A 57,671-nucleotide genomic window follows, 5' to 3' on the forward strand; every position below is an offset into this window, starting at 1 on the left:
CGAGCGGTTTGGGTTAGAAGGTGATCAATTTAATGTGTAACCCGAGCAGTTTGGGTTGGAAGGCGATCAATTTAATGGGTAACCCGAGCGGTTTGGGTTGGAAGCCGATCAATTTAATGTGTAACCCGAGCAGTTTGGATTGGAAGGCGATCAATTTAATGTGTAACCCGAGCGGTTTGGGTTGGAAGGCGATCAATTAATGAGTCGACCTGAGCAGTTTGTTCTATAAGGTGATCAATTAATGGGCTGACCAGAGCAGTTTGTGATGCAAGCTGATCAATTTATTGTCTGACCTGAGCAATTTGTGTGCAAGGTGATCAAAAAAGAGACAGACCTGATCAATTAAAGCTACAAGTGGATCAAAAAAGTAGCAAACTTGATCACTTTAGGGTGAAATCCAATCAATTCGCCCCTGAGCCAATCATTTTATTTGCAGGCTCAAATCATTTCTAAATCGAAGTCGTTTTGAACAACTCTATCCCAATAAAAAAACGATGCACAGCGTTACTAGCTATGTGCATCGTTTGATAATTAGCCTTTTAAGAAATCAGGTTTTGCGAAGCTTGGGTTTGGATAGTTATAGAAGCCTTCGCCTGTTGCGCGGCCGAGTTTGCCTTTGTCGATATACTCTGTTTTTAACAGGTTCGCGAGTTTTTTCATATTTTCATCGCCTGACGCTGCTGCTTTCGCTTCCACAATGTTATAAGCAGTGTTAATACCAACAATGTCTAGGATAGCAAATGGACCGAGTGGAGCACCTGTACCAATCATCCACGTTTTATCGATTGTTTCTGGGTCTGCTACCTCTTTGACTAACAGCGATTCAGCTGCATCTAAAAATGGTACGAGTAATGAATTTAAAATATAGCCTGGCTGCTCTTTATATAATGGTAGTGGCACCATACCGATTGCACGCGCAAACTCTACTACTTCATCGAATATCTTCATATCTGTACCTGGGTGTTTCATAACTTCAGCCGTGTTATTTTTCCAGATTGTGTTTGCGAAATGAAGTGCTAAAAACTTTTCTGGGCGGCCAGTTGCTTCAGCAAATTGGCTTGGCAATAATGTAGAAGAGTTTGTAGCGAAAATAGTTTTCGCAGGGGCTACTTTGCCAAGAGTAGTGTAAAAATCAATTTTAATTTTGACCACTTCAGGGATTGCTTCGATGACAAGATCAGCATTTGCAACAGCTTCCGCAAGATCACTTTTAAATGTTAGGCGAGCGTATGCCGCATCTACTTCTTCCTGGGAGGCTCCTAAATCTTGCTGATAAAATGGTTTTAATTTTGTGATACGATCTTGTGCATTTTTCAAAGCTTCATCATTAATATCGTAAACCGTTACATTAAACCCTTTGAAAGCTGTTTGATAGGCAATCTGACTACCTAAAACTCCGCTACCTGCAACTGTAATATTTTGATAATTCATCATGAATTCCTCCTCTGATATTATTACATTAATATAATAGTTTGGATATGTACTGCCTCTCTTGTTACAACTCCATACTACTTCTTCCGATATGAAAAAATCAAATGAAAGACTCAGTTATTATAATGATATAAAGAATTTGCCTTTTAACTTGAAAATCTCTTTTTCAAGTATGTGTTTTCAACATAAAAAAATGTCACAAAAAAAGTGACATTTTATGGGCTTTCAATGGCTGCTAGTGCTTTATCCATTTGGCGTTCATTATATTTAATTGTATTGCTATTGTTTGATTCGATTCCACTCAAAACATTATTAGAATTTTGATAAAATCCATAGACAAAATCATTAATAGGTGTTTCTTCATCCCCATAGTGTCTATTAATAACATATGCCTTAAAAATATTGCTTAATAAATAGGTCTCATCTTTAATATCCGCTAAATATTTTTTGTTTTTATACTCAGCTATAATGTCATTCTCAAATTCTTTAATTTCAGCCTTTGTCGAAGGATATTTTTTAGCATAGGCTACAATAGTATCGAATTTTTCGGTAGGTGTATTGTTAAGTGCAGCAATCTCTTTCACTTTATCTTGCCAAGTTACATCTCCTAACGTTTCAATCTTTGCTACAGGTTTTTCATCTTGCTTCTCTTTTCTAGTAGTTCCAAGTTCTCCTACTGCAATAAAAGACAAAATAAAAATGACAATTGAGATGCCTGTAAATTTCAACATTTTTACAGCTTTGATTTTATCTAGCTTTATGAAATTGAAAATGGCAAGAAGCAGAAAAATCGCAGCTATTAAACCACTTAGTAGAAATATTCCTGTTAATATATTGATCAAGTAATAAACTTCCTTTCATTTAATAGATGTAGTCATTCCAATATGCAGTTAATGATACAATTATAATAGCAAAATAATCCTATATTTGAAATTATAATCTAGATACATTACATATATAGACAAGCCAAAAATTACTATAATAAACTATCTTTTTACATTCACGCCATTCTAAAATATAGGACTATTTTAGAATTTTGAATTATTTACATTATTTTATAGATTTACTAACTACTGTTTTAGTACACTGACTCTATGAATGGAGAGGAGAAAGTGGAATGAAAAAAACAATATTAGCTGGGGCTCTTAGTATTGCATGCTTTACAGGAGGTTTTGGCTTACAGGTACATGCGCAAGATAATAGTGATGTTAGTAGCATTATTCATCCTAAACAAGTAGTAGCCGCAACTAACCAACTGCAATCCATGTCCTATCAAGATGTTTACAAGCTGTTTTTGCTTTCGAAGGTGGGTTTAGGCGATGAGCTAACTTTAGTATCAACACCAAATAGTATTACGGTGAAGATTTCGTTAGCAGCTATCATGCAATCCTATACAGATGGAACAAACTTATATCCAGAAGGAGAACAGGCATTTAAGACAGAGATCGAAGGATTTAAAAAATTATTTGGTGACACTATACAAATGCGAATTACTCAATCTGGTAATAGCTTCAAAGCGGAAGTGTTTGCAGCTGGGAAATGGGAAGCATTGGACACACAAGGCTTAAATAATATGATGATGGTATTTAGTCGTGCAGATGTTGAATTAAAACCAGGTGGCTATTTCACAGATACAATCGGACATTGGGCTGAGAGTTATATCCAATTACTTTATCAAGCAGATATTATTAAAGGGACTTCTGCTACAACCTTTAATCCAAATGGACAGGTAACACGTGGACAATTAGCATCAATGATTTTCAATGCCGCAGGATTTGATGTTAATGAGGATTATGAGAGTCCAGCTACATATAGTGATTTGAATGGCTTCTGGGGTGCAAAGGAAGTTGCGATTTTAGAGGAGTATGGCTTAATTGATATTTTTGATGGAACTAAATTTGAGCCAAATAAACCTGTTACACGTGAGGAAATGGCCTATGTAACAGCTAGCTACCTAGAAGCAATAGAATTTGATTTAACCAAAGTGAGCAAGAATAACACCTTCACAGATAAGAATCAAATGCGTAAGGAAGCTGTGGAAGCAATCGGTATTTTACAGCAATTACACATAATCGATGGGTCAAATGGTAAATTTAATCCAAAGGGCAATCTTACACGTGCACAGTTCTCAAAAATTTTATCGCTGACATTATTGCTAGCAGGTGAAGAAGAATAGTTTTGAATAAAAAGAAGCAATCCACATTTTATCAGTGGATTGCTTTTTATTCAACTAAAGTATGAAATACATAGCTTAATAAATAACCTAGACCAACATAGATGATCAAGGACTTTAGTGTGACAGAACGAATATGATGCAAAATAAATTCAGATATACTAGTAGTGGCAATTAAGCCAATGGAAATCCCCATTAATACCCCCTGTGCCTTTTCAGATAAATCCCAGTATTGACCAATCCATATGGAAATACTAAAGAAAATAGAGAATACGATGAAATAAAGAAAAAGTCTCCATAGTCGCTCTCCCTGGGATAAAAGAGCTGTTGAAAGTGCAAAGCCTTCTGGTAGGTGATGAAGAATAATAGATGCTGTAATTGAAATACTTAATGCCGCATTTCCTAGTAAATTTCCCAGAGTAAGACTAATGGGAATGGTGTGAATAATCATAGCAATTGCTAGCAGGGTGACTGAAGGGTTTTGAGAGTGGGAAGTATGAAAGATAGTATCTAATATTTGGAAAATAAAATAACCAATAAAAATGCCCAGGATTAAACCAAATGTTTGATATAGGTGAAATGAAGAAGGAACGATATCAAGTGCTAGTAAGCCAACTAGAAATCCACCACATAATAATGATAAGCCTTGGGATGTATGCTGAAAAAGCTTCGAGAACACCCAAGCAATCGCTCCTCCTATGCTAATACTGAAAAAAAGAAAACCACCAAGCACCATTGCACTCAACTGCAAAATTCTCCACCTCATCCCAAACTTTAAGCGTATTACAAAATATATGCTAAGTAGAAATGAATATGATAATCATAGGTTTAAAAGGAAAAGATACCAATTTACAATAATTGAATACTACAACTTGTTCTTAGATGAAAATGTATTGAGTACATACCATGAGGGCAGGAATCCTATCGAGGTGTAAAAGATTTACAAGTGAAAAATGTAAAAGGTCTCGAATTAAAAAAGAAAGATGAGATTTTAGTAAGCATTACATCTATGGCTTTATTTGGCTTAAATTTGCATTTCTATAAAGGGGCAGGATTCGAGGGAGAGTATTACACTTTAGCTACTGCTGAAGAAGCAAGTAAGGCTTATCAATTTTTCAATGATTGTGAGGATGAATGCATAAAGGTGATTCTTAAACCATAAAAATGTTGGAAAGGTAATTGAGCTTTCTATTGTATAAAAAGTATATCCTCAGTGAAATAGCACTGAGGATATTTGCATTAAAAGTGAATACCTGGTTTATCTATTAATTTACAGCCTGTGCCATATTTTGCTTTTAAGGCACCCTTAAACGCAGTTTGTTCAAGCTCAGGAAATGCTTGCTGCCATAGTTCAAAGACATTATGACTAGCTGCAGTCCCTTCCTTAGTTAGGCGAACAATATGGAAGCCATACTCATCATTGCATCGAGTTAATGGGCGATTTTCACGTACAGAAATAATTCGACCACTCTGTGTTATTTCATATAGGCCATCATATCCAGAAATCGTACGACTGACTTCATCGCAATCAGCTTTATTTTCATCAATTGTTTCTTCCTTTTCTTCTTGTTGTGCTGGGAGCTGCTCCACAATAATAAAATCCTTTTGGGAAGCTTTGTCACTCATTGTCGCCATCACGTTCATAATAGAGCCTACATAGTGCATAGGTTTTTCTTTCTCTTCCTCAAAAACGAATATATTGTAATCGGTTTTATTAATTTTTTTTATAATAATATTTCCTGTTGTAATAGTAAAACCGATAAATTTGTTTTTATTTAGTGCTTGTAGTGCTTGCTGCTTCGTTAATATCATCATTATATCTCCTAAAAAATCATTTTTTCTATTCTACCATAAATTTAATGTCAATGTTTTCATAATTCGACAGTGAGACGATAGAGCTTCTATGAAAAAAACTGCATCAGAACAGAAATGTTAGCTACCCTCTTAATTTTAATAATGGTAATATTAAGTAATGTTTGATTATATAGGTTCATCAGCTACATATGATGAACAAAAAATATTTATTATATTTTGTAGGGAGTGTTAGAAGTTTGATAAATGTATTAGGAGGCATTGGTTTATTTTTACTTGGGATGACCATGCTTACTAACGGTTTAAAGGAGCTTGCTGGGGATGCTCTAAAAAAATGGTTGAATCGATTTACAGGTGGAACAATTAGTTCAGTTCTTTCAGGTACATTGATGACAATGATTGTGCAATCCTCTACTGCAACAACTCTGATTACAATTGGTTTTGTAAGTGCTGGGCTGCTCACCTTTATACAGTCAATTGGTGTTATTATTGGAGCAAATATAGGTAGCACAAGCACAGGATGGATTATTTCACTTATTGGCTTCAAAATTAATATGCAGACAATGTCCTTACCTTTTATTGCACTTGGTGTCTTTGTGCAATTATTAGCTCCACGTGATTTTAAAGCGATAGGCGGACTTTTGACAGGCTTTGGCTTACTATTTTTAGGCATTGATGTATTACAGGGAGGAATGGCATCCGTTCAGGATAAAATTCCATTTGATTCATTTCAGGCGGATTCTATAGGTGGTCAGCTTATTTTAATTGTACTTGGTCTAGTCATGACAGTGATTATGCAGGCATCAAGTGCAGCAATTGCAGCCACTTTAACCGCTTTATATGCAGGAGCTATTGATTTTGAACAGGCAGCCTATTTAGTAATTGGTCAAAATATAGGAACTACTGCAACAGCCCTTTTTGCTGCGATTGGGGCGTCGACTGCTGCAAAACGTACAGCGATGACGCATGTTCTGTTTAACGTTGCCACAGCCATTATTGTTACGATTGGTGCAACATTGATGTTTGCGTTAACGAAAAATGTGACGACATTCATTAATGGCAGCTTTGATGAAACATTAGGTATTGCTGTTTTCCACACTTTATTTAGTGTCATTGGTGCCATTATTTTCGTGCCGTTTGTCCGACCGTTTGCGAGGGCTATTGAAAAAATGATACCAGAGAAGGGGAATCATTTAACACGAAATCTCGATGATAGTGTGGCAAAAATTCCTGGGGTAGCTGTGGAGGTTTCCTTTAATACTCTACAGGACATCACGAAGGAATTAACAACAGTAATCGTATCTCTTATTCGAAGTAAAAAGATGACAACAGAAGCTGAAAGTAAATTAAATCTGATTGATGATGCTATTGAAAAAACACGCTTATTTATGGATGCTATCCAATCAACGGCCACGAAGGATCGTCATAAACATATTTCCTTGTTACATGCACTTGATCACTTGCTTCGTTTGACAAAGGCATTACGAGAGCAAAATCCAAGCGCCTTTCAGCTGCAATCCACATTAACGCAAAAATGGTTAGAGGTACTTGAGGAAGTTTTATTGATAATCGATGAAGATGAACGCTTGCCTGAGATTTCCGTTCTATTAATGGAAACGTCATCAGAAATGGCTGCTGTGCGACGCGATAAACGAAATGCCTATTTCGAGCATTCTGTTGAAAATGTCGTAGAGTTAGAGACAGCTGTAACAAAAGTGGAAGCGCTTCTATGGATTGATCGTTTAGTTTATCACTATTGGCGCACAACTGCTCGTTTAGCAGAATACCAAACAGCAACGAAAAAAAACCGCCATGCTGATACAGAAAAGAACGTTGCTGCCACAGAATAAAAAAATGCTCGACTCTTGCTTATGCAAAGAGTGCGGGCATTTTTTTATTGCAATTAAGTCAGATAGAAAAGGCGCCGAGTAGCAATTGCTTTGGGAGGGGGAGTTGCTCAGATAGCCATTAAAACTGCTCGGCTAAGTGGAAAAAGCGCTCGGATGGCTGTGAAAACTGCTCAGCTGAGTGGAAAAAGCGCTCGGGTATCTGAGAAAATAGCTCAGCTGAGTGGAAAAAACGCTCAGGGAGCCAAGAAAACTGCTCCGATAAAAGGATAATCACGCAGGTAACTCATTATAATTGCGTTAAAGTAGGTGACCACATTGATATGAAAATCTGCTAAGCTAAACTGCAAAGAAGTTATTTGAACAGGCATCATTAAAAGGAGGTTTTTAGGATTCAACATGTATTTCATATGCAGTTAAAATGGTCAGAGGGTAGAAATGGACAAGGGGAAATTGCTGCAGCTAATTTGCACACGAACATTTCTATTCCTCGGGAAATGAATGGACCAGGAATTGGTACAAATCCTGATGAAATGCTACTAGGTGCAGCAGCTACGTGTTATTTAATTACACTGGCTACTTTACTAGAAAATTCAACGATAGAGGTGTTAAATCTATCTATGCAGGCTGAGGGCTTTGTTGATGTTACCAATGGTATTTTTACCTATGAAAAAATTGTCCATAAGCCAAGTATTAAAGTAAAAAATCTCTCTGAACGTGAACTAAAAAGAATTTACCGCTTAGCCGAAAAAGCAGAACAGACGTGTATGATTAGCAAGGCATTAAAGGGGAATGTTCAAATTGAATGCCATGTACAGATTTTACAGGCTTAGAAATTCGAGACGAAAATGTTGATATTTCGATTCGAACATCAAATAATAGCAGTTTGAATATTTACGATAAAAGGGTGGGGCTATCGAGAGGTTTAACTTTCTCAACAGCCTCTCCTTTTTTATATTACCTGACCAAAAAAGTTCTAGAAATCATCTCTATGAATATATAGAGTTAAGTGCTAAAAATGCAATTGATTTTTCTAATGAATAGGCTGTTTCTAAGTTTGTTAAGAAAGGTGATTGATGTGCAATTAATTCGCATTAGAACTGATGATGAGCTTATGTGGTACAAAAATATGTGGGATGACATTTTAGCTAGGGAAGGTAATGATAATCCATTTATTGAGTTTTCCTGGTTTTATAATTGGTGGCAAACTATGGGACGAAGTGAACGTGTGGAGCTTTATGCAGTTGAAAATAATGGTCAAATTATTGCCTTTTTTCCATTTACGATTCGTCTTCGTTGGGGAATACGAATCTATGCTTTTGCAGGGGAAGAAAGCTCAAATTACTCTGGGCTTGTAGCACTAAAGAAGTCCATGCTATCTGCAACGACCTTTGTCTTTGATCAGCTTATAAAAAAGCATAAGCATCTATTATTTTCATTTCATGGGTTACTAGAAAGCAAGGCGTCTACAAAGATATTAGAGGAATATTTTGTAGAAAGGCAACTACCTCCAAATATTTTTCGAGTAGTAACTCCTTATATAGACTTTCACGATATAGACTTCCATACCCATTTTCATCAGTGTAGTAAAAAGCACGATATGAATCATCGTGAAAGAATGCTACGAAATGTAGGCTCTTTAATAAGGAAGACCCCCTCTCAGGACGAGCTTTGGGAAATGTTTAAATTATTGGAAGAACGGTGGACTAAAAGGCTAAATACGAGTGCTTATAGAAAAGGAAAGAAGCGAGATTTTCTTGAACGTCTAACACTTCTTAAAGGGGAAGCACTGCAAGTGAAGGTAGATGCACTAGTTTTTGAAAATCAATGGATTGCCTTTACCTATGGATTTTGCTGTCGAGGGCGATATGTCACGTATGCCCTTGCCTATGAGCCTATTTTTCAAATATTTGGAGCCGATCGAATAGCAAATCAGGAGAATATTAAATTTGCCTTTTCGGAAAACTACCACCTGTTTGACATGGGGATAGGCTATGAACCTTATAAATTTGACTGGCGCTCAAACATTGATTTTACAAGACAAATGCTTGTCAGCAGCGGGACGAGGCGAGCAAAGATTTTGGCAAATATGTATATATTGAAAGCACGACTAAAGGAATATGTAACACAGAATCAGCGCTTTGTTAAATGGAGGCGCAATACAGGGGAGCAATTACGTTACTTAGTAAAGTATGGAAAAGTCAAAGATTGGCTAGAATATGGGCAACTATTCGTAGAAAAGTTTATACGTTTTAGGCAAGTGAATGTATATGAATTATCCCCATCAGAGAGCGTCCCGCCACAACGGCCTGTAGGAGATTTGTTTGAGAAAATGTCCATACAAGAGGCGATGCAGCTTAATCAGGAAGAAATCATTACTCTATTTTATAAGGGATATACTGTATATAAAGATTCCTTTGCAAAAACGACTCAGCCTGCGTTTGCCTTACATACGTCCAATTTGTATGTAGACACAATGCAAATTATTGAGACCTTGCCAAAGCAGACATATTTTTTAAGCTATGATGTTTATAAAAATATCGATATAATTACAGCTTTTTTTCAAAAAATCCAACCTTCACAAACACTCTGGATAACAGCAAACTTTTGGCAATGGCGTAAGCGGAAGCGCTTGATAAAGCTGGGCTATAAACCTATTTCTCGAATGAAACATTTCAAATGTGCTCGTTTTCAGCGAACTCATGTAGAAAAAAACACAGAGAGTGGGGGCGATGTTCATTCTGTCCATTAAAAGTAAGCGATGGAATATCGCAATGCAGCATTTTTATTTTGTAGAAAAGCCAGCAAATGTTCGAAAATCAATGAAGGTAATTGGCTATACACATTCACTTGTACCGAGCCGAAAGCTTGTTAAAAGTGAGACAGTTCATATTTATCTTACAGAAAGTGCACTGTCATTGTATCTCGCACTATCAGAAAACAACCGAAAAATACTTCGTCGTGCTCAAAAAGAAGCCTATCAAGTTTTTATTTATAAGGAGCCATCTGAAGAAAATTTACGTACCTTCCAGCAGTTTTATAATAATTTTGCCAAAAGAAAAAAACTTGAATCCATTAATAAGTCTCAAATGGAAGCCATTATGCTGTTAAATAATCAGGGGGCTTTATGGTTGTCTGAGATTCGAAGCATTTGTGGACAAACTTTATGCTATAGACTTGATATTGTACATGCTAAAAAAGCAATGTCCTATTATGTTGCCACTTGTCATTCTCAAACAATACTCGATCATTTAAAACGTCCTATCCGTTATGCCAATCGCTTCTTACTTTGGCACAATTTATTACATCTAAAGGAGCAAGGATTTGTTTTATACGATATGGGCAAGCTGACGGATGACCAAAATGTTAGTGAATTTAAATTGAGCTTTGGTGGTCAGGTAGTCAATGTATATTCTGGCTACATTGCTCATTCCAAAATTAGTGCACTGTTACTGGGCGTGCAAAAATGGAGGAAGTAACAATCGAACTAAATCATGGAGGTCTCGTGATATCATTGGATTTTGAGTTGAATTGGGGTGTCCATGATACATTTAGATATGGGCGATACAATAAAAATATTAATGGTGTACGTTTGGCATTACCTAAAATTTTAGCGTTATTTGAGCAATATGGCATTCATGCGACTTGGGCTACGGTTGGATTATTATTTGCAGAGTCAAAAGCGGAAATGGCTCATTATTTACGGGGAATCCCAGTGAAATATGACAATATGCGCTATGCAGCTCATATGCAGCTTGCCAAGGTTGGAGAAAATGAAGAACAAGATCTTTTACATTTTGGTAAATCCTTAATTGAGAGAATTAAAAGTACACCTCATCAGGAGATTGGAAGCCTTACATTTTCTCATTTTTATTGTTTAGAAAAAGGTCAAACTGAAGCCGATTTTCGTTCAGATTTACATGCTACTGCAATGATTTGTGAGGAGTCTACTGGACCAATGAAATCGATTGTCTTTCCACGTAATCAGGTAAATAAAGCGTATTTTGCAGCATGTCGAGAAGTGGGCTTGATATGCTATCGTGGGAATGAAAATCATACATTATATAGCCCTCAGAATGTAGGTCAATCAATAAGGATCAAAAAATGGCTAGATAGTTATATGAATATAACAGGAAATCATTTGGTCACATTAGAGGAAATGCAAAAGGATACATTGATTAATATTCACTCAAGTGCATTTTTAAGACCATATTGCAGCCCTTTACGTTTTTTAGAGGGCTTAAAAATGAAACGTATTAAAGAGGCAATGCATGAGGCTGCGACAACAAAGACATTTTATCACTTATGGTGGCACCCGCATAATTTTGGTAAGAAATTAGGTAAAAACTTAGCCATGCTTGAAGAAATCTTACAGTATTATCAAGAGCTATCTCAAAAATATAACTTTCAAAGTTATGCCATGTATGAGGTGGCAGAGCTTTGTCATCATTTATCTAAACAGAAAAAATAGCAAACTAGAAAATGCTCTAGTTTGCGTTTTTTTTTTTTCTAATGGGAGTTTCAGCTAACAAGGATGACAATTTTAAAAAAATAAAAGGGAAAATACAGGAGTATGCCGAAAATGTAATTACTTATGATACTAAAAAATATTGAAAAGCTCGAAGTATTAGTAGGGGGATAATAGAATGACAGAAAGACAGCAAAGGCCGATTTGGATTCAAAATATTTCGCAATTAGTGACACTTGCTAGTGAAAAAAAAGGTCCACGTATACGTGAGGAGATGAAAGAGTTAGGAATTATTGAAGGAGGCAGTGTATGGATTGAAGATGGCGTTATTCATGATGTGGGAACAACACGTGAATTGATTCTGAAGTATTTACCGCGAGCAGAGGAAGCGGACATTGTAGATGCTACAGGGAAAATTGTGACGCCTGGTTTGATTGATCCACATACACATGTTGTTTTTGGCGGCAGTCGAGAGCATGAATTTGAAATGCGTTTAGAAGGTGCGAGTTATATGGATATTATGAACGCTGGCGGCGGAATACATGCTACAACTAGAAAAATACGTGCATTGTCCGAAGAGCATATTTTCAATCAAACAACGAGGCGATTGGATTTATTTTTACAGCATGGTGTAACAACACTCGAAAGTAAAAGTGGCTATGGACTTGATTTGGATAATGAGCTAAAGCAATTGCGCGTGATGCGAAAATTGCATGAAAAACATCCTATAGATATTGTGCCAACCTTTATGGGTGCTCATGCTGTGCCAGAGGAGTATCGGGATAATCCAGAGCACTATATCAAACTTGTTATCGAGGAAATGATTCCTGCTGTTGTTGAGGAAGGTTTAGCTAAATTTATCGATGTTTTTTGTGAGGTCGATGTGTTTACCCCTGATCAATCAGAGCGTATTTTATTGGCTGGTAAGGACAAGGGGCTTATTCCTAAAATCCATGCTGATGAAATTGCAGAAAACCAGGGGGCATTTGTAGCAGCAAAGGTAGGAGCAATCTCGGCTGAGCATTTATTGAAAGTATCGGATGAGGGGATTCAAGCGCTTGCAAATTCAGGTGTCATAGCATGTTTATTACCAACAACAGCCTTGTATCTTGGCGAAAAGCCAGCTCGTGCAAGAGATTTAATTGACGCAGGTGTGCCTGTAGCAATTTCTACGGATTGCAATCCCGGATCTTCTCCAACCATTTCAATGCCACTTGTAATGAATCTAGCATGCATTATGATGAAAATGACACCTGCGGAAAGCCTGTGTGCTGCGACATATAATGCTGCTTGTGCACTTCAAATTGAAGATCATGCAGGTTCCATTGAGATAGGAAAACAAGCAGATTTAGTGCTATGGGATGTACATAATCACCAAAAGTTACATTATATTTTTGGTGTCAATCACGTGAAAAAAGTTTGGAAAAATGGCGTAAAGGTGGTCGGTTAATATGTTTATTCAACCAGAATGTCAATGGAAGCAGGAAAAAGGTTCAGCTATGCATCAATGGATTAAGCAAAAGGACAATCCGCATCCAAATGACGTAGATATTATCTTATATGGAGCCTTATTATCGTATGCAAGTGAACCCTCGAAAAAAGCCCAATATCCAACGGCATTTCGAAAGGTATGGCCAAGCTTTCAATCCTATAATTTAGATGAGCAAGTCGATTTACGTTCTTTGGCAGTCGTAGATGTTGGGGATGTAGCCATTTATGCGACAGATAAGATGCTTTCTGAATCGGCTATCGAGGCAGCAGCAGAAAATTTAAGTACTGCTTATCCAAAAGGCTTTACCTGTCTTCTAGGTGGAGATCATACTATTACCGGTTGCTCGCTCAAAGGAATTAAGAATGCATTCCCACAGGAACGAATTGGCATTATTCAAATTGATACACATTTGGATGCTCGGAATCAAGAGGAAATTGGCTTAGCGATGGATTCTCCAATTCAGAAGCTGATAGCTGAAGGTATTGTAGAGGGGAGACATATCTACAATGTAGGATTACATGGCTTTTTTAATTCGCCTGAAATGATTCACTATGCAAAAGAGCAAGGAATTCATATGATTACGTTAAAGCAAATGCGTCGTGATGGCATCCAGCTAACAATCCGTGAAATGCTACGTCAGCTAATGTATCAGGTAGATCGCATTTATGTATCTGTAGATTTAGATGCGTTAGATATTACGTTCGCACCAGATGTCCCGGCAGCAACACCGGGGGGATTAACAGCGTATGAATTATTTGATATTTTAAAGCTCATTGGTGAAAATGAAGGCGTTCGCCATATTGACTTTGTTTACGCAGATCCAAAAGAAGGGGACCTACGTCCAGAAACAGTAAAGATGGGTGTAACTGCATTTTTACAATGGCTAACAGGTATTAAATTGGATCACCGTAATCGTCTAACAACAAAAACGAAAGCCTTGATTAGGTAGTGATATAATGAACTGTTTGTTGGTAATATTTACACAATGAGGTCTTAACATTTCTATAGTAGATTTTTTGCTATCTAGCTGAGGTGCAAACGCCAACATAAAGCTCCAAGAGGATGTCTCAGTTTTGATTGAGCTTGAAAAATCCAAACACAATTATACTAGGACGTAACTGATAATAGTTTGCTATAATAGAACAATGTTAATAATTAAGTGATGGATAAATACAATCATTGTATTGTTATAGAGAGGACTATTTATGATGACAACGAAACCAAAATTACTGATTGTTGATGGCATGGCGCTTTTATTCCGCTCATTCTTTGCCTCAGCTGCAATGGGGCATTATATTCGTCTTGCTGATGGTACGCCGACTAATGGTGCCCAAGGATTTGTGCGTCATGTATTAACCGCACAATCTATCATGAGACCGACCCATCTTGCTGTTTGTTGGGATATGGGTGCACATACATTTCGCAATGAATTATTTGATGGCTATAAGGCAAATCGACCTTCACCACCAGATGAAATGCTACCGCAATTCGATATGGCGAAAAATTTATCCCAGCAAATAGGCTGGCAAAATTTCGGTGTTAAGGGGATGGAGGCTGACGATTTAATTGGCTCAATGATTACGAAATGGCAGGATGAGGCTGATATTACCGTAATTAGTGGAGATAAGGATTTACTGCAGCTTTTAAGACCATCAACAGAAATTGCTTTTACGAAAAAAGGCTATACAGAGTATGATGTATATACAGATACGCGCTTTAAAGAGGAGTATGGCATTGAGCCAATTCAATTTGCACAGGTTAAGGCCTTTATGGGGGATACGAGTGATGGCTACCCAGGAGTTAAAGGCATTGGACCAAAGCAGGCACTTACACTTATTCAAACATATGGATCCATTGCAAATGTACTGACATCATTAGATGAATTAAAGCCAGGTCAACGGACGAAAATCCAAGAAAATGTAGACATGCTAAAGCTATCACACGAGCTTGCAACTATTCAAACGAATATTCCAATTGATGCAGAACTCTCTCATCTCATGGTACCGAACTATGAGCCGCAATTGTTTAAAGAAATTGAGGAACGTGGTTTTACATTAATAGCCAAGCAGGCACGTTCATTGTATACACTAATTTAATAATGGTTATGAAGCGCAGAGTATAGAATTATGCTCTGCTTTTTTAATGAAAATTTTTGTAACCTTTTACGAATCTCAAACGAATTATAAATGAATAAGTAAAGGAGGGGAAAGGTTGATTGATTCGAATAACTTGGAATCAAGAATCGTTGAAATTTACAATTTGTATTATTTAGACGTGTACAGATTTCTTGTTTGTTTTTCGGGAAATCAAAATGATGCGGAGGATTTAACGCAAGAAGTATTTATTCGGGTGTTAAAAAGCTTAACAAATTTTAATGGTAAGTATAATTTAAAGACATGGATTTTTTCAATCGCAAAACATGTTGCAGTTGATCATTATAGGAAAAAACGGTTTGTCTCTTTATTTAAAGATGGTTTTTTTAATCAATTGTCCTCAAATGAAAAGAAGCCAGATGAGGTATTTGAAGTAACGGAATTAAAACAATGTATACATGAGGCCATTGCAAAATTAAAACCTAATTACAGAGCGGTAATGATTCTTCGAGGAATTTCTGAATGCTCTATTAAAGAAACCTCCGAGATTCTACAATGTAGTGAAGCTAAAGTGAAAGTTGATTATCACAGAGCTTCAAAAGAGTTGAAAAGAAAACTGAATATTGACATAGAGGGAGGTTTGACAAATGCAAAATGATAAAGAGATATTTGATATGTTAAAAGATATGTACCCTCAGCATCCAAGCCAAAAATTTGTTACTTCGACTGAAAACACACTTAGACAACAAGCACGAAGTATGAGTAAAAAAAGAATAATAACAAGGTTCTCTGTTATGACAAGTGGTTTTTTAGTTTGTGCATTTATTTTTTCGTGGTTAATTTTATATAGCGAAAATAGCGAGGTTTCAGTAGAAATCAATGATTATGGAGCAACATCGTCTAATGCAATAGACGAAAAAGAGCCTGTAGTATATATTTATCATTCACATAATACAGAATCATTTATTCCAGAACTTCAAACAAAAAAATCTAATCAGATGTTTAGTCATACTAAAAATGTAACATTGGTTGGAAAAGAGTTAAGTAAAGCATTAAAAAAATTGCAGATAAAAGCAATTCATGACGAAACAGATATAGCTAAAATCTTAAAACGAAAAGACCTACCATTTTCAGATTCTTATAAAGTATCAAGGGAAAATTTACAGCAAGCATTAGCTGAACATAATAGTATACAGATGATTTTTGATATACATCGAGATTCTCTGAAAAGACAGGATTCAACGATTGAAATTAAAGGGGAAAATTATGCAAGAATTCAATTTATCGTATCAAAAACAAGCGAAAACTATGACGTGAACAAAAAATTTGCAACACAGCTTCATAAGCAACTGGAGGAACTATATCCAGGACTATCGATGGGTGTAGCAGAAAAAGGAGTAACTCCTCAAAATACTTATAATCAAGAGCTTCATGATAATTCTATTTTATTAAATATAGGAAGTGTAGAAAATACGCTGGAAGAGACGTATAGAACAACTGATATTTTTGCACAAGTTGTAAAAAATATTTTTGAGGAGAGGAATTAAGAGCGTGTCTAAACATAGCAGGCACGCTAGCTCAAAAAATTGGTGTGATTTTTATAAAACTCAATACTTTTTCATTATCCTTAAATGAGACTGTCCGAATTTTACTTTCACGATTAGGACCACCATTATCGTGGAAAATTAACAACAGCTCATCATTTCGTATTTCATAGCCAATAAGAGGTACCCAGTGATAAGCAAAAGCAGATTTTCTATCTCGCCAATTCAGGCTGAAATAGCGGTCAAAGCGTATGGCAACGGGACGACCTGCATCAATTTCCTGTAGTGCCTCCTTTAATGAACAATTACGGATATCCCATGCAGGACGGAGACGACGAAGATTACGAATGAGGCGCCATTTAAATAATCCAATTTTTGTACCACCAAGGAGTTTATAAAGGTCATTTATTGAAGGAGCTGACGCATCTATATAATTTAAAATTACATGGACAGTCGTAGGTCCACAGGCAGAATTTCGATAGTTTGGCGAAATGGATGCATCGTATTGTGATTTTCCATGTAAGGATAGTTGTTGGCGCATCATATTCTCCTTTGTAAACAAGAGCCACATTTCAAAAGAAATGCAGCTCTTGTAATATTTTGTGTCTGTTACTTGCGGCTTTTACTTTCCAGACAATTATCCAATTTTTAGTCCAGCTAATTATTGCTGTGAAGATAAGAAATCTGTTACTTGTGGCTGACGCTTCGCTTTCGCCACAGATCAGTAGCTCTTCTATGTCAATTATACAATGTTTTAGCCAGCTAATTATTGCTGTGTAGATAAGAAATCTGTTACTTGCTGAGGTGTTTTTGCATTAGCACTATGTAAGTGTGCTAATTTTTCACCGTTTTGGAAAATTAGTAAGCTTGGAATACCCATAACATCATATTTGTCTGCAATTTCTGGAAGCTCATCACGGTTCAGCTCGTACCAGTCATATTGGCTGTATTCTTCAATAATTGGATCGATGAACATATTCATACGTGTGCAATCGGGGCACCAGCCAGCGTAAAATTTCACTAGTATCTTTTGGTCGCCTGAGATTAGTTCATTAAATTGTTCAGCAGTTGTAATTGTTTTCATTAGTATTTCACTCTCCTTGCTTTCCATTCTACACATTTTTTACGTATCCTGAAAGTTTTCTGTTTGGGATAATTGGTAGCTACTTGTTGTCCTATTTTTGCTCGTAAAAAACAAAAAAAGTTGTATATTGCAAAAATAAATGAAGAAAAAAGATTGCTAAATTAGACAAAATAATCTACACTAAAAACAGAAAAAGTAGTTTTATCTTTATTCAGTATCGATAGTCGCTGAACGAAGATAGACCTTTGTTGTAGGTCACAGATGTTATGCTGGATTAAGCTAGGGTATGTAATATCTGGACAAAAATACACAAAGGTAAACTTGATATTTTTTTGGCCAAAAAATGAATGGCTATTCATTCAATGGGAGAATAAGGGGGAATTGCTTGTGACTTACAATATTAAAAAAGCGGCTGTTCTAGGTTCAGGTGTTATGGGCTCTGGTATTGCTGCACATTTAGCAAACATCGGTATTCCAACACTATTATTAGACATTGCACCGAAGGAACTAACAGCAGAGGAAGAAACGAAGGGACTTTCTCTAGAGCATCCTGCTGTAAGAAATCGTATTGTGAATGGAGCCCTTCAAAAGTTAGTAAAGCAAAAGCCAGCACCACTTACTTCTAAGAAAAATTTATCACTACTAACGGTCGGCAACTTTGAGGATGATTTAGGAAAGTTAAAAGATGTAGATTGGATTATTGAAGTTGTTGTTGAAAATTTAGCGATTAAGCAAAGCCTTTATGAAAAAATTGATGCTGTCCGTACACCGGGAACAATTGTTAGTTCAAATACTTCTGGTATCAGCATTAATGCAATGGCTGAAGGGCGCTCAGAGGATTTTCAAAAGCATTTCTTGGGCACTCACTTCTTCAATCCGCCACGCTATTTAAAATTACTTGAGGTCATTCCAGCCAATACAACAGCACCTGAGGTTGTAAGCTTTATGAAAACATTTGGTGAGGATGCACTTGGAAAAGGCGTGGTGCTTGCTAAGGATACACCAAACTTTATTGCCAACCGTATTGGTACATACGGTTTACTAATCACTTTACAAGAAATGGTGAATGGGAATTATTCAGTGGGTGAGGTTGATTCTGTAACAGGTCCATTAATTGGACGTCCAAAATCTGCAACCTTTCGTACTTTAGATGTTGTTGGTTTAGATACATTTATCCACGTAGCAAAAAATGTTTATGATCAAACTACTGGTGAAGAGCAGCAAGTATTTGCAGTACCAGAATTCCTGCAGAAAATGGTGGAGAACGGCTGGCTGGGCGCAAAATCTGGTCAAGGTTTCTTCTTAAAGCAAGGGAAAGAAATACTTGAAATTGATCCAGACACATTAGCGTATAGCCCAGTGAAAAAATTAAAAACTCCTTCTATTGAAATGGCAAAACAAACTCGTGGTCTAGCTAATAAGGTAAAAGCTTTAACATATGCCAAGGATCGTACTGGAGAATTATTATGGGGTATCTTCGCTCCAACACTTATTTACTCTGCACAGCTATATGGCGGAATCGCTGATGATATCGTAGCAATTGATAATGCGATGAAATGGGGCTTCGGCTGGCAGCAAGGTCCATTTGAAATATGGGATGCGCTGGGCGTGAAAGATTCCGTAGCAAAAATGGAGGCTGAGGGTCGTGAAGTACCTGCATTTGTGAAAGAAATGTTAGCAAACGGCTTTGACACTTTCTATACAGAAATTGATGGTGACTTAGCATACTACAATGGTTCCGAGTATGTAAAAGTACCAGTAAATGAAAAGGAAATTAACTTAAAACGCTATAAGAAAAAGCATGGTGTTATTAAATCAAATACAGGTGCTAGCCTAATAGATTTAGGGGATGGTATTGCATTACTAGAATTCCATTCTCAGTCGAATGCTATTGGCTTAGATATTATCCAAATGATTAATTTTGCTGTGGATGAAGTAGAGGCAAAATATAAGGGCTTAGTCATCGGTAATCAAGGGAAAAACTTCTGTGTTGGCGCAAATCTAGGCATGATTTTAGTAGAAGCACAGGATGATAATATTTTTGAGTTAGATTTTGTGATTAAAGCGTTCCAAGATGCGATGCAGAAAATTAAATATTCTCGTAAGCCTGTTGTCGCAGCACCGTTTGCCATGACACTTGGCGGTGGAGCAGAGGTATGCTTACCAGCTGCACATATTCAGGCAACGATGGAAACCTATATGGGGTTAGTGGAAGTGGGCGTTGGCTTAATTCCAGGTGGAGGTGGCAATAAAGCACTCTATCAAAAATTCCTAAAAGGTTTACCGAATGGCGTCGAGGTAGACTATCAACATATTGCTAATAAAGTGTTTGAAACGATTGCGATGGCAAAAGTTTCAACATCTGGTGAGGAAGCACGAGAAAACAACTTCTTAAACTTTGCAGATGGTATTTCTGTTAACCCGGACCATCAATTATATGACGCAAAGCAGGCAGCATTAGCGCTTTACGAATCAGGTTATCAACCACCTGTGCTAACAAAAGTGCCTGTGGTTGGTGCATCAGGTTACGGTACATTACTCATGGGAGCACAAGGAATGTATGAGTCAGGCTTTATTAGTGAACACGATTTAAAAATTGCTAAAAAGTTAGCTTATGTTATTGCGGGCGGTAAGGTTCCATACGGCACATTAGTCGATGAGCAGTATCTCTTAAACTTAGAGCGTGAGGCATTCCTTAGCCTTGTTGCTGATCCACTTTCACAGCAAAGAATGCAGCACATGCTGTTAAAAGGGAAACCACTTCGTAACTAATGGACGAAATAGACAAATCTTGCACATGAAACAAAGGGGGATTAATACGATGCGTGAAGCCGTTATTGTAGCAGGAGCACGAACTCCAATTGGAAAAGCAAAAAAAGGTTCTTTAGCAACAGTGAGACCAGATGATTTTGGTGCTGTAGTTGTCAAAGAAACATTAAAAAGAGCTGGCTATGAAGGACCGATTGATGATTTGATTTTAGGCTGTGCAATGCCAGAAGCTGAGCAGGGGATGAATGTTGCGCGCAGTATTGGCGCACTTGCAGGATTACCAGATACAACACCAGCACTTACAATAAATAGATTCTGTTCATCAGGTTTACAAGCAATTGCTTATGCAGCAGAACGAATTATGCTGGGTCATTCTAAGGCGATACTTGCTGGTGGCGTCGAGTCTATGAGTATGGTGCCAATGGTGGGGAATACGCCACGCTTAAATCCGACTTTAGCTGAAACGGCTCCTCGATATTATATGGGAATGGGGCATACAGCAGAAGAAGTAGCACGTCAATACAATGTTAGTCGAGAAGATCAAGATGCCTTTGCTGTTCGTTCACATGCGCTTGCTGAGAAGGCGATTAAAGAAGGTAAATTCAATGATGAGATTGTTCCAATAGAGGTGGAGCAACATTTCGTGGATGCTAACAATAAACCACAAGTGAAGAAATTCACATTTAGTATGGATGAAGGTGTACGTTCAGGTACATCTTCAGAAGGTTTAGCAAAGCTACGTCCAGCTTTCCATGTAAAAGGTAGTGTGACAGCTGGTAATGCCTCTCAAACATCTGATGGAGCAGCAGCTGTACTGGTGATGGATCGGGAGGAGGCTGACAAGCAAGGACTAACGCCAATGGCAAAATTCCTAGGCTTTGCTGTTGGGGGCGTACCTCCTGAAGTAATGGGTATTGGGCCGATCGTGGCAGTGCCCAAAGCGTTAGAAATTGCAGGATTATCAATAGATGATATTGATCTATGGGAAATCAATGAAGCTTTTGCGTCACAATCATTACAGGTTGTACGTCATTTAGGCATTGATCAAGATAAAGTAAATGTGAATGGCGGAGCAATCGCATTAGGTCATCCACTAGGCGCAACAGGGGCTATTTTAACATTAAAGCTTATTCATGAATTGAAGCGTCAAGGTAAGAAATATGGAGTTGTCACAATGTGTATTGGTGGCGGCATGGGTGCTGCGGGCGTATTTGAAATTCTGTAGTAATTGCTAGATAAGCTTGAGGTGTACTGTTTACGGTTGCCTCCGAACATGTATATTTCAAGCTTTTCTATATAGGAACATTAGGGGATTAAACAATCGAAAATGGATATATTGGGAGGAATTAATCATGACAGAAAAAACAACGGATTTCATTAAAGGCGGCGGGTTTCTTGTTGAGGATGTGGAATTAGATCGTGTGTTTACACCTGAAGATTTCACAGATGAGCATAAAATGATTGCAAAAACGACAGAAGAATATGTAACAAATGAAGTACTACCAGTCGTTGAAAACTTAGAGCATCATGAATTTGAGCATTCAGTTCGCCTTCTGAAAAGTGCTGGGGAGCTAGGTTTACTAGGTGCAGATGTACCTGAAGAATATGAGGGCTTAGGATTAGACAAAGTATCTTCTGCCTTAATCGCAGAAAAAATGTCAGTTGCGGGTGGTTTCTCAATTACGCATGGTGCACATGTGGGTATTGGTTCATTACCAATTGTATTGTTTGGTAATGAAGAGCAAAAGCAAAAATACTTACCAAAGCTAGCTTCAGGTGAATTAATTGCTGCCTACGCATTAACAGAGCCAGGTTCTGGTTCTGACGCATTAGGGGCAAAAACGACTGCAAAACTAAATGATGCAGGCACTCATTATATTCTAAATGGTGAAAAGCAATGGATTACAAATGCAGGCTTTGCAGACGTATTTGTTGTGTACGCTAAAATCGATGGCGATAAATTCTCTGCATTTATCGTAGAACGTGCATTTAACGGCGTTTCAGTGGGGCCTGAAGAGAAGAAAATGGGGATTAAATCTTCATCCACTCGTACGTTAGTGTTAGAAGATGCAGAAGTACCAGCAGAAAATCTATTAGGTGAAGTCGGCCGCGGACACGTGATTGCCTTTAATATTTTAAATATTGGTCGTTATAAACTAGGTGTTGGTACAATTGGCGGATCTAAACGCGCATTAGAGCTGGCAATTCAATATACAAACCAACGTCAGCAATTTAAAACAAAGCTATCTGATTTCAATCTTACAAAAGAGAAATTATCAACAATGGCTTCTCAATTGTATGCTTCTGAATCATTAAATTATCGGACTGTTGGTCTATTTGAGGATCGTTTAAGTCAATTAAGCCCTGAAGAGCAAAAGCAAGGAAAAGTAATTGCAGGTGCTATCGCTGAATATGCAATTGAATGCTCCATTGCGAAAGTATTTGGATCAGAAACATTAGACTATATTGCTGATGAAGCAGTACAACTTCATGGCGGTTATGGCTTTATGGCTGAATATGAAGTAGAACGAATTTACCGTGATTCTCGTATTAATCGAATTTTTGAAGGTACAAACGAAATTAACCGCATGATCGTACCAGGTACATTTATGAAGAAGGCATTAAAGGGTGAGCTTCCACTATTACAAGTGGCTCAAAACCTACAGCAGGAGCTGCTTATGCTAATGCCTGAAGATATTGGTACAGAGCCACTAGCACAAGAAAAATATCTAGTGAAAAATGCAAAGAAAATCGCAGTATTAGCTGCAGGCTTAGCAGCACAACGCTTTGGTCCAAAGCTTGATCAAGAGCAAGAGGTTTTGGTGAATATTGCGAATATCGCTAACCAATTATTTGCGATGGAGTCAGCTGTCTTACGTACTGAGAAAGCAATTGCGCGTGATGGTGCTGAAAAAGCACAGCAAAAATTACTGTATACACAAATCTTCTGTCAGGAAGCATTTGCAGAAATTGAAAAAGAGGCAAAAGATACAATTCTTGCTTCAGCGGACGGAGATGCAGCGCGCATGACATTATCTGCACTACGTAAGCTAACACGCAACAATCCTTACAACTTAATCGCGAAGAAACGTGAAGCATCAGTTAAGTTGATTGACGCAGAGAAATATGTAGTGTAATCAATAAAACAGCCTAGCTATCTGTAATCGGATAGCTGGGCTGTTTGTGGTTGAGACGGATAGAATTCAGAGAGTAACGGATAGCAAAAGTGACGGATAGAATTAAGAAAGAGATGGATAGACTGTAGTGGAGGCTGGATTTTAGGGAGAGAACAGCTAAAACTGTTTCATTTTGGTTTGTAAGGTTATGATGGTATACTACAGAAAATGAGGAAGACGCAGAAAATTCAGTGTCCTAAAAAGAAAGTAGAGGAGCCTTTCAATGACGATTCAATTTATCCAATATCCAAAATGTACAACTTGTAAGAAAGCGCAAAAATGGCTTAACGACAATGATATAGCGTATGAAGAGGTACACATTGTAGAACAACCACCTACGAAGGACGAATTAACAAAATTATGGCAAGAAAGCGGAATACCACTGAAAAAGTTCTTTAATACGTCTGGCATGAAGTATCGAGAGCTTGGTTTGAAGGACAAACTTGTTGATATGACTGAGGAGGAACAGCTCGAGCTACTTGCTTCTGATGGTATGTTAATCAAACGTCCAATCGTTACTGATGGAAAAAAAGTAACTTTAGGGTTTAAAGAATCTGATTTTGAGCAAGCTTGGAAATAGCCGTAATTATCCTTGTTTTTATAGGGGAAGTATGGCAAACTGAAAGTGAATATATTACATATTTATGGAGGGGTTTTTTGCATGAGCACACCTAAAGACTTACGATACTCTGAAGAACATGAATGGGTAAAAGTAGAAGATGGAAAAGTACGTATCGGTATTACACACTTCGCACAATCTGAATTAGGAGATATCGTTTTCGTTGAGCTTCCACAAGTTGGCGATGAAATCAAAACAGACGATCCATTTGGTAGCGTAGAATCAGTGAAAACTGTTTCTGAATTATATGCACCAATCTCAGGTAAAGTAGTTGAAGTAAATGCAGATTTAGAAGATAGCCCAGAATTCGTTAATGAATCACCATATGAAAAAGCTTGGATGATCGTTGTTGAGCCTGCTGATGCAGCAGAAGTTGAAAAGCTTATGACAGCAGAGCAATACGAAGAAATGATCGCTGAATAAGACAAGCCATAATAGAAAAACGTCGGGCATTCACCGACGTTTTTTATTATCTTCAAGGCTGGTAAGATAGTCGCTTTTTAATGGGTGTCTAACATTACCATCATTAGTACTTAATTGATATAATGATTATAAGGAAAAGGGATATGTCTAATGGGGGTGGCGTGATGTTCGAGGGAAAATGCTTAATTGTTGAAGGCCGTTCGGATAAGCTTCAAATTGAACCTATTTTAAGTGAAGATGTCACAATACTTTGTACGAATGGTACAATTGGTGTGCATCAATTAGAAGTTCTGCTTGATCCATATGAAGGCTGTGAGCTTTATACATTTTTTGATGCAGATCCATCAGGTGATAAGCTGCGGGCATTAATGGACAGACATTATCCAGAGGCAGAGCATTTACGTACAATGCCAACGTATAAAGAAGTCGAGACAACTCCGAGAAAGGTATTAGCAATGATATTGCTACGAGCACATTTCTCAATCCATAATCAATTTATTTTGTAAGGTTGCGTGAAAAAATGGAAGAATGGTCAAAAGAGCAGTGGGTCGCGGCTGTCCAGTCGGGTGAAAGAGCTGCCTTTTATTTATATACACCTATGTGTGGTACATGTGCAGTTGCATCGAAAATGATGATGATTATTGAGCAATTACTGCCAAGGCTTCAAATCGGCAAAGCGAATTTAAATTTTGTCGAGGAGATTGCTTTAGATTACGAAATCGAGAGTGTACCATGTCTACTCGTCTGTGATGGCGGAAAAGTGACAGAAAAAATCTATGCATTTCAATCCGTACCATTTTTATACGAATTGTTAAAAAAATCAATTGACTGAAGTTTGCTAGCATGGTAAAGTAACAAATATATTACTAAAACATTAAATATATCGAGCTCTTATGAAGAGTGGCGGAGGGAAGTGCCCTATGAAGCCCGGCAACCATCACAAAGTGAAAAGGTGCCAAATCACCCAAAGATTTATCTTTGAAAGATGAGAGAACGGTTGAGCGTATAAATACGTGACCCCTTCTACTTGTCTGTGAGTGAAGGGGTTTTCTATATGAGAAAAGGAGTATTCGCTATGATCCAGCTTCAAAATATTACGAAGAAATACAAAACCGCAAATGGCGAATTAACAGCAGTCAAAGACGTAAACCTTGCCATTAATAAAGGTGAAATATTTGGCATTATCGGCTATAGTGGCGCTGGTAAAAGTACAATGATTCGTTTATTGAACGGTTTAGAAAAGCCTACATCTGGTAGGGTGACGGTTAACAATCAAGAGTTTTCATCTATAAAGGGGCAAAAGCTAAGAGATGCTAGACAAAAGGTAAGTATGATTTTCCAGCATTTTAATCTACTATGGTCTAGAACGGTCGCTGAAAATATCGCTTTTCCACTAGAAATCGCAGGTGTTTCAAAGGCACAGCGTGATGCACGTGTGAAAGAATTGATTACCCTTGTTGGTTTAGATGGTCGTGATCAGGCGTATCCATCACAGCTATCAGGCGGCCAAAAGCAACGTGTCGGCATTGCTCGAGCACTTGCCAATAATCCAGAGGTTTTATTATGTGATGAGGCAACCTCAGCACTCGATCCAGAGACTACGGATGCAATTTTGGATTTACTTGTTGATATTAACGAGCGTATAGGATTAACAATTGTATTAATCACACATGAAATGCACGTTATTCGTAAAATCTGTCATCGTGTAGCAGTAATGGAGGCTGGCGAAATAGTAGAACGTGGTGAGGTATTACAAGTATTCCAAGCACCACAAGCTGCTATTACGAAAAAATTTGTGTCTCAAATTACAGATACAAAGGAAACACAGGAGACGGTTGCTCAAATAAAAGCAAATTATCCAACTGGACAACTTGTTAAGCTAATTTTTGTCGGCGAAAAAACAGAACAGCCCGTTATTTCACACCTCGTCAAGCACTTTGATGTAGAGGTCAGTATTGTACATGGTAATATCTCTCAAACGAAAAACGGTGCTTACGGTACACTTATTGTGCAAATTGATGGTACTGAGGCAAATGTTGCCGATGCACTAGGTTACTTAAATACAGTCGAAGTACAAACGGAGGTGATTGAAAATGCTAACTAATCTCTTTCCGAATGTCGACTGGGAGCGAATGTGGGCTGCTACCTATGAAACGCTATATATGACAGCTATTTCAACCGTAGTTACATTCATTCTTGGATTAGTAATTGGAATCGTATTATTTTTAACAAGTCCACATCAACTTTGGGCTAATAAGATTGTTAATTTCTTAACAGGATCACTCGTAAATATTTTCCGTTCGATTCCATTTATCGTGTTAATTATTTTATTAATTCCTTTTACGAAATTCATGCTCGGCACAATCCGTGGAGCCAATGCTGCGTTACCAGCATTAATTATTGGTGCTGCACCATTCTATGCACGTATGGTATTAATTGCATTACGTGAAATTGATAAAGGGGTAATCGAGGCGGCTCGTTCCATGGGTGCCAAAACATCTACTATTATATGGAAAGTGTTAATTCCAGAATCATTACCTGCGCTTATTTCAGGTATTACTGTAACGGCTGTAGCGCTTGTTGGGTATACAGCAATGGCTGGAATTATTGGTGCAGGCGGGTTAGGAAACTTAGCCTTCTTGGACGGCTTCCAGCGTAATCGCTCAGATGTGACATTAATGGCAACTATTCTAATCTTAGTAGTTGTATTTATTATTCAATGGATCGGCGATATGATTACAGCTAAAACAGATAAACGTTAAAGGTTATTTCGGTTTCCTACCGTTAACATATTTTTGAACAACATAAAAGGGAGTGTAATAAAATGAAAAAGTTATTAGCAGGATTATTCTTATCAGTATTAGTACTAGCTTTAGCTGCTTGCGGTGCTGGTAAAAAAGATGATGCGAGCTCAGGTGCATCAACAGAAGATAAAACAGATAGTAAAGAAAATGTGACATTAACTGTAGGTGCTTCTAATACACCACACGCAGTAATTTTAGAAAAAGCAAAACCGATTTTAGCTAAAGAAGGTATTGATCTTAAAATTGAAACGTATACAGATTATGTATTACCAAACCAAGATTTAGACTCTAAAACACTTGATGCTAACTATTTCCAACATATTCCTTATTTAGAGCTTCAAATTAAAGATAATGGTTATGATTTCGTCAATGCAGGCGGTGTTCACATCGAACCAATCGGCATCTACTCTAAAAAATATAAATCACTTGATGAGCTACCAGAGGGCGCAACAATTTTACTTTCTAGCTCAGTTGCAGACCACGGTCGTATGCTTTCATTATTAGAAGCAAAAGGCTTAATTAAACTAAAAGATGGTATTGATAAAACAGCAGCAGAAATTAAAGATATCGCTGAAAACCCTAAAAACTTTAAATTCGATGCTAATACAGCACCTGAAATGCTTGTGCAAATGTACGAAAATAATGAAGGTGACGCAGTACTAATTAATTCTAACTTTGCTATCGATAATGGCTTAAATCCAGTGAATGATTCAATTGCTCTTGAAGATAAAGAGTCTCCATATGTGAATATTATTGCTGTTCGTGCGGGCGATGAAACAAAGAAAGAGATTAAAAAATTATTAGAAGTGCTAACATCAAAAGAAATCCAAGACTTCATCCTTGAAGAATGGAAAGGTTCAGTTGTACCAGTTCAATAATCATTATTTTATAAAAGGGTATGTGAGTGTTTAAGCTTACATACCTTTTTTGTTGTTGGGATTTTAGTAGTATAAAAGTCAATTTTTTGTAAAGTAAATCAAAAAAATATTATATTTTGACAGAAGAGAAATGATATTTCCAATATTTTTGTATAGAAATTGAGTAGTATAATTTATTACTATAGTTCTGTTGTTTATATATGAAATAAGTGATAGAAAATAGTAAAGAGATTGAAATACCTCTTACATCAATATTGGAGTGAAACCAATGAGTAAAATAATGAGTACAGAAGATGTCATGCAGGAGCATGAAGTTAAACGATATTTTGAAATTTGGCGTGAAAGTGTTATACGATCACGACTTACATTTACGGCAGTTTTTTTAAAATTAGCGCATCCCTTACAGCTGCCTACCACTCATAATAAAATAACTACCTTTTTACAATTAAAAATCCGCAAAACAGATTTACTTTTTCAATTAGCTGATGGAGAGCATTGGGGGATATTCTTTTTACAGAGTAGTGATGTAGAGGCAAAAGCCTTTCTGAATCGGATTTTTGCTATTTTAAAAGAAGAGAAGGAATTTAATCATATAACATTAAAAGCATCTATAACGGAAATTAGAAATAATAATGTAGACTTTGAAACCTTGATAGCTAAAAATAAGCAAAAATTAGCAGATAATGAACAATCAACATGGTCCATAGTACAAGTCGAGGATTATCGTGAGCAACCAAATGAGCAGGTGAAGGTTAGTATCCTTGAACAAAATCCTATTTTTAGAAAAGTACTTGAGTCCACTCTTAACCAATTAGATATACCTCATTTTACATTAGCAGTAACTGCCTATGAAGATGGCTATAGCTTTTTACAGTCTGATACCTATAAAACTGGACATATGCATTTAATTGTAATGAATGATATTTTACCTCGTAAAAATGGTTTAGAAATTCTTCACATTTTACGAAATATGCCTAATGAAAAAAAATTTATAATATATATGATGTCAGAGCGAAATTCCGAGATAGCCGCACTAAATGCCTATGAGGGTGGCGTCGATGAATACATTGTCAAACCATTTAATTTGCGTTTACTAGAGGCTAAAATTAAACGAACTTTTGCGAGGTTTTGGCTATGATAGTGCTGTCTATTTCTTTTCTTCTAACGATAATAGCCATATTATTACTTGTACTTTTATTCTTTATGATGTATTTAATTTTCCAGCGTCAACGAGAGAGTCTGTTTAAAAAAAGACGGGACAACTATTTACAAAACTATTCACAGTTATGGTATAACTATTTGTTTAATGATGAGCCCTTCTCAATGGTGCTTGTCCCTCGTGGAAAGGCCCAGGTCGAAGCAATTGAAAAGATTTTTTCCTCATATTTAAAAAATTTAATGAATGAAAACGTGGAGAAGGTTATTAAAGAATTTTCTAATCTTTATTTAAAAAAGTTTTATGAGCAGGATTTGTCAAGTAAGCACTGGAGTATTAGAATGAATGCTTTATATCGAATTGCTGATTTACAGATCAATGAATTGCTAGATACATGTCAGCAATTTGAGAAATCCAAAATTTCAGAGGAGGAATATTTTCAGCTGTTAAAAATATATTCACTCTTTCAACCAGATTTGTTTATGGAAAAAATTAAAGGTCAAAATGCCATGTATTCTGAAAGTGAATATAGAAGATTGTTTGTATTGCTAGAGGATGATGTATTTATTCGTTTTTTTGATGAGTTTGATAACTTGCCTCTCAGTATTCGATTTGCAGTCATTGATACAGCAGCGGTAAAAAGAAACATGCAGTATATTGATAAACTAAAGCATTTATTAACCTCTGATATCGCTGAAATAAAAATACGTGCACTAAAAGGTCTATTTGAAATAGGGATAATTGATGAAATTGACTCCTATATCCCTTTTGTGACATCCGATATGTGGGAAGCTAGATTAATGGTTGCGAAAATTTTTAAACATGCGCCTCTTACTTATACTTATGCTTATTTAGAGCAGCTTCTTCAGGATGAAAATTGGTGGGTTCGCTCACAGGCAGCGAAGACAATTGCAGAGGATCGACAAGGAATCGAAAAATTACAAGAATTCATTGAATCCTCAAACGACCCATATGCAATCGAAAGAGCGCAAGAAATAGCTGCAAGAAAGCAGGGAGACAAATGAAGTTTTTAGATTTTTGTATGTGGTTCTTTGGCGGTGTTATTTTGTTTTACATGCTGTTTGTTATTACTTCTTACTGTACAATGTTCGTTATTGCAATGCTGGATTTACGGAAGCGCTATAGGTTAGATCCCTCTGAATATGATGATGCACATATTGATGCCTTTTATTCTAAACCGGTATCATTACTTGTCCCTGCTTATAATGAGGAGGTAGGGGTAGTAGATACTGTCTATTCATTGCTAAATTTACGATATCCGCAAACTGAAATTATTATAATCAATGATGGATCTACTGATACGACGCTGCAAACCGTGATTGAGCATTTTCAGATGAAGCCTGTTAATAAAATTGTGCAAACTAATATTCCAACAAAGCAGGTTAGGCAAATTTATGAATCTCAAATATATAAGAATTGTATTTTAGTGGATAAGGAAAATGGAGGTAAGGCTGATGCATTAAATGTAGGTATTAATGTATCTCAATATCCATATTTTTGTTCCATTGATGGCGATTCCATTTTAGATGAAAAATCTCTGCTCCGTGTGATGAAGCCTATTATATTATCTGACGGTGAAGTGATTGCGGCAGGAGGGAATATTCGTATTGCCAATGGAGCAAAGATGCAGTTTGGTTCTATTTATGAAACACAATTACCGAGTAATTACTTAGTCATTATGCAAGTAATCGAATATTTACGAGCATTTTTAATGGGACGCATCGCTTTAAGTAAATTTAATCTTGTGCTTATTATTTCAGGAGCCTTCAGTGTTTTTTCTAAAAAATGGGCTGTTGAAGCAGGAGGCTATTCAACGAATATTATTGGAGAAGATATGGAGCTGGTTGTAAACATCCATCGCCTGATTAAGGAGAAAAAAGAAAATAAACGCATTGAATTTGTACCAGATCCTGTGTGTTGGACAGAGGCACCACAAACATTAGCAGTGCTGCGAAATCAACGAAGACGCTGGCATCAAGGATTGTTTGAAAGTCTGTGGAAGCATAAGAAAATGACGTTAAATCCAAGATACGGATTGATAGGTTTTATTTCATTTCCGTATTTTTGGCTAATAGAATGTTTAGGGCCAATAGTGGAGTTAGGCGGATATATATATATTGTTATCGCATTTTTCTTAGGGAAAATTTATTATGAGATGGCGGTAATGCTCTTATTACTTTTTGTTATATACGGTGTAATTTTTTCAGTAGCTTCCATCTTATTCGAGGCCTGGAGCATGAATACTTATCCGAAAAAAAGAGAGCTTTTACGCATGATACTTTTAGCGTTTACAGAAATCTTTTGGTATCGACCACTTACACTTTTGTGGCGCTGTGAGGGGTTACTTCGATTTATTCGAGGAAAAAGTGATTGGGGTAATATGAAGCGTGTTGGCATTGCTGAAAAGGAGAAAAGTGTATGAAGCGAATTTATGTAGGGGTTATCATTCTTCTATTTCTTATTATTACGCCTATAGTATTGTGGTATTTGGAGGATGATAAACCACTAAACGTCGCCATTTTAGACAAAACAGTTCCAAATGAAACCTATCGAGAACATTTAGGGGTGAATTGGTTTTTAAACCATTATAAATATACATTGGATGGTCAACCATATGATGTAGAAAATGATTACTATGGTACACTTCCAAAGGAAAAAACAAAACAGGTTACAGAAAAAAATTTTCCAACAGACTATAGTAATTACGATGTCATTTATTTGGCTGATACGTATGGTGTTTATAAAGATGATTTATACGAAGAGAAGCGCCTTGGTCAACGTTCTGAAAAAATTGTTGGCGGATTAGAAATGGAAGAATGGCAATCCATTGTTGCTCGATTAGCAAATAAAAAGAAAAGTATGCTAATTGCAGAATATAATACATTTGCTTCACCAACATCGGAGGCTGTTCGAAAAGAGCTGCAGGATTATTTAGGTATCTCATGGTCTGGATGGATTGGACGTTATTTTGATGAACTAGATTATCATAAGAATTTAGAAATTCCACAATGGGTCATTGATGAGCATGGTGATAATTGGCCCTATAAAGGTGGAGGTTTTTTACTATTTAATGAAAAAACAGAGAAGCTGCTTGTATTAGAATTGGACAAACATGTAAAAACGGAAGGCATTCAAGTCCAGTTTACCAAAAAGGGAGAAAAATTCTTTAATTCCTCAGCAAGTGCTGACTATGGCTATTGGTTTGATATTATTACCCCTAAATATAAAGAGGATGCACTAGCAAATTATGAATGGGACTTAACTCAAGAAGGAAATAAACTCTTAACGGAAAACAATATTCCAGAGCAATTTGCAGCAATCGTATCTCAAAATAAGCAGTATACGACAAGTTATTATTTTGCAGGAGATTTTAATGATGTATCTCGTGCTCCTAGTCTTTATAAAATAAAAGGACTTCCGACTATTTATAAATATGCAGAGAAGTTTGCAGATAGCTCCTTCTACTGGTCTATCTATATTCCTGTCATGCATAAAATATTTGATGAATTTGAACACAAAGAGATTCAAAAAACTGTTAATACTGAAACGTTTAATTACAATGCTCGAATTCAAGGACAATCCTTTGAAGTTTTAAAGGATGGAAAATGGAGGCCAATTGTCTTTAAGGGCGTGAATATTGGTATGGGGAAACCAGGAGCATTTCCGGGCGAAGCAGCTATTACCGAAGAGGAGTATTATCAATGGTTCCAGCAGATTGCTGAAATGAATGCAAATACGATTCGTGTCTATACATTACATCCACCAGGTTTTTATCGGGCACTTGCGAAATATAATGAGAAAAATCTAGATAAACCATTGTATATCCTACATGGTGTGTGGATTAATGAGGAAGGCTTAGCAGAATCTCTGGATGCTTACAATGAAGAAACGCTAAAGGATTTCCAATTGGAAATGAAGCGCATGGTAGATGTTATCCACGGTAATAAATATGTTGAACCAAAAGTGGGACATGCCTCCGGGCTATATGATGTAGATGTATCAAAATATGTTATTGGGTGGGTATTGGGAATTGAATGGTACCCTCAAATGGTTGTTGGTACAAATGAAAAGCATGCTACCATTGGCCAATATAATGGGACATATTTTGAAACGAAAAATGCAACACCTTTTGAGCATTGGCTAGCGGAACAAATGGATTTAATTACTGTATATGAAAAGGACAAATACAATTGGTTACGCCCAATGAGCTTTACAAACTGGGTAACAACTGATTTACTCAAGCATCCATCTGAGCCATCTGAGGATGAAGATTTGGTAGGCGTTAATCCAAATGTCATTTTTACAAAAGGTGAGATGCAGTCACCTGGACAATTTGCTTCATATCATGTTTATCCATACTATCCAGATTTCTTCAACTTCGATAAAGACTATTTAAATTATGTAGATTTTCGAGGAAATAAAAATAGTTATGCAGGCTATTTAAAAGAGTTGCATGAGGCTCATCGTATGCCAGTGCTAATTGCGGAATTTGGCATTCCTGCCTCTCGTGGAAAGACACATGAAAATGTATATGGGTGGAACCAGGGACAGATGTCTGAGCAAGCACAAGGTGAAACGCTTCAACATTTATTTGAAGATATTATGCATGAGAACCTGCTAGGAGGGCTTGTCTTTACATGGCAAGACGAGTGGTTTAAGCGAACATGGAATACGATGGATTATGATGATCCAAATCGTCGCCCATTTTGGTCTAATGCACAAACGAATGAACAGCAATTTGGTTTATTAAGCTTTGATAGATTTAAAGTGAAGGTAGATGGCAATACAGAAGAGTGGAAAGGTACACAATTATATGATACTACACCATCTGATTCTACCGATTTTGCTGTTGATTATGATGAGAAATATTTGTATTTCAAAATGAAAAGTGATGTTTTACAAAAAGCCTCGCCTCGTATTTTACTTGATGTAGTACCAGAGCAAGGAAATACATCAGCAACATCAATAAAAGATATGAAATTTTCAAATGGTGTAGATTTTATAGTGGAATTAAATAAAGATGGAAATTCTCATATGATCATTGATGAATATTACGATTTTTATGATTATTTCTATGGATATCGCTTAAAAATGATTCCTCCTCGAATGGCAGCTGTTACAAAAAATAGTGGGAAATTTGCACCGATTTACTACGTTTTAAATAAACAGCTGTATTTACCAGAGCAAAACATTACAACTGACTTTAGTTCTTATGAAACAGGAAAATTACTTCAAGGAAATGCCAATCCAGAAGCGAATGATTATAATTCATTGGTAGATTACACTTGGACAGAGAATAATGTGATTGAGCTACGTATCCCTTGGCTACTCATTCAGTCAAAAGATCCAAGTCAGCGCGAGTTTATGGGAGATTTATATAAAAATGGTGAAAAGGCTTCTGTGAAAGTTGACAATATTTTTATTGGTGCCTTATTTGTAGATAAAGAGGGCAAGGTTATTCAATCCTTGCCAGAAGCAAAAAATCATGTTTTACCCCCACTTACAGCTTATTCATGGGAAACATGGGATGCTCCAAAATATCAAGAGCGGTTAAAGCAATCCTATTTCATATTGCAAAAATTATTTAAAGAATACTAGAGAACTTAGGGTAGTAGTTTCTACCCTAAGTTTTTTTGTCCCATTTAAAAAAACTTTATTAATATCTATTTTGAGGATTATCTTCATGCGTTTCGAAATTAAACTACTTCCATGTATTCAACGATTGCTTCTTTAACAGTCCTACTAGAACAACTACTACGAATGGTTATTTTAATTATACTTCATTCTACCTTCCTTTTTGTCCAAACAATTGTATTCAATATGAATAACTTATTTATAGGAGAGGAGGTGAATATAAAATGGCATCATTTGAAATTGGCTCGAGAAGTCTTTTCAATTTCCGAAACGAGCGCTTTTTCCTATTAGTTGAAGATGAAATTACAGTTCCAGATAAAGGTGTGGAGATTGATCCAGTTAATATCTATGAGATTGACCAACAAACTTTCAATTTTATTAGAGATGAAGGAGATACACCTGTGGTTAGACCAGTTATTAATCTTCCACCTGTACCACCTGGATTTGAATTAGAACGAAAATGTATTTTTACAGTTGATAATGCATACTACGTAATTTATGATTTAGAAAATGGAACAGATACCAATGTTTTATTAAGGATCGGTGCAGCTTTATTTAACTCCATGAGAAATTCTGGTGTTCGTGAATGTATTCCTCAAGATTTCATTAACTAAATGTTATTGCCCTTTTAAATGTAAGGGTACAAAAAACAAGCGACTAATTTTATTGGCTGCTTGTTTTTTTATTTTGAAGGTATTTATGCATGTTTAACACTTCGAATTTAAACAACTTTATTATTTTTTGACAATTATAAACAAAAAAGTGCTTGAAGTATTCATGGAGATTAATAAAAATATATATTTATGTAGTAAAATGTAGAAATAATATAGTTCTAAAGGATTGTGTTTATTATTTGTTTTCAGAAATATATTATTTAGTAGTTATTTTTTCGTTCCACAAGTGGAATGTTTAGAAATTGTTTAGTTATATTTAGTACTATGTATATATTGTAAAAGTCGTTTTCGCATATATTGGGATCACAATCTATTTTTATTTAAATGAAATTATATTGAAATACAAAACCATACAGGTAAATCGAAAAGAATTTGAAAATGTGAGTATCCCAACAATTCAAGATAAAGGAGTAATTTTTTATGGGGATAAGGATTGATTCACCAATAGTAGCTTTAACAAAGAAAATTTATACAAAAAAAGCGGTAATTGGAGTAATCGGACTTGGCTATGTAGGGCTGCCACTAGCGCTAGAAATCACTAGTAAGGATTTTCAAGTAATTGGCTTGGATAAGGATCATGGAAAAATAGATAAATTAAAGGCAGGTCATAGCTATATAGCTGATATATCTAATGCAATTATTCACAAGGCTGTTACTGAAGAGAAGTTTGAGCTTGCAAATGATTTTTCTAAACTAGCACACGCTGATGTCATTATTATTTGTGTACCAACGCCAACAACAGCAGATGGAGCACCAAATATTTCATATATTGAAAAAGCCGCTATAGCCATTCAACAAAATATTTCTACAAATACACTGATTATTCTGGAAAGCACAACTTATCCAGGTACTACAGAACAAATTGTCCAACCAATTCTGGAAAAAAGCAATTTTGTAATTGGGCAGGATATATTTTTAGCTTATTCACCTGAACGTGTCGATCCTGGAAATGTGAATTTTTCAGTTTCAAATACACCGAAAGTAGTAGGCGGTATAACTGAAGCATGCTTGGAGGTTTCAAAGCTCTTTTATGAAACAGCGCTTAATACAAATGTATTTACTGTCACAAGTCCGAAGATAGCAGAAATGGAGAAGTTATTAGAAAACACATTTCGTCAAATAAATATTGCACTTGTCAATGAATTAAGTCGTATTTGCCATAAGATGGATATTGATGTTTGGGAGGTCATTGAAGCTGCTTCGACAAAGCCTTATGGTTTTATGCCCTTTACTCCAGGTCCTGGTGTTGGTGGTCATTGTATACCTGTGGACCCAAAATATTTATCGTGGGCCAGCCAACAGCATGGTATTCCGGCAACTTTAATAGAGGCTGCCGATAAAATTAATGATTCAATGCCTAGTTTTGTAGTTGATAGATTAAATAGATATTTAGTAGCACAGAACAAAAAACTAGATGAAGCAGAGATTGTGGTAATTGGTGTCGCATATAAGCCAAATATTAATGATTTCCGGGAATCACCCGCATTACAAGTAATTGACGAGTTAAAGAGAGCTCAGTGTGAGTTAAAGATTGTTGATCCGTTTATTGAGTCATTTACGATAAAAGAGGAAGTTTTTAATACGTTGTTGTTAACAGAGACCTTAGTTCAAAAAGCAGATGCAGTATTAATTTTAACAAATCATAAAAATATTGATTATGCCTTAATTGATCAACAGGCTGCATTAATTTTTGATACAAGAAATACCCATTTTTTATTTAAAAACGAAAAATATTACAAACTATAAGGGGAATTTTGTAGACATGAGACAATTAAAACTATGTAGTCTACTGTTCATTTTATTGTTAGCTGGATGTCAAACTTCTAATGAAGATCATCAAGTCAAACCTGTAGACTCGACGATTGAGATTAAAGAGCATGAGGGGACGATGAGTGCTGTTTATAGTCATGCCAGTATACTTGACCAAAAGGTTGCAATTACCTTTAACGGGCTTGCAGATAATGACACTATGCAAAAGCTTTTAAAGGCATTAGATCAGTCCAATATGAAGGCAACTTTTTTTGTGGAAGGTATGCGAATAGCACAGGATCCTGATTTAGTAAAGGATATCTTAGCAAGAGGACATGAAGTAGAAAATGGAACATTAACGTTTCCCGAAATGGCAGATTTAAGCTATGAGGAAACCTATAAGGAAATTTTCTTAGCAAATGAAGTATTTGAGGAACAATTAGGGTATACGCCAAAATATATTCGCAGCCGCTCTGGTGACTCGACAGATAATATGCGTTTAGCATCAAAAACATTAAACATGAAGGGTGTCGTTGAATCATCTATTAATCCGAAAGATCGCGATATGCAAAGTGCAGAGGAGATAATGGATTATATTCATCGTTTTATTAATAGTGGATCGATTATTCATTTAAATACGTACATTAATCCAGCGGTCATTGATGTGATTCCACTATTGTCCCAATATGGAAAGGATAAGGGATATGTCTTTACGACATTAACGGATGTGTTAGATGAACAATATATTGCCAAACCTTTGGAGGAAATTGATGGCTATGATGCTATTAAAATAAATCCAGATTATCAAAATGTTAAACCTAATATATTCTATCGCAAAAATACTACTAAAAAAGAAATTGCTTTATCCTTTGATGATTGGGCTAGTGAGGAAAGAATTAAAGAGATTTTAGATATTCTTGATAAATACAATGTAAAATCAACCTTCTTTTTAATTGGGAAGGGTGTGGAAAAGGATCCTCAATTAGCAAGATTAATTGTAAATAGAGGTCATGAGGTTGCGAGTCATTCTTACAACCATCTTGATGTTACGACCATGACCCCTGAAGAGCTACAGGAGGATGTGGTAATGGCACACAAGGCATTAACATATGCCATCCAGGAAAAACCTTTACTATATTTTAGACCAAATAAAGGTGTAATTAATGAAGAATCTGCAAAAATTATTACTGCAACAGGTGTTACTTCGATTGCCATGTATGATATCGCATCCTTTGACTGGAATTTAGAGTTATCAGCTCAGGATATTTATAATCGTGTAATAAGCAGAGCTGCTCCAGGAAAGGTAATTGTTATGCATATTTTAGATGGAACGAAAACAGTGGAAGTATTACCATCAATTATTGAAAAGCTTCAAAAAGATGGGTATAGCTTTTCAAAGATGTCTACTTGGATTGAAGAAGATTCGAATAAGAAAGTGAATTGATAATCATGAATAAGAAAAAAGAGGTCTTAACGATACCACGCTCTGATCGGCGAATACTATCAAATATTCCTGATCCGGAAAATATACGAAGCCTAGTTAATCGACGAGGTGCTTCCTATCAAACAGAGGAAATCGACCCTACAGATGTCAATGAAATATATCGTTTACAGCTTCTAAGTCTACGTTATGTAACCAATTTTGAAGTACAAATTAAAAGGGCTAGGAAAAAAGTAAATAATGAAAAGCATTATGCAGAGGATATTTCTGTTACTGGTATTCTCATCTATTCAGTAAATCCAAATAACTTATTAATGGATGAAATTATTACAATGAATTTCACTATTCCTGGTGGAGCGATGCCAGAGGGCTATGAGTCTAAAGTAAATTTAAAGGCAAAAGTCGTTCGTTCTTTTATGAAAGAGGTAGATGGTGAAATAAGGTACTATCATGCTTGTGAATTTTTGGAGCCGCTAAACGAATATATGACAAAAAAGCGCTGGGGACTTTCAATTTTTGTAGCAAGTCTATTTCTATTGATTGTTTCAGTTATAGTCATGCTGATGCGGGCTGAAAGTGTTATCTACTTTAAATTTAATAAGTTTCTATATTTATATAGTATTATTGCAGCGACATTTCTTTTAAGCAGATATTTATTTGGGATTTTCTATAGAAATGTTCCGATAAATCCTAATTTTGAACCGGGTGTTTCGATTATAATTCCTGTTTTTAATGAAGAAGAATGGATTCATCGCACCATTTTAAGCTGCATAAATCAGTATTATCCTGTAGATAAATTAGAAGTTATTGTTGTGGATGATTACTCAACGGATAGGACTGAGGAAAAGGCCAAGGAAATGATTGAGCTGATTCATGGTGAGGGTGGACGCTTTAAAACAGAGGATCGCTTAAGCTTCCATAAACTACCCCAAAATGGTGGGAAACGTGAGGCATTAGTGGCAGGTGTACATCTTGCAAAGCATGATTTAGTCGTTTTCGTAGACTCAGATAGTTTTTTAGAACCTCATGCTATCAGAAATTTAGTGCAACCCTTCCAGGATCCCCAAATGGGTGGTGTAGCTGGACGAACAGAGGTTGAAAATAAATTCACCAATGCATTAACGAAATTACAAACAGTTCGCTATTATATAGCCTTCCGTATAATGAAGGCAGCTGAATCTTGGTTTGATACGGTAACATGCTTATCTGGACCGTTAGCATGTTACCGAAAAGATTTGATTTTGAAAAACGAGACAGCATGGCTAAATCAAAAATTTCTTGGGCAGCCTGCAACCTTTGGTGATGACCGAAGTATGACGAACTATATATTAAAAACACATCGCACAGGCTATCAGGATAATGCTGTATGCTCTACGATTGTTCCATCAGAGTCAAAGGTTTTTTTATCGCAGCAAATGAGATGGAAGCGGTCATGGCTGCGTGAATCATTAAGGGCATTTTTATTTATGTGGAAGAAGGAACCCTTTATGTTTCTGTTTTTCATTATCGGCTTAATTGTGCCGATAGCAGCTCCTATTGTGGTTGTCTACAATTTAATTTATGTACCAATCATGCATGGTATTTTCCCAACTACGTTTTTAATGGGTCTGCTATTAATGGCTATGCTGATGAGTTTGGCCCATCTTTTTTTTAGAAGGAGTAAATTGTGGGCATTTGGCTTTATCTTTGTCCTTTTCTATGAATTTATTTTACTGTGGCAAATGCCAGTTGCATGGGTTACTTTTTGGAAATCTACGTGGGGCACAAGAGAAACACCTCAGGATGTCATAGCGAAGGAAAAGAAATTGGAGAAGCAAAAATTACGAAAATCCCGATTTTCGATTCTAAAAAATAGAAAAATGGGTGAGAAGGAATGAGTGAAAAGAATGTTGTATTAAATCCAGCTAAAAAGAATCGAAGAAAAATAATACGCTCCATAGTTCAATTAATCATCGTTATATTTTTAGCAGTCGTTTTAATACGTGTCGTATTTTTGACAGAAAAAAGGGTAGATGAAAAGATTCCATTGGAAAATAAAGATGGGTTTATCGCCTTATCGTATTTTGGTGTGAGTAGAGGCGACTCCCCTAAATATGTTTCCAAGAAGAATTTAAAAGAACAATTAGCATTGCTTGAAAGACAGGGCTATAAAACAATTACACAGCAGGATATTCTAGATTTTTATGAAAAAAACAAGCCGCTTCCAGAAAAATCCTTGTATTTATCATTTGAAGACGGTCGTACGGACTCTAGTATCTTTGCCCAAAATATCATGGAGAATCTAAATTATAAAGCGACGATGTTTACGTATGCGAATAAAATGGATACGCGTGATAACAAATTTTTAAAGCCGAAAGACTTGTTATTGATGGAAAAAAGCGGGTATTGGGAATTGGGATCTAATGGCTACCGGTTGACCTATATTAATATTTATAATGATAAAGGACAGTCATTAGGAATGATTGACGAAAATGATGTGCCAAATAAAACGACAATTGAATATTATAATCACTATTTAATGGATTTTCTTCGTAATCAATATATGATCCCGAGTGAAACACGTCAGGAAATGGAAGCACGAATTAAAAAAGATTATACATCGATGCATGATATTTATAAAGAGGAATTAGGAGAGGTCCCAAGAGCTTATGCTATTATGCACGCTAATTCCCTCTATAATAATATGGAGCCGCTAGTACAAAGCGTAAATGATAAGCAAATTAAGAAAACCTTTAGTATGCATTTCAATCGCGAGCAGGGAGCCTATAATAAGGCTGATGCTGGACTTTACAATCTAAGTCGTTTGCAGGTATCTCCATATTGGTCTACCAACCATGTGATGATGAAAATTCGTCAGGCAAGTAAGCAAAATGTGGCATTTGAAGTAGGTGATCATGAATTAGCTAAGAAATGGTCAATTGTTAATGGTGCTGTACAATTTAAAAACAATGAGATGACAATTACATCCTCCCCATCTAGTGAAGGGCGAGTGCTATTAAAGAAAACACTGCCAGAACAATATACTGCTAACTTTGCTTTTAAAGGAAATGTGGTTGGACAGCAATCTATTTATTTAAATTATGACGAAAAAAATAATAGTTATATTCGTGTGGCTCTAGTAGATAATGACATTGTTGTTTCTGAAAAATCACCTGGAGCTGGTGTTGTTGAGAAGGAACGTTTCGCATTAAATGAAATAAAGTGGAATGAAGAGGAGTATGCATTTAATAAAGCGACTGTCTACACATATCAGGATACGCAAAAGGGCTCTAGAATAGATGAAGAAGAATACCCAAGAAATCTTACAAAAAAAAGAGTATTTAATATTGCAGTAAATAAAGATAAAATAACAATAGATGTAGATAAGGAATTGTCCAAAACAATTGAAATAAACCCTGCAATCCAAGGCTCTCAGATTGGATTTGGTGCGTTGTTCAGCAAGAAGGATACCTCCCATGAACAATATGCAGACGATATTTATGATACATTGGTCGAAGATGTTTTAATTTCAGATAAGAATGATCAAACAATTTTTACTAACCAATATACGAATTTCGATAAAGTAAAGTATAAAACAGTGACAATATTCAATCGAGTAGTCGACTTCTTTATTGAAACCTTCTAAAACGGGGGGAAATTAGATTCAAGTGAAAAACTTTTTGTTGTTTATCTGTATAGTCCTATTAATTATCACGGCTTGTAATAATAGCAAAGAAGCACCTGCTGAGGCAAAAGAGGAGCTGAAGGATAAGAGCAAGCTTCAATTATCCATTTGGTTGCCTGAATGGCAAAAAAAATCAGCTTTTGAAGATGTGAAAAAATCGCAGCAGGGCTTACAGGATATTCGCGTTTTTGGTGCCTATTTTAATAGTAAAGATCAATTATTATTTACTGAAAGCGCAATAGAAATGTTGAAACAAACACAGCAACAATTTAATGAAACACATCATGTGATGCTTACGTTAATTAATGATTATGTTACAGATAATGCCCCATCTGTTCAGAAGGATAGTACGTTATTACATCGCCTGCTACAAGATGCGTCAACTAGACAGCAACATATTGATAATATTATGCAAATTGTAGAGCAATACAATTTGAAGGGTATTGAAATTGATTATGAGAAGATTTCAAAAGAGGATCTTCCAAAGTATGTACTTTTCCTAGAGGAACTCTATCAGCAGCTATTGAAAAAGGATGTTACTTTACATGTTGTCTTAGAGCCACGATTCCCATTCGATGTAAAGCTACCAGATGGACCGAAATATACTGTAATGGCCTATAATGTATATGGCTATCATAGTGGTCCAGGTGCGAAGGCTACTTTTTCATTTTTAGATGATTTAATGAAAAAAATTGAAAAATCCAACCAGGATCTAGCGATTGCCTTTGCTACTGGTGGCTTTAAATGGGTTAACCAAGGCAAAACGGTTGCCATAACGGAGATTGAGGCAGAGGAATTACTGACTAAAACGAAAGCGGTAAAGCAACGAGATAAAGCAAGTGGTGCAGCCTATTTTAGTTATTTAGATGATCAAAATGTTAAGCATGAAGTTTGGTATGCTGACCAGGAAACACTTGAAAAATGGGTCTCCTATGTTCATAAGAAAAACTACAATAATGTTGTTTTATGGCGTGCCGGAGGTTTAGGGTCAAAGACGATACAATGGATTGGTGAACAAGCAGCAGAGGGACGCATAGCAAATACGAAGCAATAAAAAAATCGCCAGCAATGGCGATTTTTTATTGGAATTGGGATAGGCGTGAAAAAAAGTTTGTGACGAAGTTTAAAAATATTTTTTCTGAAGGTGCTATTTCACGGTTTATAGGTGATATAATGCCGACTGTTCTGGGAATCGTAGGTGATTGAATAGGCACCTTTACGGTGAAGCGAGCAGCTGAGTCGTATAGTGAGCTTTCAGGTAGCAGGCTAACCCCAATACCTGCAGCAACTAGCCCCTTTAGTGCATCTAAATCCTCACCCTCTGAGATAACGTTCGGCAGAAAACCAGCAGCACGACAGGCATCCATCGCTACCTTATGTAATATATAACCATCTGGGAACAGCACAAATAAATCATTTCGCAATTCAGCCAATTGGATGCTTTCCTTCTTCGCTAAGGGATGGTTGGCTGGAAGTAATGCAGCGATATTCTCCGTAAATAAAATTGTTGACTGTATGGATTCATCCTTCGGGGGAAGAGGGCCTAAAAAGGCTAAGTTTAACTCCCGATTTTTGACAGCATCAATTAAAAAGCGGTAGGAGCCCTGACGAAGTTGAAATTGTAGATCAGGGTATTCTCGTTTGAAGGCTGAAATAACCGTTGGCAGGACATAGCTAGCCAAGCTTGTGGGAAAGCCAATTTTTATCGTACCTTTCGCAGGATCTAAGTATTCTTCAACCTGTTTGGCTGCAAAATCAATAGCTTTTAAAGCAGTAATCGTATGCTCAAGAAATATCTTTCCAATTGGTGTTAATTTGACATTTCGCCCCACACGTTCAAATAGGGGTGTCCCTAATTCATCTTCTAAATTAGCAATTTGGCGGCTTATTGCAGATTGAGCAACATGAAGATACTCTGCCGCTTCTGAGATATGCTCACGCTCAGCAACTTCAACAAAATAACGTAATTGACGTAACTCCAATAAATTTCACCTCTATTAATCGAAAAATAAGATTGATTATACACCAATTATATAATATTTAAGATAAAAAAGACTCAGATGTTTAAAAAATATAATGACTGCATAAAAAATTGCCCCTTTAATTAAGTATGTAACTAGCATCAAAATCTGTTAGTAATTTGAGAGTTGGTTCTTGTAAGATAAGAATGAGGTGGGTTCATGATAAAGAAGGGCATAAGCTGGCTGCTAATACTAGCAGCTATCATTATAATAGCTTTATTTATATTTAATGATCAGGATACAAGTAAAACAAAAATACAAGCAACAGATGGCATTTTGAATCTATCGAGGATTACTACTGAAGAGAAAATGATTGCCCTTTCTGGTGAGTGGAAGTTTAAAGGTGGGCAGTTTGTGGAACCAACAAATTTTCCAGACAACGCTGAAACAGAAATAGTTCCTGGCCCTTGGCGTGAAAATGTGAAAGTTGGAACATATCAGCTAACTGTAGACTTACCCTCTCATTTTGAAAAAGTGGGCCTTCGTGTAAGAAATATTTGGTCCGCCCATCGATTGTACATTAACGATAAAGAATATGCATCTTATGGAACACTTGGCCTAACAAAAAAAGATTCTGAGCCAAGTAATCCAGTGTATGAGGTTTATTTTACACCGATTTCTAAAACAATCACGATTACTTTGCAGGTAGCCGATTTTTATAATGCAAGGCATGGCATTATTTTTCCTATCGATATTGGTGACGCAGATACTATGGCTAATGATGTTATAAAGGATGTTTTTTTAGAAAAAACGACTATAATAGTGCTATTTATTTTCTCAATCTTTCATTTTTGTTTGTATTTATTAAGAACAAGAGATAAAGCTTTTTTTTACAGTGCGATGTATTTTTTTACACTAGCCATTTTAGTATGTACTCGTGGCGAACGCACCTTATATAGAGAATTTCCTCATCTTACATTTGAATGGTATTTTCGCTTACAAGATTTTACCACTTATATAAATGCGGTTATGCTATTCTTTTTCTTTGTCTATATTGTCGAAGGCATGATGAAGCGAAGAATGGCGATAGTATTAACATTGCCTCTAATTATTTATGGAGTTGGAGCACTCCTTCTTCCAGCGAGATCATTATCAAATCTACAATATGTGTTTTTTGGGTATATTAATATGCTAGCGCTGCTGATTGTTGGGAGATCTATTTATTTATTTTTCATAAAAAGCACTCGAATTCCCAAAAATGAATTAATTACCTTGAGTGCAACGATGCTAGCTCTCTTTATTTTTAGTTTAAGTGGCACTTTTGATCAGCTGTTTTTTTCTGGGAGAAATGTTTTTAATCGGATTGGCTTATTATTTTTCGTATTGGGGATGAATGTTTTTTTAGCAATGCGGCTTATTAATCGAACGACAGAGGCTGAAATTTATAGTGAGCGTCTAGAGAAAGCAACGATTGGTAAGGATTCCTTTTTAGAGGTTACGACAAAGGAACTGGAGCAACCTATTTATCATGCTTTGAATGTAACCAAGACATTATCAACTCAACAAACATCTACAGCACATCGACTGCTGGAACAACAGCTTGAACGATTGCTATATCTAGTAAGTGATTTAAAAGATTTCACAAGAATTCGTTTTCAAGATTTTCACATTGATGTACATCCCATCAATATTCAAATGGTTGTTCAGCATGTATTGACAATGCACGAACGCACTATGGAAAAGGCCAATATTCGTTTATATACGCATACAAATGCCAAATTATTAGTTCAAGCGGATGAGCAAAGGGTAGGTCAAATTTTTTACAGGATTATAGAGACCGCTATTGCTCATGCAGGTAATGGAGAAGTTGTCCTTACGATTTTACATTTAGATACAGATGTAAGAATAACAGTAGAGGGAACAGGTCCCGAAATGATTCAACAAATTGCAGCGGATGAAACCGGTCAATCGATTGGTAAGGCCATTATAGAACAAATGGGTGGAAGCTACTCAGTAGATCTATTACATAATGGTATACGGTTTCTTTTAACATTACCATTTGGTGGGTATGAACAAAAATTGGAAAATAAAAGGGCCATTCCTGCTCTTGTTTCGTTAATTGAGATGAATGGATCTCTGCCTAAATTGCTCATCGTTGAGGATGATGTTATCCATGCAGAGGTGTTACAAAGCCTTCTCCAAAGTCATTATTCTATTCACCTAGCTTATAGCGCTGATGAGGCACTTAGGGCCATTGAGCAACAAGCACCAGATTTTTTATTTATCGATGAGATTATGCCTGGAATGAATGGTATTGCTCTTACTAAAAGAATCCGCCATCAGTTTAGCTTTATTGAGCTTCCAATTATTATGATGATGACGAATGAATATCCTACGAATATATCGCTTGTATTGGAATCAGGTGCAAATGATTATATTCGTAAGCCAGCAACAAAAGAAACGCTGTTAGCTCGTTTATCGGCTATTGCGTTAACAAAAGAATCAATAGAAAAAGCGATAGAGCACGAAATGGCCTTTCTCCAAGCACAAATTAAACCTCATTTCTTATATAATGCACTTAGTAGTATTATTTCTTTTTGTTATACAGATGGAGAGCGAGCGGGACATTTATTAACAATGCTTTCAACTTATTTGCGCTATATTTTTGAATCAGGTAAGGAAGGGCACAGTGCAATCCTGGAGCAAGAATTGGAAATTATTCGAGCTTATGTAGAAATTGAGCAGGCCCGCTTTGGTAGTAGACTAAGTGTTTCGTTTCATATCGATGAGACAATAGATACAACGAAAGTAGAGATCCCAAGTTTACTTATTCAACCGCTTGTAGAAAATGCAATTCGCCATGGTATTTTTGAAAAAGAGGGAAATGGGTCAGTCACAATCCAGATTCAGCAAGAAGAGGCTATTCTTCAAATTCAAGTAATTGATGATGGGGTTGGTATGACTGAGGAACAAGTGGCAGCCTTGAGTAAGGGTGAAAATTTGAACTCCAGTGGCATTGGATTTACGAATGTATTACGTCGTGTAAAGGAAATACCAAAAGCTACTCTTACCATTGCATCTTCTCTAAATGCTGGCACGACAATGACATTAAGACAACCGTTAAAGGAGCATGAAAATGTGGAGAATTATTATGGTAGAGGATGAGCAGCCTATTTTAGAATTGCATAAACGTTTACTAGAGAAAGATAGTTTATTTGAAGTCATTGCTTCCTTTACCTCTTCAATTGAAGCGGCAAAAGAAATTGCAGCAATCACCTGCGATGCCATTCTTTTAGACATCGAAATGCCTAAAATGAATGGTCTTGAACTTGCGTCTAATTTGGTAGAAGAAGGCATTGATGTTCCGATAATATTTTCGACTGCGTACACAAAATATGCAGTAGATGCTTTTCGAGTTCAAGCGTTAGATTATATTTTAAAACCAATAACGCCAAATACAGTATTACGGCTAGATGAAAGACTTGCCAAATACTATGGTAGGCAGCATCAGCAAGTTTTGACAAAGCTAGAAGTAAGACTAAGTGGAGATGTTGGAACACGCATGAACGGAAAGGCTATAAAATGGCGAACAAGGGTGACAGAGGAGCTCTTTTATTACTTGCTGATAAATGAAGGCAAAGTAGTTTCTAAATACCGAATTTTAGATGATATTTGGCCAAATCTTGATGAAAAAAAGGCAATAGCAAATCTTTATAATACAATTTATCGACTTCGTCAGCTTTTTAACGAATTGAGTGTCCCGATTCAAATAGAGCGGGTAAATGATGGGTATGAGTTAAGAACAAATGAGTCTGTTGAAATTCAATATGAATCTGATCAAGATGCATTTTTGCTTGAATCAAAGGGATATTTATGGGCCTATAATTATAAAATATCATAAAGGTATAGAACACATTGTTTTTGAAGAGATATTCGACATTTATTATGTTGGATATCTCTTCTTTATAATTTGTAAAATTACTGATACTAGTTTCTAGTAATTTGTTTCCTTTAATTGATTCCATTCTAAAGAAAAAGGTTATAGTATAGATATTGTTGTTTATGCAAATTTGTCACAAAACCGCTACAATTAACGCTTTCTGCGAGGTTTTCACTATGTTGCTAGATGAAATTAATTCTCAATTAGAGTTAATTCATTGAAAATGAAGAAAGTTGATTCTCATTGTCAATAACGGTTAGCAATAATCTGAAAATGCTTACAAAGTCCTTGTTTTTAAGGATTTTAACAGAGAAAAGTGAAAGAAATTGAAATGGTTTGCATAGAGAACGATTTTCAGTTAAGATTAGAATGATGATAATTAAGGAATGGTTCCCCATTCACTGAACACACTATGGAGGTATTTTCATGTCAACTTTAGTTATTAAAGATCTTCACGTTGAAATCGACGGGAAAGAGATTTTAAAAGGTGTAAACCTTACAATCAATACAAATGAAATTCACGCAATCATGGGACCTAACGGAACTGGTAAATCGACACTAGCTTCTGCTATCATGGGGCATCCTAAATATGAAGTAACTTCAGGTACTGTTGAACTTGATGGAGAAGATGTGCTTGAAATGGAAGTAGACGAGCGTGCTAAAGCTGGTTTATTCCTAGCTATGCAATATCCATCTGAAATTGCGGGTGTAACAAATGCTGATTTCTTACGTTCAGCTATTAATGCACGTCGTGAAGAAGGCGATGAAATTTCATTAATGAAATTTATTCGTGAATTAGATAAAAACATGGAATTCCTTGAAATGAATGAAGATATGGCTCAACGTTATTTAAATGAAGGTTTCTCTGGCGGTGAGAAAAAACGTAATGAGATTCTTCAATTGATGATGATTAAACCAACAATTGCAATTTTAGACGAAATTGATTCTGGTCTTGATATCGATGCGCTGAAAGTAGTATCAAAAGGCATCAACGCAATGCGCGGAGAAGGCTTTGGCTGCTTAATGATTACACACTACCAACGTCTACTTAACTACATTACACCAGACCATGTACACGTAATGATGCAAGGACGTGTTGTCAAATCAGGTGGTGCTGAGCTTGCACAACGCTTAGAGGCAGAAGGTTATGACTGGATTAAAAAAGAATTAGGTATCGAAGAAGAAACAGAAGAACAAGAAGCATAAGAGGGAGGACGAACTAGCATGACAGTGGAACTTAACTTGCCTGTAACAGTACAGGACGTGCGCTCGTTCTCAGAAGCAAATGGTGAGCCAACTTGGTTTACAGAGCTTCGTACGGCAGCACTAGACAAAGTAACTGGTTTAGATTTGCCAAAACCAGATAGAACGAATATTACAAAATGGGATTTTGTGAATTTCCCATCTCACTCAGTTGTCAGTGAAGAATTTACTTCACTTGATGCACTACCAGAAGAAGCAAGAGGCTTAATTGATCTGGAAGCTCAAGAAAATCTTTATATTCAACGTAATAACACGCCAGCATATATTAAAACATCACAAGAATTAGCTGATAAGGGTGTTATTTTTACAGATATGTTAACAGCTGTTCGTGAGCATGGAGAACTTGTTCAAAAATATTTCATGACAGAAGCAGTAAAAGTAGATGAGCATAAATTAACAGCGCTTCATGCGGCACTTGTCAATGGTGGTGTGTTTGTCTATGTACCAAAAAATGTGATAATCGAACAACCACTTCAAGTTGTATTTTTAAATGATAATGCGGAAGCTTCACTATACAACCACGTTTTAGTAGTAGCGGAAGCAAATGCTGCTGTAACATATGTTGAAACGTATATCTCGACTGTTGATGAAGCAAAAGGTCAAGCGAATATTATTGCAGAAGTGGTAGTCCAAGATAATGCACAGGTTACATATGGTGCAGTAGATGTACTTGCAAAAGGCTATACTACGTATGTAAATCGCCGTGCACGTTTAGCACGCGATGCAAAAGTGGATTGGGCTCTTGGTTTGATGAATGACTCAGATACAATCTCTGAAAACATTACACATTTAATTGGTGACGGTTCACATGCTGATACAAAAACAGTAGTTGTAGGTCGTGGAGAACAAAAACTTAACTTCACTACTGAGGTTCGTCACTGGGGTAAAAACTCTAATGGGCATATCTTAAAGCATGGTGTTATGAAAGATGCAGCTCAATCAATCTTTAACGGTATTGGTTATATCGAGCATGGTGCAACAAAAGCAGATGCACAACAAGAATCACGTGTATTAATGCTGTCAGAAAAGGCTCGTGGGGATGCAAACCCTATTTTATTAATTGATGAAGATGATGTAACAGCAGGACACGCAGCATCTGTTGGTCGAGTAGATCCATTACAACTTTATTATTTAATGAGTCGTGGTATCTCGAAAGCAGAAGCAGAGCGCCTTGTTATCCATGGATTCCTTGCGCCAGTTGTTACGCAATTACCAATCGAGGGCGTTCAAAAGCAACTGACGGAGGTTATTGAAAGGAAAGTTCGCTAATGATGAAAAAAGACATTAAAAGCTATTTCCCAATTTTAGATCAAGAAGTAAATGGTCATAAACTAGTTTATCTTGATAGTGCAGCAACTTCTCAAAAACCTGTTCAAGTGATTGAAGCGATGAAGCATTATTATGAATTCGATAATTCCAATGTTCACCGTGGTGTCCATACATTAGGAAATCGTGCTACTGATAAATATGAGGGCGCACGTGAAAAGGTTGGTAAGTTTATCAATGCTCAATCCACACAAGAAATTATTTTCATGCGTGGCACAACAACGGCTTTAAATACTGTAGCCGCAAGCTATGGTCGTGCCAATGTTGCAGAGGGTGATGAAATTGTTATTACCCATATGGAACATCACTCAAATATTATTCCTTGGCAGCAACTAGCTAAAGAGAAAAAAGCAACTTTGAAATACATTGAGCTTGAAGCGGATGGCACACTTAGCTTAGACAAAGTACGTGCGACGATTACACCTAAAACGAAAATTGTTTCAGTTTCAATGGCATCAAACGTACTTGGTACGATTAATCCAATCAAAGAAATTGCTCAAATTGCACATGCTAATGGTGCTGTTATGGTAGCCGATGGTGCACAAGCTGCCCCACATATGAAGCTTGATGTGCAAAATTTGGATGTAGATTTCTTAGGTTTCTCCGGGCATAAAATGTGCGGACCAACTGGAATAGGTGTACTATATGGTAAAAAGGAACACCTTGAAAAGATGGAGCCAATTGAATTTGGTGGCGAAATGATCGACTTTGTTGGACTTTATGAGTCAACGTGGAAAGAATTACCGTGGAAATTTGAGGGTGGAACGCCTATTATTGCAGGAGCAATAGGGCTAGGTGCTGCTATAGATTTCTTAACTGAGATTGGGCTTGATACAATTGCTGAGCATGAGCATAAGCTTGTAGGCTACGCAATGGATCAGCTTGAAACAATTGACGGACTTAAAATTTTCGGTCCACGTGACCCAATGAAGCGATGTGGACTTGTGACATTTAACTTAGACGATGTACATCCACATGATGTGGCAACGGTGCTTGATATGAACGGTATTGCTGTTCGTGCAGGACATCATTGTGCACAGCCACTAATGAAATGTCTTCAGCAAGTAGCGACAGCGCGAGCAAGCTTCTATCTGTACAACACAGAGGAGGATATTGACCGCTTAGTTGCAGGGTTACGTTCTGCGAAGGAGTATTTTGGCGATGTCTTTTAATAATTTAGATCAATTATATCGTTCAGTCATAATGGATCATTATAAAAATCCTCGTAATAAAGGATCGATAGAAAATGATGCCGTAACAATTGATATGAACAATCCGACTTGTGGTGACCGTATTCACTTAACATTGAAGGTGACTGATGGTATTGTAGAGGATGCGAAATTTGATGGTGAGGGCTGTTCCATTTCGATGTCTTCTGCATCTATGATGACACAGCTAGTTAAAGGGAAAAAGGTAGTGGAAGCATTAGAGCTTGCTGAAATTTTCTCGAAGATGATGATGGGCGAAGAATATAGTGATAAATATGACCTTGAGGATGTTGAGGCACTACAAGGTGTAGCACAATTCCCTGCACGTATCAAATGTGCGACATTGGCTTGGAAAGCAATGGAAAAAGGCGTAAAGCAATAAATAATTTCTTTTAGTTGGGCGAAGACAATTATGCGTGTCTTCACCCAGCTTGAAAGATTTAACGACTAAATATAATATCATGAACGGAGGAGAAACGATGGCTAAAAAAATGCCTGATATCGGCGATTACAAATACGGTTTCCATGACAAGGACGTATCAATTTTCCGTTCAAAACGTGGTTTAACTGAAGAAATCGTCCGTGAAATTTCAAATATGAAACAAGAGCCAGAGTGGATGCTTGAATACCGCTTAAAAGCACTTGAAACTTTCTATACAAAACCAATGCCGCAATGGGGTGGCGACCTAGGAGATTTAGATTTTGATGAAATTACGTATTATGTAAAACCATCAGAAGCTACACAAAAGTCATGGGATGAAGTACCTGATGAAATCAAAGCTACTTTTGATAAATTAGGCATTCCAGAGGCAGAACAAAAATATCTTGCGGGTGTATCTGCACAGTATGAGTCTGAAGTTGTGTACCACAACATGAAAAAAGACCTTGAAGATCTTGGTATTGTGTTTAAAGATACAGATTCTGCTTTACGTGAAAACGAAGATATTTTCAAACAATACTGGGGCAAAGTAATTCCTTACACGGACAATAAATTCGCTGCACTAAACTCAGCTGTTTGGTCAGGTGGATCATTTATCTATGTACCGCCAGGTGTGAAGGTGGAAACGCCGTTACAAGCTTATTTCCGTATTAACTCTGAAAATATGGGTCAATTCGAACGTACTCTAATTATTGTGGATGAAGGCGCGCACGTACACTATGTTGAAGGTTGTACAGCTCCTGTTTACACAACAAACTCTTTACACTCAGCAGTTGTAGAAATTATTGTACGTAAAGATGCTTATTGCCGTTATACAACGATTCAAAACTGGGCAAACAACGTATACAATCTTGTAACGAAACGCACAGTTGTTGAAGAAAATGGTACAATGGAATGGATTGATGGTAACATTGGTTCAAAATTAACGATGAAATACCCAGCATGTATCCTAAAAGGTGAAGGTGCTCGTGGTATGACATTATCCATCGCATTAGCAGGTAAAGGACAACACCAACATGCAGGTGCGAAAATGATTCATATGGCACCAAACACATCTTCAACAATCGTTTCTAAATCGATTGCTAAACAAGGTGGGAAAGTAACGTATATGGGACAAGTTCGTTTCGGTCCTAAAGCAAGCGGTGCACGTGCGAACATCGAATGTGATACGTTAATTATGGATAACCAATCGACTTCTGACACAATTCCATACAATGAAATCTTAAATGATAATGTTTCATTAGAGCATGAAGCGAAAGTTTCAAAAGTGTCTGAAGAACAATTATTCTATTTAATGTCTCGCGGAATCTCTGAAGAAGAAGCAACAGAAATGATTGTAATGGGCTTCATCGAGCCATTCACAAAAGAACTTCCAATGGAATACGCAGTAGAAATGAACCGTCTTATCAAGTTCGAGATGGAAGGCAGTATTGGATAATACGTCTGACATGCTTAATATATAAGAGTTTTGAATAACAATAATAATCGGACATGCTGAAAACGTGCCAATTAATTTTAACCTTCTGTGTAGGAGGCGAACTTTTATAGTTCGTCTTCTTCTTTTTTTTTTCATAAAAAAACTAAATCAGAAATTGCATTTTTTTTTGAATGGTGATGGTTAACGATTTATTTAGGTTTTAGAGTAAAAAAGATCACCCCATAATAGGTGATCTTGATTATTTACCAAATGAAAGGAATTAGTTTTTTCGTTTTCTGTTTATATATTGTAAATTGTTCTCCGTATTTGTTTTGTAAATAATCATCTGATTTTGGAATATAGCCAAAAACAAATACGAAGAATAAACCAAGAGGGATAAGCAAACTATAAATATTGTTAGAGATTAGCGCTAAGCCTAGCACCCAAAGGCAATCTCCGAGATAATTAATATGAATCGCATATTTAAATAATCCGCCTGTATAGAGCTTACCTTTATTTATAGGATTATCTTTAAAAGGCTTTCTAAGTAATTCTGAAACAGTGTTTAACATACTGCCTCCTAAAAATAATATCCAGCCTACAATTAGTATTGTTAAGTTTGGATCCTGCTCACTAATAATCATTAAAATAGGAAAGCCCAAATAATAAATCCCAAAGGCTATACTGTTCATGAGAGCTTCCTGCATTGCAATACCTCTCGGTAACCATATAAACATCATAGCTGTTAATCGCACAGCTGTAATAATTAAAGCGATAAAAAGCCCTAGAGAAATGACAGATTTTTCATATGTAATAAAAAGTAAATAATATGCAATGATTAAATAGATAATCTCAGCAATTAAAATTAAGATTTTTTCTTTTATCGTAGAATTGTTTATACCATACACAGTAAGGCACCCCTTCGTTATTTAAATTTAATAGGAAAAAATACTTCTATGATATTATTATCCTCTTGTGTGCTATAGGGGTCCGTTTGATAAACTTCAAACGGTGCACCATTCAATTTATAGTTATTTTCATCTATCCATACATGTAGTTTAGTATGTATGGAAGGTAGTTTATCGTAAGAGCCAATAAGCGTAGCCATCGCACAAAGTCCAGGATTAAACACTTTTGTTTCATTCGTGGCAGCTGTAAGTGGAATCGCAATTTCTACATCATAATTATCAGGTTCATATTCAGGACTATGGAAAATAGCAAGCGGTTTTGCGCTAGGTGATAAATTTCTAAACAAGATTTTACTAAATAACTCACTAAATTGTATTAGAAAATCAGCGGTATTTATTTTTTTTCGTTGAGATAAGATATTATAGGTTAAGTGATCCACAAGTTTAATCTCAATCTGATCTAAATAGCTCATGATATTTCCATCTTTGTCTAACACTTGAATATCTAATTTTAATTCTTTTAACATAGAAGAATAAAATGTAAGTTGTTGTGTCAGATTTTCTTGTTTGATTCTCATTTTCTTACTAAGGAGCTCGGTATCATCTCTATTAGTTAAAATAATTTTGATGTCTTCTAACGAAAATAAATAGTTTTTTAATCGTGCTATCAATAAAGCTGTTTCTAACTGGGAAATATTATAATAGCGATAGTTATTATTAGCATCAATGAAATCAGGCTTTAAAAGTCCAATTTCATCATAGTATCGAAGCGTCTTCAGTGTAAGATGAGATATTTTCGAAAACTCACCAATTGTAAGCATAACAATCACCTCCCTTATAAATTACTTTAAATATAAAGTATCCTGTAAGGGGAAGGTCAATCAATGTAACTAAGTTTTCTTAAAGTATTTATACCATTAGATTGGCGGGATGATAGCATCAGAAAAAATAGGGTTGGATGTTTTGAAGGATCAACTTAGACAATTTAGCATAATAAATAAGTGATGCAATCTTCACTCTTTTTATATAAAATGTGTAAGATATAACTTACTTAGAAGGAGTGGCGAAATGTTTCCTATTTTATATACTGATCGATTAGTGTTACGAGAGCTAACAGTTAATGATGCTCAGACTATCTTAAATTGCTTTTCTAATCCTGATGTACTACGTCATTATGGGCAAAATCCATTAACGAGTTTAGATCAAGTTAGGCAAATAATTAATAATTTTTCAAAGAACTATAATGAAAAACGTGGAATTAAATGGGGAATAGAATTAAAAGGGCAAGAAGGTATAATTGGTACCATTGGTTTTCAGGAGTGGTCAACTGAGCATAAAAGGGCTGAAATAAGTTATGCACTATTCCCAGAGAGTTGGGGAAAAGGTTATGCACTGGAGGCTGTTAATAAAGTAATTTCATTTGGCTTCCAAGAGATGGAGTTAGTACGTATAGGAGCAATAGTTTTCACTGAAAATGATGCTTCAAACAAGCTATTAATAAAAGCTGGCTTTGAAAAAGAAGGGTTGTTAAAAAAATATATGCGTCAAAATAATGTTCCATATGACACATATATTTATTCTCTAATAAAATAAAATCGTCCTAAGACCGAGATAGGCTTAATTGCCTTCTTGGTCTTTTGGGAAATAAAATTCTTATAAATTTATTTTATAATCGCTTGTAAAGAATCTAACCCTTCCTTCAGATAAACATAAGCTGTAATTGTCTCAATATTTGTATCTGCTTTTTTCGCTGTAGCTAAATATCGTTGTAATTCTTTTATATAAGCTACTAAAAATTCTGTGAAATTGAATGTGTGTAACCACTGACTATTTTTTTCAATTTTTTTAGAATGTGAAATCATAAGTTTAGACCTACTTTTTTCTAGAGTAAGGATATCTGCATTGCCAAATGGGTCTAATTTTTGACTTTTTCCTGTTTGATGAAGTGTTATCAATTTGCTAGTAAAATCACCTAAAATAGTACTGTGTCCAGTAGTGGTAAAGAAAAGTAGCTCGTCTTCATTGTTATCCTTTGCAAACACTTTTAAATAGCCATCAAAATAAAGATTATCTAAAATAGAAGTGTCTTCTTCTAATTCAAATCTTATTTGCATATAAGTTTTCCTCCAAATTTTTGTCGATTTCAAACTTTCTCTTTATTACGATAGTAGTCATTTGGAAAAATGATACTTAATTGGATTTTATACTTCTGAATTATACAATATATATTAAAATCCTTCAGTTTTATTAAAATGCT

Annotated in this window: 50 protein-coding genes and 1 riboswitch; of the genes, 40 read left to right on the plus strand and 10 right to left on the minus strand. The window is 36.2% G+C overall.

Annotated features, from left to right (window positions below; all coding sequences use genetic code 11):
- Positions 1 to 531: 531 nt before the first annotated feature.
- Together AC1RNS_RS14780 and AC1RNS_RS14785 are read right to left on the minus strand one after the other, a co-directional pair.
- On the minus strand, positions 532 to 1,431 hold the full coding sequence (locus AC1RNS_RS14780) for a 3-hydroxyacyl-CoA dehydrogenase (RefSeq protein ID WP_492993694.1): 900 nt from the start codon (positions 1,429 to 1,431) through the stop codon (positions 532 to 534).
- Positions 1,432 to 1,646: 215 nt separating this feature from the next.
- Positions 1,647 to 2,273 (minus strand): hypothetical protein, encoded by a 627-nt coding sequence (locus AC1RNS_RS14785; protein ID WP_492993695.1) that lies wholly within the window; start codon positions 2,271 to 2,273, stop codon positions 1,647 to 1,649.
- 275 nt (positions 2,274 to 2,548) lie between these two features.
- Between AC1RNS_RS14785 and AC1RNS_RS14790 the strand changes: the two genes are divergently transcribed.
- A complete protein-coding gene (locus tag AC1RNS_RS14790) occupies positions 2,549 to 3,607 on the plus strand; it encodes an S-layer homology domain-containing protein (RefSeq protein WP_492993697.1) in 1,059 nt (352 codons plus the stop codon).
- Between the two features lie 46 nt (positions 3,608 to 3,653).
- Here AC1RNS_RS14790 and AC1RNS_RS14795 read toward each other — a convergent pair whose 3' ends face one another.
- Positions 3,654 to 4,355 carry a ZIP family metal transporter gene (locus tag AC1RNS_RS14795; RefSeq protein WP_492993698.1) on the minus strand — a complete coding sequence of 234 codons (702 nt, stop codon included), beginning with the start codon at positions 4,353 to 4,355 and terminating at the stop codon, positions 3,654 to 3,656.
- A gap of 195 nt (positions 4,356 to 4,550) precedes the next feature.
- Between AC1RNS_RS14795 and AC1RNS_RS14800 the strand changes: the two genes are divergently transcribed.
- Positions 4,551 to 4,766 carry a hypothetical protein gene (locus AC1RNS_RS14800; protein ID WP_492993700.1) on the plus strand — a complete coding sequence of 72 codons (216 nt, stop codon included), beginning with the start codon at positions 4,551 to 4,553 and terminating at the stop codon, positions 4,764 to 4,766.
- Positions 4,767 to 4,843: 77 nt separating this feature from the next.
- On the opposite strand, the gene AC1RNS_RS14805 is transcribed toward AC1RNS_RS14800, so the two are convergent.
- A complete protein-coding gene (locus tag AC1RNS_RS14805) occupies positions 4,844 to 5,416 on the minus strand; it encodes an NUMOD4 domain-containing protein (protein ID WP_492993701.1) in 573 nt (190 codons plus the stop codon).
- Between the two features lie 239 nt (positions 5,417 to 5,655).
- On the opposite strand from AC1RNS_RS14805, the gene AC1RNS_RS14810 reads away from it, so the two are divergent.
- From AC1RNS_RS14810 to spoIIP, 10 genes are all read left to right on the plus strand, one after another.
- Complete coding sequence (locus tag AC1RNS_RS14810; RefSeq protein ID WP_492993702.1) at positions 5,656 to 7,266, plus strand: Na/Pi cotransporter family protein; 1,611 nt, start codon at positions 5,656 to 5,658, stop codon at positions 7,264 to 7,266.
- Positions 7,267 to 7,673: 407 nt separating this feature from the next.
- Positions 7,674 to 8,096, plus strand: coding sequence for an SACOL1771 family peroxiredoxin (locus tag AC1RNS_RS14815; protein WP_492993704.1), 423 nt, complete (start codon positions 7,674 to 7,676; stop codon positions 8,094 to 8,096).
- A gap of 245 nt (positions 8,097 to 8,341) precedes the next feature.
- Positions 8,342 to 10,015: a GNAT family N-acetyltransferase gene (locus tag AC1RNS_RS14820; RefSeq protein ID WP_492993705.1), complete on the plus strand. Its 1,674-nt coding sequence runs from the start codon at positions 8,342 to 8,344 to the stop codon at positions 10,013 to 10,015.
- The gene (locus tag AC1RNS_RS14825) at positions 9,996 to 10,742 is read left to right on the plus strand and encodes a GNAT family N-acetyltransferase (protein WP_492993706.1); all 747 of its coding nucleotides are present in this window, start codon (positions 9,996 to 9,998) and stop codon (positions 10,740 to 10,742) included. The genes AC1RNS_RS14820 and AC1RNS_RS14825 overlap by 20 nt, the downstream gene beginning before the upstream one ends.
- Entirely contained in the window at positions 10,730 to 11,734 is a 1,005-nt protein-coding gene (locus AC1RNS_RS14830) for a polysaccharide deacetylase family protein (RefSeq protein WP_492993708.1), read from the plus strand. Before AC1RNS_RS14825 ends, AC1RNS_RS14830 begins: the two co-directional genes overlap by 13 nt.
- A 175-nt stretch (positions 11,735 to 11,909) precedes the next feature.
- Positions 11,910 to 13,181: an imidazolonepropionase gene (gene hutI, locus AC1RNS_RS14835; RefSeq protein ID WP_492993709.1), complete on the plus strand. Its 1,272-nt coding sequence runs from the start codon at positions 11,910 to 11,912 to the stop codon at positions 13,179 to 13,181.
- A gap of 1 nt (position 13,182) precedes the next feature.
- Complete coding sequence (locus AC1RNS_RS14840; RefSeq protein WP_492993710.1) at positions 13,183 to 14,172, plus strand: agmatinase family protein; 990 nt, start codon at positions 13,183 to 13,185, stop codon at positions 14,170 to 14,172.
- Between the two features lie 259 nt (positions 14,173 to 14,431).
- Entirely contained in the window at positions 14,432 to 15,319 is an 888-nt protein-coding gene (locus AC1RNS_RS14845) for a 5'-3' exonuclease (RefSeq protein ID WP_492993837.1), read from the plus strand.
- 115 nt (positions 15,320 to 15,434) lie between these two features.
- Positions 15,435 to 15,974, plus strand: coding sequence for an RNA polymerase sigma factor (locus AC1RNS_RS14850; protein ID WP_492993712.1), 540 nt, complete (start codon positions 15,435 to 15,437; stop codon positions 15,972 to 15,974).
- Positions 15,964 to 16,863 (plus strand): stage II sporulation protein P, encoded by a 900-nt coding sequence (spoIIP, locus tag AC1RNS_RS14855; RefSeq protein WP_492993714.1) that lies wholly within the window; start codon positions 15,964 to 15,966, stop codon positions 16,861 to 16,863. The genes AC1RNS_RS14850 and spoIIP overlap by 11 nt, the downstream gene beginning before the upstream one ends.
- 31 nt (positions 16,864 to 16,894) lie before the next feature.
- On the opposite strand, the gene AC1RNS_RS14860 is transcribed toward spoIIP, so the two are convergent.
- Entirely contained in the window at positions 16,895 to 17,401 is a 507-nt protein-coding gene (locus AC1RNS_RS14860) for a C39 family peptidase (RefSeq protein ID WP_492993715.1), read from the minus strand.
- A 225-nt stretch (positions 17,402 to 17,626) separates the two neighbouring features.
- Positions 17,627 to 17,944, minus strand: coding sequence for a thioredoxin family protein (locus tag AC1RNS_RS14865; protein ID WP_492993717.1), 318 nt, complete (start codon positions 17,942 to 17,944; stop codon positions 17,627 to 17,629).
- A 387-nt stretch (positions 17,945 to 18,331) separates the two neighbouring features.
- Here AC1RNS_RS14865 and AC1RNS_RS14870 point away from each other — a divergent pair, with 387 nt between their 5' ends.
- The 20 genes from AC1RNS_RS14870 to AC1RNS_RS14965 all read left to right on the plus strand — a co-directional run bounded on the left by AC1RNS_RS14870 (position 18,332) and on the right by AC1RNS_RS14965 (position 44,006).
- Positions 18,332 to 20,716 (plus strand): 3-hydroxyacyl-CoA dehydrogenase/enoyl-CoA hydratase family protein, encoded by a 2,385-nt coding sequence (locus tag AC1RNS_RS14870; RefSeq protein ID WP_492993719.1) that lies wholly within the window; start codon positions 18,332 to 18,334, stop codon positions 20,714 to 20,716.
- A gap of 49 nt (positions 20,717 to 20,765) precedes the next feature.
- A complete protein-coding gene (locus AC1RNS_RS14875) occupies positions 20,766 to 21,938 on the plus strand; it encodes an acetyl-CoA C-acetyltransferase (protein ID WP_492993721.1) in 1,173 nt (390 codons plus the stop codon).
- Between the two features lie 127 nt (positions 21,939 to 22,065).
- Positions 22,066 to 23,850, plus strand: coding sequence for an acyl-CoA dehydrogenase FadE (locus tag AC1RNS_RS14880; protein ID WP_492993723.1), 1,785 nt, complete (start codon positions 22,066 to 22,068; stop codon positions 23,848 to 23,850).
- A 262-nt stretch (positions 23,851 to 24,112) separates the two neighbouring features.
- Positions 24,113 to 24,469, plus strand: coding sequence for an arsenate reductase family protein (locus AC1RNS_RS14885; protein WP_492993724.1), 357 nt, complete (start codon positions 24,113 to 24,115; stop codon positions 24,467 to 24,469).
- Between the two features lie 81 nt (positions 24,470 to 24,550).
- A complete protein-coding gene (gcvH, locus tag AC1RNS_RS14890; RefSeq protein ID WP_492993726.1) occupies positions 24,551 to 24,931 on the plus strand; it encodes a glycine cleavage system protein GcvH in 381 nt (126 codons plus the stop codon).
- 164 nt (positions 24,932 to 25,095) lie between these two features.
- The gene (locus AC1RNS_RS14895) at positions 25,096 to 25,437 is read left to right on the plus strand and encodes a hypothetical protein (protein ID WP_492993727.1); all 342 of its coding nucleotides are present in this window, start codon (positions 25,096 to 25,098) and stop codon (positions 25,435 to 25,437) included.
- A 14-nt stretch (positions 25,438 to 25,451) separates the two neighbouring features.
- Complete coding sequence (locus AC1RNS_RS14900) at positions 25,452 to 25,763, plus strand: thioredoxin family protein (RefSeq protein ID WP_492993729.1); 312 nt, start codon at positions 25,452 to 25,454, stop codon at positions 25,761 to 25,763.
- 56 nt (positions 25,764 to 25,819) lie between these two features.
- Positions 25,820 to 25,923, plus strand: a riboswitch (SAM riboswitch).
- Between the two features lie 83 nt (positions 25,924 to 26,006).
- The gene (locus AC1RNS_RS14905; RefSeq protein ID WP_492993839.1) at positions 26,007 to 27,035 is read left to right on the plus strand and encodes a methionine ABC transporter ATP-binding protein; all 1,029 of its coding nucleotides are present in this window, start codon (positions 26,007 to 26,009) and stop codon (positions 27,033 to 27,035) included.
- On the plus strand, positions 27,025 to 27,693 hold the full coding sequence (locus AC1RNS_RS14910) for a methionine ABC transporter permease (RefSeq protein ID WP_492993731.1): 669 nt from the start codon (positions 27,025 to 27,027) through the stop codon (positions 27,691 to 27,693). The genes AC1RNS_RS14905 and AC1RNS_RS14910 overlap by 11 nt, the downstream gene beginning before the upstream one ends.
- A gap of 62 nt (positions 27,694 to 27,755) precedes the next feature.
- Positions 27,756 to 28,613, plus strand: coding sequence for a MetQ/NlpA family ABC transporter substrate-binding protein (locus AC1RNS_RS14915; protein WP_492993733.1), 858 nt, complete (start codon positions 27,756 to 27,758; stop codon positions 28,611 to 28,613).
- Positions 28,614 to 28,881: 268 nt separating this feature from the next.
- Positions 28,882 to 29,751, plus strand: a complete 870-nt coding sequence (locus AC1RNS_RS14920; RefSeq protein WP_492993734.1) for a response regulator — start codon at positions 28,882 to 28,884, stop codon at positions 29,749 to 29,751.
- Complete coding sequence (locus AC1RNS_RS14925) at positions 29,748 to 30,794, plus strand: HEAT repeat domain-containing protein (protein WP_492993735.1); 1,047 nt, start codon at positions 29,748 to 29,750, stop codon at positions 30,792 to 30,794. The genes AC1RNS_RS14920 and AC1RNS_RS14925 overlap by 4 nt, the downstream gene beginning before the upstream one ends.
- Entirely contained in the window at positions 30,791 to 32,212 is a 1,422-nt protein-coding gene (locus tag AC1RNS_RS14930; RefSeq protein ID WP_492993737.1) for a glycosyltransferase family 2 protein, read from the plus strand. Before AC1RNS_RS14925 ends, AC1RNS_RS14930 begins: the two co-directional genes overlap by 4 nt.
- Complete coding sequence (locus tag AC1RNS_RS14935) at positions 32,209 to 35,388, plus strand: hypothetical protein (RefSeq protein ID WP_492993738.1); 3,180 nt, start codon at positions 32,209 to 32,211, stop codon at positions 35,386 to 35,388. Before AC1RNS_RS14930 ends, AC1RNS_RS14935 begins: the two co-directional genes overlap by 4 nt.
- Positions 35,389 to 35,648: 260 nt before the next feature.
- Positions 35,649 to 36,038, plus strand: a complete 390-nt coding sequence (locus AC1RNS_RS14940; protein ID WP_492993740.1) for a spore coat protein — start codon at positions 35,649 to 35,651, stop codon at positions 36,036 to 36,038.
- Positions 36,039 to 36,518: 480 nt separating this feature from the next.
- Positions 36,519 to 37,844 carry a nucleotide sugar dehydrogenase gene (locus AC1RNS_RS14945; protein ID WP_492993741.1) on the plus strand — a complete coding sequence of 442 codons (1,326 nt, stop codon included), beginning with the start codon at positions 36,519 to 36,521 and terminating at the stop codon, positions 37,842 to 37,844.
- A 16-nt stretch (positions 37,845 to 37,860) separates the two neighbouring features.
- A complete protein-coding gene (locus tag AC1RNS_RS14950) occupies positions 37,861 to 39,291 on the plus strand; it encodes a polysaccharide deacetylase family protein (RefSeq protein WP_492993742.1) in 1,431 nt (476 codons plus the stop codon).
- Between the two features lie 5 nt (positions 39,292 to 39,296).
- The gene (locus AC1RNS_RS14955; protein ID WP_492993743.1) at positions 39,297 to 41,165 is read left to right on the plus strand and encodes a glycosyltransferase family 2 protein; all 1,869 of its coding nucleotides are present in this window, start codon (positions 39,297 to 39,299) and stop codon (positions 41,163 to 41,165) included.
- Positions 41,162 to 42,913, plus strand: a complete 1,752-nt coding sequence (locus AC1RNS_RS14960) for a polysaccharide deacetylase family protein (RefSeq protein ID WP_492993744.1) — start codon at positions 41,162 to 41,164, stop codon at positions 42,911 to 42,913. The genes AC1RNS_RS14955 and AC1RNS_RS14960 overlap by 4 nt, the downstream gene beginning before the upstream one ends.
- A 22-nt stretch (positions 42,914 to 42,935) precedes the next feature.
- Positions 42,936 to 44,006, plus strand: coding sequence for a glycosyl hydrolase family 18 protein (locus tag AC1RNS_RS14965; protein WP_492993745.1), 1,071 nt, complete (start codon positions 42,936 to 42,938; stop codon positions 44,004 to 44,006).
- 25 nt (positions 44,007 to 44,031) lie between these two features.
- On the opposite strand, the gene gltC is transcribed toward AC1RNS_RS14965, so the two are convergent.
- Positions 44,032 to 44,934 carry a glutamate biosynthesis transcriptional regulator GltC gene (gltC, locus tag AC1RNS_RS14970; protein WP_492993747.1) on the minus strand — a complete coding sequence of 301 codons (903 nt, stop codon included), beginning with the start codon at positions 44,932 to 44,934 and terminating at the stop codon, positions 44,032 to 44,034.
- 198 nt (positions 44,935 to 45,132) lie between these two features.
- On the opposite strand from gltC, the gene AC1RNS_RS14975 reads away from it, so the two are divergent.
- The 7 genes from AC1RNS_RS14975 to sufB all read left to right on the plus strand — a co-directional run bounded on the left by AC1RNS_RS14975 (position 45,133) and on the right by sufB (position 54,527).
- Positions 45,133 to 48,078 carry a histidine kinase gene (locus tag AC1RNS_RS14975; RefSeq protein WP_492993749.1) on the plus strand — a complete coding sequence of 982 codons (2,946 nt, stop codon included), beginning with the start codon at positions 45,133 to 45,135 and terminating at the stop codon, positions 48,076 to 48,078.
- Positions 48,050 to 48,814, plus strand: a complete 765-nt coding sequence (locus AC1RNS_RS14980; RefSeq protein WP_492993750.1) for a response regulator — start codon at positions 48,050 to 48,052, stop codon at positions 48,812 to 48,814. The genes AC1RNS_RS14975 and AC1RNS_RS14980 overlap by 29 nt, the downstream gene beginning before the upstream one ends.
- A 465-nt stretch (positions 48,815 to 49,279) precedes the next feature.
- Positions 49,280 to 50,059: a Fe-S cluster assembly ATPase SufC gene (sufC, locus tag AC1RNS_RS14985; RefSeq protein ID WP_492993751.1), complete on the plus strand. Its 780-nt coding sequence runs from the start codon at positions 49,280 to 49,282 to the stop codon at positions 50,057 to 50,059.
- An 18-nt stretch (positions 50,060 to 50,077) separates the two neighbouring features.
- Positions 50,078 to 51,385 (plus strand): Fe-S cluster assembly protein SufD, encoded by a 1,308-nt coding sequence (sufD, locus tag AC1RNS_RS14990; RefSeq protein WP_492993752.1) that lies wholly within the window; start codon positions 50,078 to 50,080, stop codon positions 51,383 to 51,385.
- A complete protein-coding gene (locus AC1RNS_RS14995; RefSeq protein WP_492993754.1) occupies positions 51,385 to 52,614 on the plus strand; it encodes a cysteine desulfurase in 1,230 nt (409 codons plus the stop codon). Before sufD ends, AC1RNS_RS14995 begins: the two co-directional genes overlap by 1 nt.
- Positions 52,604 to 53,032 carry a Fe-S cluster assembly sulfur transfer protein SufU gene (gene sufU, locus AC1RNS_RS15000; RefSeq protein WP_492993755.1) on the plus strand — a complete coding sequence of 143 codons (429 nt, stop codon included), beginning with the start codon at positions 52,604 to 52,606 and terminating at the stop codon, positions 53,030 to 53,032. The genes AC1RNS_RS14995 and sufU overlap by 11 nt, the downstream gene beginning before the upstream one ends.
- Before the next feature lie 97 nt (positions 53,033 to 53,129).
- Positions 53,130 to 54,527, plus strand: a complete 1,398-nt coding sequence (gene sufB / locus AC1RNS_RS15005) for a Fe-S cluster assembly protein SufB (RefSeq protein WP_009371995.1) — start codon at positions 53,130 to 53,132, stop codon at positions 54,525 to 54,527.
- Positions 54,528 to 54,769: 242 nt separating this feature from the next.
- On the opposite strand, the gene AC1RNS_RS15010 is transcribed toward sufB, so the two are convergent.
- Positions 54,770 to 55,414 (minus strand): methyltransferase family protein, encoded by a 645-nt coding sequence (locus AC1RNS_RS15010; protein WP_492993757.1) that lies wholly within the window; start codon positions 55,412 to 55,414, stop codon positions 54,770 to 54,772.
- Between the two features lie 17 nt (positions 55,415 to 55,431).
- The gene (locus tag AC1RNS_RS15015) at positions 55,432 to 56,235 is read right to left on the minus strand and encodes a MerR family transcriptional regulator (protein WP_492993759.1); all 804 of its coding nucleotides are present in this window, start codon (positions 56,233 to 56,235) and stop codon (positions 55,432 to 55,434) included.
- Between the two features lie 247 nt (positions 56,236 to 56,482).
- Between AC1RNS_RS15015 and AC1RNS_RS15020 the strand changes: the two genes are divergently transcribed.
- Positions 56,483 to 57,007, plus strand: a complete 525-nt coding sequence (locus AC1RNS_RS15020) for a GNAT family N-acetyltransferase (protein WP_492993760.1) — start codon at positions 56,483 to 56,485, stop codon at positions 57,005 to 57,007.
- A gap of 68 nt (positions 57,008 to 57,075) precedes the next feature.
- Here AC1RNS_RS15020 and AC1RNS_RS15025 read toward each other — a convergent pair whose 3' ends face one another.
- On the minus strand, positions 57,076 to 57,528 hold the full coding sequence (locus AC1RNS_RS15025; RefSeq protein ID WP_492993761.1) for a hypothetical protein: 453 nt from the start codon (positions 57,526 to 57,528) through the stop codon (positions 57,076 to 57,078).
- Positions 57,529 to 57,671: the final 143 nt, after the last annotated feature.

It is taken from the genome of Lysinibacillus sp. GW821-FHT14F06 (genome assembly GCF_058803665.1).

What these genes read in the sequence shown, in the direction of transcription:
- AC1RNS_RS14805 (WP_492993701.1), bottom strand. Translation starts at nt 5,416, where the DNA reads ATGATATTAACGAAGCAGCAAGCACTACAAGCACTAAATAAAAACAAA.
- AC1RNS_RS14825 (WP_492993706.1), top strand. Translation starts at nt 9,996, where the DNA reads ATGTTCATTCTGTCCATTAAAAGTAAGCGATGGAATATCGCAATGCAG.
- gcvH (WP_492993726.1), top strand. Translation starts at nt 24,551, where the DNA reads ATGAGCACACCTAAAGACTTACGATACTCTGAAGAACATGAATGGGTA.
- AC1RNS_RS14930 (WP_492993737.1), top strand. Translation starts at nt 30,791, where the DNA reads ATGAAGTTTTTAGATTTTTGTATGTGGTTCTTTGGCGGTGTTATTTTG.
- AC1RNS_RS14940 (WP_492993740.1), top strand. Translation starts at nt 35,649, where the DNA reads ATGGCATCATTTGAAATTGGCTCGAGAAGTCTTTTCAATTTCCGAAAC.
- AC1RNS_RS14790 (WP_492993697.1), top strand. Translation starts at nt 2,549, where the DNA reads ATGAAAAAAACAATATTAGCTGGGGCTCTTAGTATTGCATGCTTTACA.
- spoIIP (WP_492993714.1), top strand. Translation starts at nt 15,964, where the DNA reads ATGCAAAATGATAAAGAGATATTTGATATGTTAAAAGATATGTACCCT.
- sufB (WP_009371995.1), top strand. Translation starts at nt 53,130, where the DNA reads ATGGCTAAAAAAATGCCTGATATCGGCGATTACAAATACGGTTTCCAT.
- AC1RNS_RS14915 (WP_492993733.1), top strand. Translation starts at nt 27,756, where the DNA reads ATGAAAAAGTTATTAGCAGGATTATTCTTATCAGTATTAGTACTAGCT.
- AC1RNS_RS15020 (WP_492993760.1), top strand. Translation starts at nt 56,483, where the DNA reads ATGTTTCCTATTTTATATACTGATCGATTAGTGTTACGAGAGCTAACA.
- AC1RNS_RS14840 (WP_492993710.1), top strand. Translation starts at nt 13,183, where the DNA reads ATGTTTATTCAACCAGAATGTCAATGGAAGCAGGAAAAAGGTTCAGCT.
- AC1RNS_RS14905 (WP_492993839.1), top strand. Translation starts at nt 26,007, where the DNA reads ATGATCCAGCTTCAAAATATTACGAAGAAATACAAAACCGCAAATGGC.
- sufC (WP_492993751.1), top strand. Translation starts at nt 49,280, where the DNA reads ATGTCAACTTTAGTTATTAAAGATCTTCACGTTGAAATCGACGGGAAA.
- sufU (WP_492993755.1), top strand. Translation starts at nt 52,604, where the DNA reads ATGTCTTTTAATAATTTAGATCAATTATATCGTTCAGTCATAATGGAT.
- AC1RNS_RS14865 (WP_492993717.1), bottom strand. Translation starts at nt 17,944, where the DNA reads ATGAAAACAATTACAACTGCTGAACAATTTAATGAACTAATCTCAGGC.
- AC1RNS_RS14895 (WP_492993727.1), top strand. Translation starts at nt 25,096, where the DNA reads ATGTTCGAGGGAAAATGCTTAATTGTTGAAGGCCGTTCGGATAAGCTT.
- AC1RNS_RS14780 (WP_492993694.1), bottom strand. Translation starts at nt 1,431, where the DNA reads ATGAATTATCAAAATATTACAGTTGCAGGTAGCGGAGTTTTAGGTAGT.
- AC1RNS_RS14830 (WP_492993708.1), top strand. Translation starts at nt 10,730, where the DNA reads ATGGAGGAAGTAACAATCGAACTAAATCATGGAGGTCTCGTGATATCA.
- AC1RNS_RS15025 (WP_492993761.1), bottom strand. Translation starts at nt 57,528, where the DNA reads ATGCAAATAAGATTTGAATTAGAAGAAGACACTTCTATTTTAGATAAT.
- sufD (WP_492993752.1), top strand. Translation starts at nt 50,078, where the DNA reads ATGACAGTGGAACTTAACTTGCCTGTAACAGTACAGGACGTGCGCTCG.
- AC1RNS_RS14920 (WP_492993734.1), top strand. Translation starts at nt 28,882, where the DNA reads ATGAGTAAAATAATGAGTACAGAAGATGTCATGCAGGAGCATGAAGTT.
- AC1RNS_RS14995 (WP_492993754.1), top strand. Translation starts at nt 51,385, where the DNA reads ATGATGAAAAAAGACATTAAAAGCTATTTCCCAATTTTAGATCAAGAA.
- AC1RNS_RS14875 (WP_492993721.1), top strand. Translation starts at nt 20,766, where the DNA reads ATGCGTGAAGCCGTTATTGTAGCAGGAGCACGAACTCCAATTGGAAAA.
- AC1RNS_RS14945 (WP_492993741.1), top strand. Translation starts at nt 36,519, where the DNA reads ATGGGGATAAGGATTGATTCACCAATAGTAGCTTTAACAAAGAAAATT.
- AC1RNS_RS14860 (WP_492993715.1), bottom strand. Translation starts at nt 17,401, where the DNA reads ATGCGCCAACAACTATCCTTACATGGAAAATCACAATACGATGCATCC.
- AC1RNS_RS14960 (WP_492993744.1), top strand. Translation starts at nt 41,162, where the DNA reads ATGAGTGAAAAGAATGTTGTATTAAATCCAGCTAAAAAGAATCGAAGA.
- AC1RNS_RS14885 (WP_492993724.1), top strand. Translation starts at nt 24,113, where the DNA reads ATGACGATTCAATTTATCCAATATCCAAAATGTACAACTTGTAAGAAA.
- AC1RNS_RS14950 (WP_492993742.1), top strand. Translation starts at nt 37,861, where the DNA reads ATGAGACAATTAAAACTATGTAGTCTACTGTTCATTTTATTGTTAGCT.
- AC1RNS_RS14845 (WP_492993837.1), top strand. Translation starts at nt 14,432, where the DNA reads ATGACAACGAAACCAAAATTACTGATTGTTGATGGCATGGCGCTTTTA.
- AC1RNS_RS14880 (WP_492993723.1), top strand. Translation starts at nt 22,066, where the DNA reads ATGACAGAAAAAACAACGGATTTCATTAAAGGCGGCGGGTTTCTTGTT.
- AC1RNS_RS14815 (WP_492993704.1), top strand. Translation starts at nt 7,674, where the DNA reads ATGCAGTTAAAATGGTCAGAGGGTAGAAATGGACAAGGGGAAATTGCT.
- AC1RNS_RS14955 (WP_492993743.1), top strand. Translation starts at nt 39,297, where the DNA reads ATGAATAAGAAAAAAGAGGTCTTAACGATACCACGCTCTGATCGGCGA.
- AC1RNS_RS14935 (WP_492993738.1), top strand. Translation starts at nt 32,209, where the DNA reads ATGAAGCGAATTTATGTAGGGGTTATCATTCTTCTATTTCTTATTATT.
- AC1RNS_RS14900 (WP_492993729.1), top strand. Translation starts at nt 25,452, where the DNA reads ATGGAAGAATGGTCAAAAGAGCAGTGGGTCGCGGCTGTCCAGTCGGGT.
- AC1RNS_RS14925 (WP_492993735.1), top strand. Translation starts at nt 29,748, where the DNA reads ATGATAGTGCTGTCTATTTCTTTTCTTCTAACGATAATAGCCATATTA.
- AC1RNS_RS14980 (WP_492993750.1), top strand. Translation starts at nt 48,050, where the DNA reads ATGTGGAGAATTATTATGGTAGAGGATGAGCAGCCTATTTTAGAATTG.
- AC1RNS_RS15015 (WP_492993759.1), bottom strand. Translation starts at nt 56,235, where the DNA reads ATGCTTACAATTGGTGAGTTTTCGAAAATATCTCATCTTACACTGAAG.
- hutI (WP_492993709.1), top strand. Translation starts at nt 11,910, where the DNA reads ATGACAGAAAGACAGCAAAGGCCGATTTGGATTCAAAATATTTCGCAA.
- AC1RNS_RS14910 (WP_492993731.1), top strand. Translation starts at nt 27,025, where the DNA reads ATGCTAACTAATCTCTTTCCGAATGTCGACTGGGAGCGAATGTGGGCT.
- AC1RNS_RS14975 (WP_492993749.1), top strand. Translation starts at nt 45,133, where the DNA reads ATGATAAAGAAGGGCATAAGCTGGCTGCTAATACTAGCAGCTATCATT.